This window comes from Pseudomonas sp., from assembly GCF_050739775.1.
In the GTDB taxonomy this organism is placed as follows: Bacteria; Pseudomonadota; Gammaproteobacteria; order Pseudomonadales; family Pseudomonadaceae; genus Aquipseudomonas.
On sequence record NZ_JBOICA010000026.1, the window covers coordinates 1 to 56,730 of the forward strand.

The 56,730-nt window shown below is 61.0% G+C and carries 51 protein-coding genes and 3 pseudogenes (1 of these 54 only partly in view); 25 read left to right on the forward strand and 29 right to left on the reverse strand.

From position 1 onward, the window contains the following. A partial coding sequence (locus tag ACRESH_RS14900) for a hypothetical protein (RefSeq protein ID WP_431742801.1) occupies positions 1-280 on the forward strand: 280 nt, incomplete at its 5' end. Between the two features lie 116 nt (positions 281-396). On the opposite strand, the gene arfB is transcribed toward ACRESH_RS14900, so the two are convergent. The 7 genes and pseudogenes from arfB to ACRESH_RS14935 all read right to left on the reverse strand — a co-directional run bounded on the left by arfB (position 397) and on the right by ACRESH_RS14935 (position 7,324). Beyond that, positions 397-810 (reverse strand): alternative ribosome rescue aminoacyl-tRNA hydrolase ArfB, encoded by a 414-nt coding sequence (gene arfB / locus ACRESH_RS14905; protein ID WP_431742723.1) that lies wholly within the window; start codon positions 808-810, stop codon positions 397-399. An 86-nt stretch (positions 811-896) separates the two neighbouring features. Beyond that, positions 897-2,315 (reverse strand): amino acid permease, encoded by a 1,419-nt coding sequence (locus ACRESH_RS14910; RefSeq protein ID WP_431742724.1) that lies wholly within the window; start codon positions 2,313-2,315, stop codon positions 897-899. Positions 2,316-2,948: 633 nt separating this feature from the next. Continuing rightward, on the reverse strand, positions 2,949-4,052 hold the full coding sequence (gene rluB, locus ACRESH_RS14915; RefSeq protein ID WP_431742725.1) for a 23S rRNA pseudouridine(2605) synthase RluB: 1,104 nt from the start codon (positions 4,050-4,052) through the stop codon (positions 2,949-2,951). A 165-nt stretch (positions 4,053-4,217) separates the two neighbouring features. Next, positions 4,218-4,976 (reverse strand): annotated as a pseudogene (scpB, locus tag ACRESH_RS14920) (SMC-Scp complex subunit ScpB); the annotation flags it as partial. A 14-nt stretch (positions 4,977-4,990) separates the two neighbouring features. Then, positions 4,991-5,689 carry a segregation and condensation protein A gene (locus ACRESH_RS14925; protein WP_431742800.1) on the reverse strand — a complete coding sequence of 233 codons (699 nt, stop codon included), beginning with the start codon at positions 5,687-5,689 and terminating at the stop codon, positions 4,991-4,993. Positions 5,690-5,817: 128 nt separating this feature from the next. Continuing rightward, complete coding sequence (locus ACRESH_RS14930; RefSeq protein WP_431742726.1) at positions 5,818-6,447, reverse strand: L-threonylcarbamoyladenylate synthase; 630 nt, start codon at positions 6,445-6,447, stop codon at positions 5,818-5,820. A gap of 13 nt (positions 6,448-6,460) precedes the next feature. Next, positions 6,461-7,324, reverse strand: coding sequence for a PHP domain-containing protein (locus ACRESH_RS14935; RefSeq protein WP_431742727.1), 864 nt, complete (start codon positions 7,322-7,324; stop codon positions 6,461-6,463). A 66-nt stretch (positions 7,325-7,390) separates the two neighbouring features. On the opposite strand from ACRESH_RS14935, the gene ACRESH_RS14940 reads away from it, so the two are divergent. The 6 genes from ACRESH_RS14940 to ACRESH_RS14965 all read left to right on the forward strand — a co-directional run bounded on the left by ACRESH_RS14940 (position 7,391) and on the right by ACRESH_RS14965 (position 11,431). Continuing rightward, complete coding sequence (locus tag ACRESH_RS14940; RefSeq protein WP_431742728.1) at positions 7,391-7,987, forward strand: septation protein A; 597 nt, start codon at positions 7,391-7,393, stop codon at positions 7,985-7,987. A 1-nt stretch (position 7,988) separates the two neighbouring features. Further along, entirely contained in the window at positions 7,989-8,288 is a 300-nt protein-coding gene (locus ACRESH_RS14945; protein ID WP_431742729.1) for a YciI family protein, read from the forward strand. 119 nt (positions 8,289-8,407) lie between these two features. Continuing rightward, complete coding sequence (locus ACRESH_RS14950) at positions 8,408-8,812, forward strand: translation initiation factor 2 (RefSeq protein ID WP_431742730.1); 405 nt, start codon at positions 8,408-8,410, stop codon at positions 8,810-8,812. A 7-nt stretch (positions 8,813-8,819) separates the two neighbouring features. Further along, entirely contained in the window at positions 8,820-9,497 is a 678-nt protein-coding gene (locus tag ACRESH_RS14955; protein ID WP_431742731.1) for a response regulator transcription factor, read from the forward strand. A 119-nt stretch (positions 9,498-9,616) separates the two neighbouring features. Then, the gene (locus ACRESH_RS14960; protein WP_431742732.1) at positions 9,617-10,030 is read left to right on the forward strand and encodes a Spy/CpxP family protein refolding chaperone; all 414 of its coding nucleotides are present in this window, start codon (positions 9,617-9,619) and stop codon (positions 10,028-10,030) included. A gap of 66 nt (positions 10,031-10,096) precedes the next feature. Beyond that, a complete protein-coding gene (locus tag ACRESH_RS14965; protein WP_431742733.1) occupies positions 10,097-11,431 on the forward strand; it encodes a sensor histidine kinase in 1,335 nt (444 codons plus the stop codon). Between the two features lie 70 nt (positions 11,432-11,501). Here ACRESH_RS14965 and ACRESH_RS14970 read toward each other — a convergent pair whose 3' ends face one another. Continuing rightward, positions 11,502-12,059 (reverse strand): NAD(P)H nitroreductase, encoded by a 558-nt coding sequence (locus ACRESH_RS14970; protein ID WP_431742734.1) that lies wholly within the window; start codon positions 12,057-12,059, stop codon positions 11,502-11,504. A gap of 100 nt (positions 12,060-12,159) precedes the next feature. Here ACRESH_RS14970 and ACRESH_RS14975 point away from each other — a divergent pair, with 100 nt between their 5' ends. After that, the gene (locus ACRESH_RS14975) at positions 12,160-13,614 is read left to right on the forward strand and encodes a TrkH family potassium uptake protein (RefSeq protein ID WP_431742735.1); all 1,455 of its coding nucleotides are present in this window, start codon (positions 12,160-12,162) and stop codon (positions 13,612-13,614) included. Here ACRESH_RS14975 and ACRESH_RS14980 read toward each other — a convergent pair. Next, positions 13,571-14,662, reverse strand: coding sequence for an AraC family transcriptional regulator (locus tag ACRESH_RS14980; RefSeq protein ID WP_431742736.1), 1,092 nt, complete (start codon positions 14,660-14,662; stop codon positions 13,571-13,573). The genes ACRESH_RS14975 and ACRESH_RS14980 overlap by 44 nt on opposite strands. Before the next feature lie 160 nt (positions 14,663-14,822). On the opposite strand from ACRESH_RS14980, the gene ACRESH_RS14985 reads away from it, so the two are divergent. After that, positions 14,823-15,134: an Mpo1-like protein gene (locus ACRESH_RS14985; RefSeq protein ID WP_431742737.1), complete on the forward strand. Its 312-nt coding sequence runs from the start codon at positions 14,823-14,825 to the stop codon at positions 15,132-15,134. Positions 15,135-15,154: 20 nt separating this feature from the next. Here ACRESH_RS14985 and ACRESH_RS14990 read toward each other — a convergent pair whose 3' ends face one another. After that, positions 15,155-15,973, reverse strand: a complete 819-nt coding sequence (locus ACRESH_RS14990) for a UDP-2,3-diacylglucosamine diphosphatase (RefSeq protein WP_431742738.1) — start codon at positions 15,971-15,973, stop codon at positions 15,155-15,157. 136 nt (positions 15,974-16,109) lie between these two features. Between ACRESH_RS14990 and ACRESH_RS14995 the strand changes: the two genes are divergently transcribed. Together ACRESH_RS14995 and ACRESH_RS15000 are read left to right on the forward strand one after the other, a co-directional pair. Then, the gene (locus ACRESH_RS14995) at positions 16,110-16,874 is read left to right on the forward strand and encodes an AraC family transcriptional regulator (RefSeq protein ID WP_431742739.1); all 765 of its coding nucleotides are present in this window, start codon (positions 16,110-16,112) and stop codon (positions 16,872-16,874) included. A 77-nt stretch (positions 16,875-16,951) separates the two neighbouring features. After that, positions 16,952-17,836 (forward strand): DMT family transporter, encoded by an 885-nt coding sequence (locus ACRESH_RS15000; protein WP_431742740.1) that lies wholly within the window; start codon positions 16,952-16,954, stop codon positions 17,834-17,836. Between the two features lie 6 nt (positions 17,837-17,842). Here ACRESH_RS15000 and ACRESH_RS15005 read toward each other — a convergent pair whose 3' ends face one another. Then, positions 17,843-18,127: a SelT/SelW/SelH family protein gene (locus tag ACRESH_RS15005; RefSeq protein WP_431742741.1), complete on the reverse strand. Its 285-nt coding sequence runs from the start codon at positions 18,125-18,127 to the stop codon at positions 17,843-17,845. Between the two features lie 70 nt (positions 18,128-18,197). Between ACRESH_RS15005 and ACRESH_RS15010 the strand changes: the two genes are divergently transcribed. Next, positions 18,198-20,387 carry a patatin-like phospholipase family protein gene (locus tag ACRESH_RS15010; protein WP_431742742.1) on the forward strand — a complete coding sequence of 730 codons (2,190 nt, stop codon included), beginning with the start codon at positions 18,198-18,200 and terminating at the stop codon, positions 20,385-20,387. Positions 20,388-20,393: 6 nt separating this feature from the next. On the opposite strand, the gene ACRESH_RS15015 is transcribed toward ACRESH_RS15010, so the two are convergent. After that, positions 20,394-20,828 (reverse strand): MarR family transcriptional regulator, encoded by a 435-nt coding sequence (locus tag ACRESH_RS15015; RefSeq protein WP_431742743.1) that lies wholly within the window; start codon positions 20,826-20,828, stop codon positions 20,394-20,396. Between the two features lie 117 nt (positions 20,829-20,945). Beyond that, positions 20,946-23,072 carry a DNA helicase RecQ gene (gene recQ / locus ACRESH_RS15020; RefSeq protein ID WP_431742744.1) on the reverse strand — a complete coding sequence of 709 codons (2,127 nt, stop codon included), beginning with the start codon at positions 23,070-23,072 and terminating at the stop codon, positions 20,946-20,948. A gap of 246 nt (positions 23,073-23,318) precedes the next feature. Between recQ and ACRESH_RS15025 the strand changes: the two genes are divergently transcribed. Both ACRESH_RS15025 and ACRESH_RS15030 read left to right on the forward strand, forming a co-directional pair. Continuing rightward, a complete protein-coding gene (locus tag ACRESH_RS15025) occupies positions 23,319-23,912 on the forward strand; it encodes a UPF0149 family protein (protein WP_431742745.1) in 594 nt (197 codons plus the stop codon). A gap of 10 nt (positions 23,913-23,922) precedes the next feature. After that, the gene (locus ACRESH_RS15030) at positions 23,923-24,288 is read left to right on the forward strand and encodes a YbaN family protein (RefSeq protein WP_431742746.1); all 366 of its coding nucleotides are present in this window, start codon (positions 23,923-23,925) and stop codon (positions 24,286-24,288) included. Positions 24,289-24,298: 10 nt separating this feature from the next. Here the strand turns inward: ACRESH_RS15030 and ACRESH_RS15035 are convergent, their stop codons facing one another. After that, complete coding sequence (locus ACRESH_RS15035) at positions 24,299-30,670, reverse strand: retention module-containing protein (RefSeq protein ID WP_431742747.1); 6,372 nt, start codon at positions 30,668-30,670, stop codon at positions 24,299-24,301. Between the two features lie 516 nt (positions 30,671-31,186). Here ACRESH_RS15035 and ACRESH_RS15040 point away from each other — a divergent pair. The 3 genes from ACRESH_RS15040 to ACRESH_RS15050 are packed head-to-tail and all read left to right on the forward strand — an operon-like array spanning position 31,187 to position 36,113. Beyond that, positions 31,187-32,560, forward strand: coding sequence for a TolC family outer membrane protein (locus ACRESH_RS15040; protein ID WP_431742748.1), 1,374 nt, complete (start codon positions 31,187-31,189; stop codon positions 32,558-32,560). Positions 32,561-32,598: 38 nt separating this feature from the next. Next, the gene (locus ACRESH_RS15045; RefSeq protein ID WP_431742749.1) at positions 32,599-34,746 is read left to right on the forward strand and encodes a type I secretion system permease/ATPase; all 2,148 of its coding nucleotides are present in this window, start codon (positions 32,599-32,601) and stop codon (positions 34,744-34,746) included. An 11-nt stretch (positions 34,747-34,757) separates the two neighbouring features. Next, positions 34,758-36,113: an HlyD family type I secretion periplasmic adaptor subunit gene (locus tag ACRESH_RS15050; protein ID WP_431742750.1), complete on the forward strand. Its 1,356-nt coding sequence runs from the start codon at positions 34,758-34,760 to the stop codon at positions 36,111-36,113. 151 nt (positions 36,114-36,264) lie between these two features. On the opposite strand, the gene ACRESH_RS15055 is transcribed toward ACRESH_RS15050, so the two are convergent. From ACRESH_RS15055 to ACRESH_RS15070, 4 genes and pseudogenes are all read right to left on the reverse strand, one after another. Beyond that, positions 36,265-36,864: a tRNA-uridine aminocarboxypropyltransferase gene (locus ACRESH_RS15055; protein ID WP_431742751.1), complete on the reverse strand. Its 600-nt coding sequence runs from the start codon at positions 36,862-36,864 to the stop codon at positions 36,265-36,267. Positions 36,865-36,942: 78 nt separating this feature from the next. Further along, positions 36,943-37,917 (reverse strand): annotated as a pseudogene (locus ACRESH_RS15060) (methyl-accepting chemotaxis protein); the annotation flags it as partial. Positions 37,918-38,196: 279 nt separating this feature from the next. Beyond that, a pseudogene (locus ACRESH_RS15065) lies at positions 38,197-38,547 on the reverse strand (PAS domain-containing protein); the annotation flags it as partial. Between the two features lie 97 nt (positions 38,548-38,644). Next, on the reverse strand, positions 38,645-39,538 hold the full coding sequence (locus ACRESH_RS15070; RefSeq protein ID WP_431742752.1) for a LysR family transcriptional regulator: 894 nt from the start codon (positions 39,536-39,538) through the stop codon (positions 38,645-38,647). A gap of 224 nt (positions 39,539-39,762) precedes the next feature. On the opposite strand from ACRESH_RS15070, the gene speB reads away from it, so the two are divergent. Further along, entirely contained in the window at positions 39,763-40,713 is a 951-nt protein-coding gene (speB, locus tag ACRESH_RS15075; protein WP_038613564.1) for an agmatinase, read from the forward strand. Between the two features lie 144 nt (positions 40,714-40,857). After that, on the forward strand, positions 40,858-42,237 hold the full coding sequence (locus ACRESH_RS15080) for a sodium:solute symporter (RefSeq protein ID WP_431742753.1): 1,380 nt from the start codon (positions 40,858-40,860) through the stop codon (positions 42,235-42,237). 55 nt (positions 42,238-42,292) lie between these two features. On the opposite strand, the gene ACRESH_RS15085 is transcribed toward ACRESH_RS15080, so the two are convergent. From ACRESH_RS15085 to ACRESH_RS15095, 3 genes are all read right to left on the reverse strand, one after another. Next, positions 42,293-42,418, reverse strand: a complete 126-nt coding sequence (locus ACRESH_RS15085; RefSeq protein WP_431742754.1) for a PA1414 family protein — start codon at positions 42,416-42,418, stop codon at positions 42,293-42,295. Positions 42,419-42,642: 224 nt separating this feature from the next. After that, the gene (locus ACRESH_RS15090) at positions 42,643-43,569 is read right to left on the reverse strand and encodes a DMT family transporter (protein WP_431742755.1); all 927 of its coding nucleotides are present in this window, start codon (positions 43,567-43,569) and stop codon (positions 42,643-42,645) included. Between the two features lie 106 nt (positions 43,570-43,675). Continuing rightward, a complete protein-coding gene (locus ACRESH_RS15095) occupies positions 43,676-44,068 on the reverse strand; it encodes a transcriptional regulator (protein ID WP_431742756.1) in 393 nt (130 codons plus the stop codon). A 119-nt stretch (positions 44,069-44,187) separates the two neighbouring features. On the opposite strand from ACRESH_RS15095, the gene ACRESH_RS15100 reads away from it, so the two are divergent. Then, positions 44,188-44,457: a hypothetical protein gene (locus ACRESH_RS15100; protein WP_431742757.1), complete on the forward strand. Its 270-nt coding sequence runs from the start codon at positions 44,188-44,190 to the stop codon at positions 44,455-44,457. A 113-nt stretch (positions 44,458-44,570) separates the two neighbouring features. Here the strand turns inward: ACRESH_RS15100 and ACRESH_RS15105 are convergent, their stop codons facing one another. Next, positions 44,571-45,896, reverse strand: coding sequence for a DEAD/DEAH box helicase (locus tag ACRESH_RS15105; RefSeq protein ID WP_431742758.1), 1,326 nt, complete (start codon positions 45,894-45,896; stop codon positions 44,571-44,573). A 141-nt stretch (positions 45,897-46,037) separates the two neighbouring features. Between ACRESH_RS15105 and ACRESH_RS15110 the strand changes: the two genes are divergently transcribed. Further along, positions 46,038-47,339, forward strand: coding sequence for a mechanosensitive ion channel family protein (locus ACRESH_RS15110; protein WP_431742759.1), 1,302 nt, complete (start codon positions 46,038-46,040; stop codon positions 47,337-47,339). On the opposite strand, the gene ACRESH_RS15115 is transcribed toward ACRESH_RS15110, so the two are convergent. The 3 genes from ACRESH_RS15115 to ACRESH_RS15125 all read right to left on the reverse strand — a co-directional run bounded on the left by ACRESH_RS15115 (position 47,280) and on the right by ACRESH_RS15125 (position 49,367). After that, positions 47,280-48,158 (reverse strand): carboxylate/amino acid/amine transporter, encoded by an 879-nt coding sequence (locus ACRESH_RS15115; protein ID WP_431742760.1) that lies wholly within the window; start codon positions 48,156-48,158, stop codon positions 47,280-47,282. The two genes, ACRESH_RS15110 and ACRESH_RS15115, sit on opposite strands and share 60 nt — an antisense overlap. A 145-nt stretch (positions 48,159-48,303) precedes the next feature. After that, the gene (locus ACRESH_RS15120; protein WP_431742761.1) at positions 48,304-48,903 is read right to left on the reverse strand and encodes an FMN-dependent NADH-azoreductase; all 600 of its coding nucleotides are present in this window, start codon (positions 48,901-48,903) and stop codon (positions 48,304-48,306) included. Between the two features lie 149 nt (positions 48,904-49,052). Further along, on the reverse strand, positions 49,053-49,367 hold the full coding sequence (locus ACRESH_RS15125; RefSeq protein WP_431742762.1) for a 3-phosphoglycerate kinase: 315 nt from the start codon (positions 49,365-49,367) through the stop codon (positions 49,053-49,055). 49 nt (positions 49,368-49,416) lie between these two features. Between ACRESH_RS15125 and ACRESH_RS15130 the strand changes: the two genes are divergently transcribed. The 4 genes from ACRESH_RS15130 to ACRESH_RS15145 all read left to right on the forward strand — a co-directional run bounded on the left by ACRESH_RS15130 (position 49,417) and on the right by ACRESH_RS15145 (position 53,616). Then, the gene (locus ACRESH_RS15130) at positions 49,417-50,340 is read left to right on the forward strand and encodes a LysR family transcriptional regulator (RefSeq protein ID WP_038613582.1); all 924 of its coding nucleotides are present in this window, start codon (positions 49,417-49,419) and stop codon (positions 50,338-50,340) included. Positions 50,341-50,354: 14 nt separating this feature from the next. Beyond that, positions 50,355-51,167 carry an alpha/beta fold hydrolase gene (locus ACRESH_RS15135; protein WP_431742763.1) on the forward strand — a complete coding sequence of 271 codons (813 nt, stop codon included), beginning with the start codon at positions 50,355-50,357 and terminating at the stop codon, positions 51,165-51,167. Further along, a complete protein-coding gene (locus tag ACRESH_RS15140) occupies positions 51,161-51,718 on the forward strand; it encodes a peptidylprolyl isomerase (protein ID WP_431742764.1) in 558 nt (185 codons plus the stop codon). Before ACRESH_RS15135 ends, ACRESH_RS15140 begins: the two co-directional genes overlap by 7 nt. A 65-nt stretch (positions 51,719-51,783) precedes the next feature. After that, complete coding sequence (locus tag ACRESH_RS15145; protein ID WP_431742765.1) at positions 51,784-53,616, forward strand: ABC transporter ATP-binding protein; 1,833 nt, start codon at positions 51,784-51,786, stop codon at positions 53,614-53,616. A gap of 30 nt (positions 53,617-53,646) precedes the next feature. Here ACRESH_RS15145 and ACRESH_RS15150 read toward each other — a convergent pair whose 3' ends face one another. The 4 genes from ACRESH_RS15150 to ACRESH_RS15165 form a co-directional block, all read right to left on the reverse strand. Beyond that, the gene (locus tag ACRESH_RS15150; RefSeq protein WP_431742766.1) at positions 53,647-54,771 is read right to left on the reverse strand and encodes a GNAT family N-acetyltransferase; all 1,125 of its coding nucleotides are present in this window, start codon (positions 54,769-54,771) and stop codon (positions 53,647-53,649) included. An 84-nt stretch (positions 54,772-54,855) separates the two neighbouring features. Further along, on the reverse strand, positions 54,856-56,169 hold the full coding sequence (locus ACRESH_RS15155) for an OprO/OprP family phosphate-selective porin (protein WP_431742767.1): 1,314 nt from the start codon (positions 56,167-56,169) through the stop codon (positions 54,856-54,858). A gap of 198 nt (positions 56,170-56,367) precedes the next feature. Further along, a complete protein-coding gene (locus ACRESH_RS15160) occupies positions 56,368-56,607 on the reverse strand; it encodes an anti-sigma factor family protein (protein ID WP_431742768.1) in 240 nt (79 codons plus the stop codon). Next, a protein-coding gene (locus ACRESH_RS15165; RefSeq protein ID WP_431742769.1) for an RNA polymerase sigma factor crosses the window boundary here: on the reverse strand, positions 56,601-56,730 show its end. 482 nt of this gene lie beyond the right edge of the window; 130 of the gene's 612 nt are visible here — the last part of the coding sequence; the start codon falls outside the window, past its right edge; its stop codon occupies positions 56,601-56,603. Before ACRESH_RS15165 ends, ACRESH_RS15160 begins: the two co-directional genes overlap by 7 nt.

The following is a 56,730-nucleotide window of genomic DNA, read 5'->3' on the forward strand; positions in this document are numbered from 1 at the left end:
CGCTTCCACACTGTGGAAGCGGGCTTGCCCCGCGATGGCCATTAAGCAGGAAAATTCATACTGTCATCCAGACTCCTGTATCCTGCACGAGCTTTTTACAAGCCATGCGCGCCTTGCGCAGCCTTTCCACACACTTGCGAGGAACGACGAGATGCATGAAATCCCGAATCTTCCCTTCCCAAGCCTGAACCCAGAAGAGCAGACACCTGCCACTCACAGCGCCGAACCAGCCCAGGCTGACCACGACGGCGACGAAACCTCCAGCGCCGACCAGGAATAACCGCGCAACAGTCAGACTGTGTGAAAACGGCTGATGCAGGGATTACCCCGTCAACGCGTTTTCACACCGTCAAGAATCCCCCCTGACGTACTTCCCGCGCGCCACCCGCAGAAGCTTCAGTAATCGATCTTGCCGCGCCCGGCCTTGATCGCCCCGCGCTTGCTCTTGGTATCCAGGCGCCGGGTTTTCGACCCCAGGGTCGGCCGGGTCGGGCGTCGTGCCTTCTCCACCTTGACTGCCGCCAGGATCAGCTCACGCAAGCGCTCCAGCGCATCCGTGCGGTTCTGCTCCTGAGTACGGTATTGCTGAGCCTTGATGATGATCACCCCGTCGCGGGTAATGCGACTGTCGCGCAAAGCCAGCAAGCGCTCTTTGTAGAACGGCGGCAAGGACGAGGCTTGACTGTCGAAACGCAGGTGCATGGCACTGGAGACCTTGTTGACGTTCTGTCCACCCGCGCCCTGGGCGCGAATAGCCGTCAATTCGATTTCCTGGTCGGGAATCTGCACGGTATTGGAAATGATCAACATGAGTCACGGGCCTGATAAGGCCATGAGGATACCGCAAAAACCAAAAGCCCGGCGCAAGGCCGGGCTCCTTCAACACAGGCTGCGCCTTACTTGACCGCAATACCTGCGTCAGGTACACGACGGGCATGGCGATTGCCCTTGAGCCCGTAGCAGGCAAACATCACCACCAGCCACACCGGAATCGCATACACCGACATCTGGATACCCGGGATCAGCAGCATAATGCCCAGGATCAGCACCACGAAAGCCAGGCAAATGTAGTTGCCGTAGGGGTACCACAGCGCCTTGAACAGCGGCTTCTGGCCAGTCTTGTTCATGTGCTGGCGGAATTTCAGGTGCGAGTAGCTGATCATCGCCCAGTTGATCACCAGAGCAGCCACCACCAGCGACATCAGCAGCTCCAGGGCGTGCTGCGGGATGAAGTAGTTAAGCAGTACCGCCACCAGGGTCACGGCTGCCGAGGCCAGGATCGAACGCACCGGCACGCCGCGCTTGTCGATCTTCGCCAGGCTTGCCGGGGCATCGCCCTGCTCGGCCATACCGTAGAGCATGCGGGCGTTGCAGTAAGTGCCGCTGTTGTACACCGACAGCGCCGCGGTCAGGACCACGAAGTTGAGGATGTGCGCAGCCACATCGCTACCCAGCAGCGAGAACACCTGGACGAATGGGCTGGCGCCATAGGTACCACCGGAAGCATCGAGGCTGGTGACCAGGCTGTCCCATGGGGTCAACGACAGCAGCACCACCAGGGCGCCGATGTAGAAAATCAGAATGCGGTAAATCACCTGATTGATCGCTTTCGGGATCACGGTTTTCGGCTTGTCGGCTTCTGCTGCGGTGAAACCGAGCATTTCCAGACCGCCGAAGGAGAACATGATGATCGCCAGGGCCATGACCAAGCCGCTCACCCCGTTGGGGAAGAAGCCGCCGTGCTCCCACAGGTTGCTCACCGAGGCCTGCGGACCGCCACTACCGCTGACCAGCATGTAGCTGCCTAGGGCAATCATGCCGACGATAGCCAGGACCTTGATGATTGCGAACCAGAACTCGGCCTCGCCGAAAACCTTGACATTGGCCAGATTGATCACGTTGATCAAGATGAAGAAGGCAGCTGCCGAGGCCCAGGTAGGGATCTCCGGCCACCAGTAGTGCACGTACTTGCCAACGGCGGTCAGCTCCGACATACCGACCAGGATATACAGGACCCAGCAGTTCCAACCGGACAGGAAGCCAGCGAAACCGCCCCAGTATTTGTGGGCAAAGTGGCTGAACGAACCGGCCACCGGCTCTTCGACGATCATCTCGCCAAGCTGGCGCATGATCATGAAGGCGATGAAACCACAGATCGCATAGCCGAGAATCATCGACGGGCCCGCCGATTTCATCACACCGGCTGACCCCAGAAACAGTCCCGTACCAATTGCACCGCCCAAGGCAATCAACTGGATATGGCGATTTTTCAGGCCGCGTTTCAGCTCGCCTGAATGCGTGTTTGGTCCACTCATGAACGAAGTCACCTGCTTGTTTTTATCTGTGACGGAATCGGACCCACCGCGCTCGTGGCGCAGCGGAATTAACAAGGTGGTTACCTTGAGGATCTTGGACAACTGCTGCCCATCCAGGGCAAAAGCCGTGGGTAAATCAGCCGGGTGTCAGCAAGAGTGCGCGGTACGCATTGGGGTCACAGGTAAAACGCGGCGCATTGTATACCCCTGCAGGCGCGCAGGGGTCAACACGTTGCGTGATTGTCTGATGACAAAACGCACCGTTCCTGAGGAAAGAATGAAGCCTGGGGAGGTAATCGGCGTACATGGCGCCTCCGTTTGTTCTTATTGAATGCCCGGCTCTCCGGCCTGGCTTTGCACACGGCAATGACGCACATCTCACCGCCCCCAAGGCCTGCGAGCAAGCACTTGACGTACGCGTAAACGCTGCAGGGCTGGGCTATTCGGCAAGTTCTGTTTACAGCGTCGGAGACGCACAGAAATTCCAGCGTATGCCGGGCAGCTTTGTAACGATTTATTTACAAGTCGGTTTAAAAACTTTCCATGGCTTACGGAAGTATCTGTAAGACAAGACTTTTCAGACAAAAAAAAGCCAACCCGAAGGTTGGCTTTTTGACTTACCTTCAGGAGCGGTTACGGGCGAGGTTTGTTGCGGGTGCTGCCTGGACGCTTGGGCGCCGGCTTGCCACGCTTGTTCATCTCACTCGGACGCTCAGCCACGGTGCTGCGGCCACGGCCTGTATCCTTGCGCGGCGCTTCGCCACGGGGCTGACGAGCAGGACGCTCGGCTTCACCACCACGCGGTTGACGGGCCGGACGCTCGGCTGCCGCGCCACCTTCTTGTGCCGGACGCAGGGTACGCACGCGCTCACCACGACCCAGCGGACGGGTGGATTTGCGCTGCAGGCGCTCCAGTTTGTCCTTGGTCTTGTGGTTCAGGGTTGGCATTGCTACCGGCGCCAGGCCCACTTCGGCCGCCAGGATGTCCACTTCCTGCTGACTCATTTCGCGCCAGCGCCCCATCGGCAGGTCGGAGTTGAGGAACACCGGACCAAAACGTACGCGCTTCAAACGGCTGACCACCAGACCCTGGGATTCCCACAGGCGACGCACTTCACGGTTACGGCCTTCCATCACCACGCAGTGGTACCAGTGGTTGAAACCTTCACCGCCAGGCGCTTCCTGGATATCGGTGAAGCGCGCCGGACCGTCTTCGAGCACGACACCGGCCTTGAGGCGGGCAATCATGTCTTCGTCGACTTCACCACGGACCCGTACCGCGTATTCACGGTCCATCTCGTAGGAAGGGTGCATCAGACGGTTGGCCAGCTCACCATCAGTGGTGAACATCAGCAGGCCAGTGGTGTTGATGTCCAGGCGACCGATGTTGATCCAGCGCCCTTCTTTCGGCCGTGGCAGACGGTCGAACACAGTCGGGCGGCCTTCCGGGTCGTCACGGGTGCAGATCTCGCCATCGGGTTTGTTGTACATGATCACCCGGCGCACGGTCTCGGCAGCCTCTTCACGCTTGATCAGGCGACCATCGACGGAAATCGCATCATGCAGGTCGACGCGCTGACCCAAGGTGGCATTCACGCCGTTGACCTTGATCCGGCCCTGGCCGATCCAGGCCTCGACGTCACGGCGCGAGCCCACGCCGATACGCGCGAGAACTTTTTGCAGTTTCTCGCCCGATGGCGGCAATGGCTGGGTTTCTTGCAGGTCTTTTTCACTCATGCTGGGCACCTCCCGGTGTAAGTATTGAAAGCTGATTGGGCGAACAAGCGCCAAAAAGGTCGCAAATCATACGCTGATCACGCGTCGAGCGCACCTGAGACTAGCTGAAATTCTTCGGCCTGGCGGTTAATTCTGCCCGAAGGCCAATGCTTACTGCCTTGGCGTTTCGGGCTCCGGATCAAGGGCTTGGGCGCCTTCAACCGCAGGTTCCTCCTCCAGCAGGTCGTCAAAGTCGGTCTTGAGGCCCTCCTCCATGGCGTCGAGCTCGACCAACAGGCTACGGAAGCTGGTTTCTTCCTTAGGCTCTTGTGGCTCAGCGCTTTCGTCGGCGAGGGCCTGCAGGTGGGCTGGCACCGGCGCATCATCAAGCTCAAGGACAGGCTCTGGTTCCATCTCACGCAAGTCGGCCAGGGCCGGCAGGTCATCGAGGTTCTTCAGGTTGAAGTGGTCGAGAAAGGTTTTGGTGGTGGCGAACATCGCCGGCTTGCCCGGTACTTCACGGTAGCCAACGATACGAATCCACTCACGTTCGAGCAGGGTCTTGACGATGTTGGTGTTGACCGCCACGCCACGCACGTCTTCGATTTCGCCGCGGGTGATGGGTTGGCGGTAGGCAATCAGGGCCATGGTTTCCAGTAGCGCACGGGAGTAACGCTGCGGTCTCTCCTCCCACAAACGGCCCACCCAGGGGGCGTAATCTTCACGGATTTGCAGGCGATAGCCGGAAGCGACCTCCTTGAGTTCGAAAGCGCGGCCATTGCAGGACTTGCGCAACACCTCCAGGGCTTTCTTGAACACGGCAGGCTCGGGGCGTTCGGCTTCTTCGAAGAGCTCGAACAGCCGCTCCAGCGACTGCGGTTTTCCCGAGGCCAGCAAAAAGGCTTCAAGCAAGGGCGCCAATTCGCGCGGATCGTTCAGGTTCATGGCGTTGCTCGTTGTCACTCGGCCCGGGCGCGGACGTGGATCGGCGCAAAGGGCTCATTTTGCACCAGTTCGATCAAGGATTCCTTCACCAGTTCAAGAATTGCCATGAAGGTCACCACCACGCCCAACTTGCCTTCCTCGGCAGTAAACAGCTCGACGAAAGGTACGAAGCCACCGCCTTTGAGGCGCTCCAGCACTTCGCTCATGCGCTCGCGGGTCGACAACGCCTCACGGCTGATCTGGTGACTTTCGAACAGATCACCCCGGCGCAACACTTCGGCCATCGACATCAGCAGCTCTTCCAGGCTGACTTCCGGCAACAGTTTGCGGGCCTTGGCCTGGGGCGCATCCAGGCGCGGCACGATGATCTCGCGCCCGACCCGGCTGAGGCCATCGATGCCTTCGGCCGCGGCCTTGAAGCGCTCGTACTCCTGCAGGCGGCGAATCAGCTCGGCGCGCGGATCGCTCTCTTCTTCCTCGATCTCGGCCGATCGCGGCAAGAGCATGCGCGACTTGATCTCCGCCAGCATCGCTGCCATCACCAGATACTCGGCAGCCAGTTCCAGACGCACGGTCTTCATCAACTCGACATAGCCCATGTACTGGCGAGTGATCTCCGCCACCGGGATATCGAGGATGTCGACGTTCTGCTTGCGGATCAGGTAGAGCAGCAGGTCCAGCGGGCCTTCGAACGCTTCGAGGAACACTTCCAGGGCGTCCGGCGGAATGTACAGGTCCACCGGCATTTCGGTCATGGCCTCGCCATAGACCAGCACCAGAGGCAATTCCTGCTGGGCGCCTGCTTGCGGGTCGATGCTTGGCTCGGTGGTGGACGCCTGGCTCACGCTTCGACCATGAACGGTGCCGGGTCGCCGCAACCGACGCGGATGACTTCAGGCTCATCGCCGGCCAGGCTGATCACAGTAGAGGCCTTGGTATCACCAAAACCGCCGTCGACAATCAGGTCGACCTGATGCTCCAGGGCCTGGCGGATCTCGTAGGGATCGGTCATCGGCTCGTCTTCGCCAGGCATGATCAGGCTGACGCTCATCAGCGGCTCACCCAGCTCTCCCAGCAACGCCAGTGCAATTGGATTGGACGGCACGCGCAAGCCGATGGTGCGGCGCTTCTCGTGCAGCAGCAGGCGCGGCACTTCGCGGGTGGCGTTGAGAATGAAGGTGTAAGGCCCCGGCACATGGGCCTTGAGCAGGCGAAAGGTAGAGGTGTCGATCTTGGCAAACAGGCCCATTTGCGACAAGTCGCAGCAGATCAGCGTGAAGTTGTGGTTCTTGTCCAGTTGTCGCAGGCGCCGGACCCGCTCCACAGCATTTTTGTCACCAATCTGGCAACCCATTGCGTAGGAGGAGTCGGTCGGATAGATCACCACCCCGCCCTTGCGAATGATCTCGACGGCCTGCTTGATCAGGCGCGGTTGCGGGTTTTCCGCATGAATCTGGAAAAACTGACTCACATTCTCTTCCTGTTCAGACGGCCGCAATAGGCTGCTCATGTTTGAATCGACGCCACAAGAGTGGCAGATCCTCTGGCAACGGCCGGTAGACACCGATCTCACCCCAGGTGCCAGGGCCATGGAAGTCACTGCCGGCGCTGGCCAGCAGACCGAACTCACGGGCCAGGATGGACATTGTGCCCACCTGTTCGGCCGGCATCATACCGTTGACCACTTCCAGTGCCTGGCCGCCTGCTTGAATATAGTCGGCAATCAGCCGGCGGCGCTTGCTGCGTGTTAATTCATAGTGCATCGGGTGCGCCAGGCTGACCCAGGCATTGGACTTGCGCAGGGTTTCCACGGTCTCGTCGAGGGTTGGCCAGTGCAGCTTGACGTCGCCCAGCTTGCCGGCGCCCAACCACTTGCGAAAGGCCTCGGCGCGGTCTTTGACGTGGCCTGCACGCACCAGGAACTCAGCAAAGTGTGGGCGTGCCGGGGCATTACCGCTGTCGCCCAACTCTTGCTGGATGGCCCGCGCGCCCTCCAGCGCGCCAGGCATGCCCTTGAGCGTTAACCGCCGGTCGATTTCCTCGGCACGCAACCAGCGCCCCCGGTGTAGTGATTCGACGGCCTCAAGCAACGGCGCGGCGTCCAGGGCAAAGTTGTAGCCCAGCACATGGATGGTCGCGCCGCCCCAGGTGCACGACAGTTCAATCCCGCTGACCCACTGCATGCCCAGGGCCTGGGTGGCGGCACGGGCCTCGAGTTGGCCTTCGAGGGTGTCATGGTCGGTCAGCGAGAGCATCCGCACGCCGTGCTCATGGGCCCGGGCGACCAGTGCCGTCGGCGACAAGGCGCCGTCGGAGGCCGTACTGTGGCAGTGCAGATCAACATTCATAGGTGGCGCTTTCGCTATCATTGATGTTTGTTATTATGCCGTCACATCCTGCTTCTGGCTGCCACTGTGAAACAATTCATCGATTTCATCCCGCTGCTCCTGTTCTTCATCGTCTTCAAGCTCGAACCTCGCACCGTCGAATTTGCCGGTCACAGCGTCGCACTCGGAGGCATCTTCAGCGCCACAGCGATGCTGATTATCAGCTCAATGGTGGTCTATGGCGCACTGTTCATCCACCAGCGCAAGCTGGAAAAAGGTCAATGGCTGACCTTGGTCGCCTGCCTGGTGTTCGGTGGCCTGACCTTGGCCTTCCACAGCGAAACCTTCCTCAAGTGGAAGGCTCCGGTGGTCAACTGGCTGTTTGCCCTGGCGTTTACCGGTAGCCACTTCATCGGTGACCGGGTGCTTATCAAGCGCATCATGGGCCATGCCATCAGCCTGCCAGATGCTGTCTGGACACGTCTGAACCTGGCCTGGGTCGCCTTTTTCCTGTTCTGCGGCGCCGCCAACCTGTTCGTTGCCTTCACCTTCCAGGACATCTGGGTCGACTTCAAGGTGTTCGGCAGCCTGGGCATGACCGTACTGTTCCTGGTCGGCCAAGGTGTCTACCTGTCCCGCCACTTGCACGACAGCGACCCCTCCACCCCTAAGCCTGAGGATTGACATGCTCTACGCCATTATCGCCAGTGACGTTGCCGACTCCCTGGAAAAACGCCTGGCCGCCCGCCCGGCGCATATCGAACGCCTGCAGCAACTCAAGGAACAAGGTCGTGTGGTGCTGGCCGGCCCGCACCCGGCCATTGACAGCAATGACCCTGGCGCAGCCGGCTTCACTGGCAGCCTGATCGTCGCCGAGTTCGACTCCCTGGCCGCAGCGCAAGCCTGGGCCGATGCCGACCCGTACATTGCCGCTGGCGTTTATGCCAACGTCATCGTCAAGCCGTTCAAGCAAGTCCTGCCGTAAACCGCTGCAAGCGGTGCGCCGCTGTGCGCACCGCGCTCCCGTCTATTACTGACGCAACTGCTCATTATTCTCGTCTGCCAGCCGACAACCTGCTGAATCGACAAGAATCAGGAGTTCCAATGCGTCAAGGTCCGTTGTCCCTGCTGCTGTGCCTGTTGTTGCTGACCCCGTTCGCCCAGGCCGAAGAGCCCATTGCCTCCAGCACCCCGCTGTCGCTCAGTGTCGGCAGCCAGATCACCGAGCTGCAACAGCGTCTGCAGGAAAGCGAGCGCCTGCGCGAAGCACTCACCCAGCAGTTGCACAATGCCGACAGCGAACGCGAAAGCGCTCAGCTCAGCCGCCTTCGCCAAGAGAACCAGCGCCTCAAGCTGGCGCTCAAGGAGCTCCAGGCCAGCCCCCCTGAACGCCTGATCACCGACCAGCAACAATGGTTCCTGATTGGTGGCGCGGTTGCCCTCTTGGCAGCACTCTGCGGTATCTTTGCCAGCGGCGGACACAGAAAGCGTCGGCAATGGTTGAATTGAGTGAGTCATGAGCGAGCTGTTACTGATTGATGATGACCAGGAACTCTGCGAGCTGCTCGGCAGCTGGCTGACCCAGGAAGGCTTTACCGTACGCGCCTGCCACAATGGCCAGAGCGCCCGCAAGGCCCTGGCCGAGCAGGCTCCGGCCGCCGTGGTGCTGGACGTGATGCTGCCCGACGGCAGTGGCCTGGAGTTGCTCAAGCAACTGCGCAACGAGCATGCCGAGCTGCCGGTGCTGATGCTGTCGGCCCGCGGCGAACCGCTTGACCGCATTCTTGGCCTTGAACTGGGCGCCGATGATTACCTGGCCAAACCTTGCGACCCGCGCGAACTCACTGCCCGCCTGCGTGCAGTGCTGCGCCGCAGTCACCCCAGCGCCACGCCGAGCCAGATCGAAGTCGGCGATTTGTGTTTCAGTCCGGCCCGGGGCGTGGTCAGTATCGACGAGCATGAACTGACCCTGACCCTCTCCGAGAGCCGCATTCTCGAAGCCCTGCTGCGCCAGCCAGGCGAGCCGCTGGACAAGCAGGAACTGGCGCAGATCGCCCTGGGCCGCAAGTTGACCCTCTACGACCGCAGCCTGGACATGCACGTCAGCAACCTGCGCAAGAAGGTCGGCCCGCACCCTGATGGCCGCCCGCGCATCGTGGCCCTGCGCAGCCGCGGCTACTACTACAGCCTGTAATGTCAGTTCGGCGGCCTGGCATCTTTACCCAAGCTTTACCCTTGCCTGACCGCCGTTGACCTTGCTCTCCCTAGACTGGGCACATCCGGTAACTACCGGCCCCAAAAAGGAGAGACACCATGCGCAAGACCCTTATCGCCCTGATGTTCGCTGCCGCCCTGCCGACCGTCGTCATGGCCATGCCAGAAGGCGGCCCGCGCCACGGCGATCACCACCGCGGTGGAGCGCCTTTCGCCCAGCTGGACCTGACCCGCGAACAGCGTCAGCAGATCGGCAAACTGATGGGCGAGCAGATGAAGAGCCGTCAGGAAATCACCAAGCGTTACCTGGAAAAACTCCCGGCTGCAGATCAGAAAGCCCTGAAAGACGAACTGCAGGTCAAAAAGGACAAGACCCAGGCCGAGATCCGCGCTCTGCTCAAGCCTGATCAGCAGAAGAAATTCGATGAGCTGAAGAAAGAGCAGGAGCAACGCCGCGCCGAATGGAGCGAGTTCAAGGCCTGGAAAGCTGAAAAAGCCACCAAGGCCCAGTAAGCTGTCAGCCTCCCGTCCGGCCTGCCCCTGTGCAGGCCGGGCTTTTTGCCGTTGAAGGAGCCTCCCTTGCGTTCATTGTTCTGGCGCATCCTGGCCAGTTTCTGGCTGGCCATTGCCCTGGTCGCCGGCCTGTCGATCCTGCTCGGGCACATGCTCAACCAGGATGCCTGGATTCTCAGTCGCCACCCGGGCCTCAATACCCTGGCCAAGACCTGGACCCAGCGCTATGAACAAAAGGGCCCCGAGAACGCCCAGCACTTTCTGGAGCACCGCAAACGCCGTTACAACATTGACGTTCAGGTGCTCAATGACAGTGGCGACGCAGTGGTGCCAGGCACCTTTCCACGCCGCGCCGCGGCCTTCGAGGCGCGGCGCCACAACGACGACCGGCGCCTGCCCTGGCGTCGCCTGACCGAGGAGTACACCAGCCCCGACAGCGGTGAGACCTACCTGCTGATCTACCGCATTCCCCACCCGGAGCTGGATACCTGGCACCGCGACAGCCTGCTTTGGCCACTGAGCGCATTAGGTATTGCCCTGGTGGTGCTGACCTTGTTCAGCCTGCTGGTGACCCTCTCTATCACCCGCCCGCTCAGCCGCCTGCGCGGTGCAGTGCATGACCTGGGGCAGACCACTTACCAGCAAAACAGCCTGGCGCAACTGGCCAACCGCCGTGACGAATTTGGCGTGCTGGCCAACGATTTCAACCGCATGGGCTCGCGCCTGCAGAGCCTGATCGGCAGCCAGCGCCAGCTGTTACGCGACGTTTCCCATGAACTGCGCTCGCCGCTGGCCCGCTTGCGCATCGCCCTGGCGCTGGCTGAACGAGCCGAACCGGAGCAGCGCCAGGCGTTGTGGCCACGCCTGACCCGCGAATGTGACCGCCTGGAAGCGTTGATCAGCGAGATTCTGGCGTTGGCTCGGGTCGATGCCGAACAGGCGCGCGCTGAGCCGGTTGACCTGGATGGCGTGTTGCAGGCAGTGCACAAGGACGCCCAGCTCAATGCCCCTGAGCAAAAAATACAGCTGCACCACGAAAGCGGACTGAACCTGCAAGGCTGGCCCACGCTGATCGAACGGGCGCTGGACAACCTGCTGCGCAATGCCCTGCGCTTCAACCCGCCGGGGCAGCCAATTGAAATTACCGGGGTGCGGGACAACGACCGCATCGTCCTTAGCGTGCGCGACCACGGGCCGGGCGTGGCCGAAGAACACCTGGCGCAACTGGGCAAGCCGTTCTTCCGCGCCCCTGGACAGAGCGCGGCAGGCCATGGCCTGGGCCTGGCCATTGCGCGCAAGGCGGCGGAGCGCCATGGTGGGAGTCTGAGTCTGGCGAACCATCCGCAGGGTGGCTTTGTTGCCAGCCTGGAGTTGCCGTTGGCCGGGCCTGGAGTTCCATAGGAATCGTAGGAGCGGATGAATCCGCCCCTACAATTAGCACCGGCTAGACCGGCACAGACACTACAAAACCTTACTGCCCCCAGGCTGTGACAAAGTCAGCCGTGGCCAGCACCGGCGCCGTACGCGGTTCATGCTGCGCAGTGCCCAGGTACAGGAAGGCAATGATCTCCTCGTTATCAGCCAGCCCCAACCCTTTGGCCACATGCTTGCTGTAAGCCAGCTCACCAGTACGCCAGACCGCTCCGATGCCCTGGGCATGGGCCGCCAGCAGAATGCCATGGGCAGCACAGCCGGCAGCCAGACGCTGCTCCGACGCTGGTACTTTGAAGTGATCCTGCAGACGCGCAATCACCACCACCAGCAACGGCGCACGCAGCGGCATGGCCCGGGCCTTGTCCAGAGCAGCCGCGTTGGCGTTACCCTCGACCTGCACCGCTGCGGCCAGCAGTGCCCCCAACTTTTCGCGCCCCTCACCCTCAACCGTCAAGAAGCGCCACGGCCGTAGCTGGCCATGGTCCGGTGCCCGCAACGCGGCCTGAAACAGAGCCTCGCGCTGTGCGGCATTGGGCGCGGGTTCCACCAGGCGTGGTACGGAAACACGGTTGAGCAATGCGTCGAGAGCCTCCATCGGCTACCCCTTAAAGAGAAATGTGCAGCTATTCTAGCGTTTACTTAAAAAGGTCCATAGGTAGAATGGCGCCCTTCCGTTTCGAGTCAGAGCAGATCACATGGCGTTGCCGACCTTAAGGATCATTGGTTTCATCATCGGCATCTTCCTGATCACCCTGGCGATCAGCATGGTCGTACCCATGGCCACCCTGCTGATCTTCGATCGCACCGGCGACCTGCCGTCGTTTCTCTGGGCCAGCATGATCACCTTCGTCGCCGGTCTGGCCCTGGTCATCCAGGGGCGCCCGGAACACGTGCACCTGCGCCCACGGGACATGTACCTGCTGACGGTCAGCAGCTGGCTGGTGGTGTGCATCTTCGCTGCCCTGCCATTCCTGCTGACCCAGCACATCAGCTATACCGACGCCTTCTTCGAGAGTATGTCCGGCATCACCGCGACTGGCGCTACGGTGCTCAGCGGCCTGGACAGCATGTCGCCAGGCATCCTCATGTGGCGCTCGCTGCTGCACTGGCTCGGTGGCATCGGCTTTATCGCCATGGCCGTGGCCATTCTGCCGCTGCTGCGCATCGGTGGCATGCGCCTGTTCCAGACCGAGTCCTCGGACCGCTCCGAAAAAGTCATGCCGCGTTCGCACATGGTCGCCAAGTCAATCGTCGCGGTTTACGTTGGCATCACTGCCCTGGGCGGTCTGGCGTTCTGGCTGGCGGGCATGAACGGTTTCGATGCGATCAACCATGCCATGTCGGCGATCTCCACCGGCGGCTTCTCCACCTCCGACCAATCCCTGGCCAAATGGGACCAACCCGCGGTGCATTGGGTCGCGGTGGTGGTGATGATCTTCGGCAGCTTGCCCTTCGCGCTCTACGTGGCCACCCTGCGCGGCAACCGCAAGGCCCTGATCAAGGACCAGCAGGTCCAGGGCCTGCTGGCCATGCTGTTGGTCACCTGGCTGGTGCTGGGCACCTGGTACTGGGCGACCACCCAGCTGCACTGGCTGGATGCCTTGCGTCACGTGGCGCTGAACGTCACCTCGGTGGTGACCACCACCGGTTTTGCCCTGGGTGACTACAGCCTGTGGGGCAATTTCTCGCTGATGTTGTTCTTCTACCTGGGCTTTGTCGGTGGCTGTTCCGGCTCGACCGCCGGCGGTATCAAGATATTCCGCTTCCAGGTGGCCTACATCCTGCTCAAGGCCAACCTCAATCAGCTCATCCACCCCCGCGCGGTGATCAAGCAAAAGTACAACGGTCACCGTCTGGATGAAGAGATTGTCCGCTCGATTCTGACTTTCTCGTTCTTCTTCGCCATCACCATCTGCGTGATCGCCCTGCTGCTGTCGTTGCTTGGCGTAGACTGGATGACCGCGTTGACCGGCGCTGCCAGCACGGTCTCCGGCGTCGGTCCGGGGCTGGGAGAAACCATTGGCCCGGCCGGCAATTTCGCCACCCTGCCGGACGCGGCCAAGTGGATCCTGGCATTCGGCATGCTGCTCGGACGCCTGGAGATCATTACCGTGCTGGTGCTGTGTATGCCGGCGTTCTGGCGTCACTGACCGAGGTTTCGGTGCCCTGCTCGGCCGCTGAAGCCGGCGCGTTTGCAGCCATTCGCGCCCGATACTCGCCCGGGGTGGCATCGAACCAGCGGCGAAAGGCCCGGTAGAAGTTGCTTGGATCGGCAAACCCGAGCAAATAAGCAGTTTCCAACAGGGTCATGCCTGGCTGTGCCAGGTACTGCTCAGCCAGTTCGCGGCGGGTATCGTCAAGCAGGGCCTGGAAACTGGTGCCCTCCTCCTGCAACCGCCGCTGTAGGGTGCGCTGGGATAAATGCAGGGTCTGGGCCACGGTCTCGCGCTTGGGCTCGCCCTGGGGCAACACCCGGCAGAGCACCTGGCGCGCACGGTGCGTCACCCGGCTTTCGGAAAAACGCGCCAGGTACTCACCGGCGAAACGATCATGCAACGTGGCCATGGCCTCATTGGCGGTCGGCAGCGGCGCTTCCATGTCGGCGCGCTCGAAAATCAACGCGTCATGGGCAGCGTCAAACACCAGTGGCGCATGAAAGGCGATGTTGTAGGGCGTCACGTCCAGCGGCTGTGGCCCCTGGATCAACACCCGCCGTGGTTGTATCACCCGCCCGCTCAGCCAGCTGCACAGCGACAACGCACAGGCCAGCGAGGCTTCGGCGCTGTGCCGGGTGGGCGGAAGATGGTCACCGTGAACGGTGAGGGTCAACGCGTAAGCATCCGACTCCAGGCGGAAACTCAGATCGGAGCTTTCGGCAATGATGCGCTGGTAACGCACCAGACGCTCGAACCCTTCGCCCAGGGTGCGGCTCGACATCAAGGCGTAACCGACCACGTGGAATGACGCCGGACGGACCACCCGGGCCATGTTCAGGCCAATGGCCTGGTTGCCGGAAAGATCGACCGCCAGTTGCCACAGACGGGTCATGGCGTCCTGGGTAAAACGTGCGTCGGGGTCGTCCAGGGCGGCGAAATCCAGGCCGAGTTGTTGGAACATGGCACGGCAATCCAGCCCTTCGAGCTCGAGTGCCTTGACGATCCCTGAGGCCCAGCTTGCTGACGTAGTTCTCTCGCTCATGGCTGGCTTCTTATGTTCGAACTGAGCGCTCCTGCGGCGATCTCAAAGGATACTCAATTGGCGCCTATTGTCACTGCCCGATAATTTTACTCACTCTAGACTCAGTTCAGGCTCCACGCCGTGTATCTTTATCAATATCGAGCGCTTCAGGAGCTGCGTCGTGAACAGTCCTCAGCAATTTCGCAGTTTTTCCGAGTTCTATCCGTATTATCTGCAAGAACACAGCAATCAAACCTGCCGGCGCCTGCACTTCGTCGGTACGACCCTGGTCATCGCGCTGCTCGCCTATACCCTGGCCAGCGGCAAGTGGATAGTGCTGTTGCTGGTGCCGTTGGCTGGCTACGGGTTTGCCTGGGTCGGCCATTTCTTTTTCGAGAAGAACCGCCCCGCCACCTTCAAACACCCGCTGTACAGCCTCATTGGCGATTTCGCCATGTACCGCGACATGCTGCGCGGTAAAGTATCCTTCTGATTTCGGCCCGCAAGGCCAGGTCAGCGCGGCTCGATCCATTGCAGATCGGCCAGGCGCTGCGCTTCGCGGGCCTGGGCGTCGGCCAAGCGGTACAACTCGATGCTGCCGTCCCAGTGCTCGATCAGCGCCGTGCAGGACTCGACCCAGTCACCACAGTTCAAGTAGTCGACCTCGCCGACCTTACGGATTTCGGCATGATGAATGTGCCCGCAGACCACACCATGAAAGCCGCGTTTGACGCACTCATGGGCAATCGCCTCTTCGAAATCACTGATGAAACTGACTGCCGTCTTGACCTTGTGCTTGAGGTACGCCGACAACGACCAGTAACCGTAGCCGTAGCGGGCGCGCCAATGGTTGAGCCAGCGGTTGAGGGTCAAGGTGAACTCATAGGCCGAATCACCGAGAAAGGCCAGCCAGCGATGGTAACGGGTGATCACATCGAATTGATCGCCATGAATCACCAGTAGTCGGCGTCCATCAGCGGTCAGGTGCTCGGCTTGGTCGACCAGGCGGATATTGCCCAACACCAGCTTGGAATAGCGCCGCAGGAACTCGTCATGGTTGCCGGTGACATAGATCACCTCGGTGCCGCGCTTGCTCATGGTCAGCAGACGGCGGATAACGTTGGTGTGTGCCTGCGGCCAGTACATGCCAGCGCGTAGTTTCCAGCCGTCGATGATGTCGCCGACCAGGTAGATCCGGTCGGCCTGATAGCCCTTGAGGAACTGTGACAAGTGCTCGGCCTGGCAATCCCGCGTGCCCAGGTGCACGTCGGATATCCACAAGGTGCGCACGCGTTGCTTACGCGAGGGTTTGACTAGCTCGGCATGGCTCATGGGCTGGCTCCGGGGCAGTTTTGCCGAGCGTGGCAGCAGGCAGTGAAGCGAACGTGACGAAACCACGTCGATCTGATGACACGCCAGCGCCTTGCCTGACCCTGTACACTGCTGCCACTGCCTGGAGGACTCCGCAATGAGCAGCGGCTCGATACTCTCCCTGCGTCACTACAGTGACGATCTGATCGCCCACAGCCATGAGCACCCGCAACTGGTGTTCGGCTTGCGCGGGCAGCTGGACTTCGAGCTTGACGGTCGTGGCGCACAGATCGAGCGCCAGGGCCTTATCGTGGTGCCTGGCGGCACCCACCATACCTGCGGCAGCACCAGCGGAAGCCACTGCCTGGTCCTCGATGTGCCTGGCGATGCCTGGCTCGAAAGCAGCCTGGGTGAGCAGGCCCAGGCCAGCCAACGCCTGCTTGAACATCGCGGCTCGCTCAACCTGGACAACCATCAGCAACGACTGGTCGACTGGCTGGCGGCCAGTGCGCTGGCCGACCCGCTGATTGTCCAACAGGGCGCGGTGTTGTTGCTGGCCAGCCTGAACAGCACTCCACGCCCAGCCACCGTACAGAAACAGCTGCCCTTTGCCAGCTTCGACGCGCATATCGAGCACAATGCCGCCTACCCGTTGCAGGTCGCCGATCTGGCCCGCCTGGCCGGACTTTCCAGTGCTCGCCTGCATGCCCGCTTCATCGCCGAAGCGTCGATCACGCCCATGGACTATATCCGCCAGCGCCGACTCCTGCAGGCGCGCAGGTTGCTGGCCGAGACGGACCTGGCCATCGGTGAAATCGCCAGCCGGGTCGGCTATAGCTCGCAAAGCGCCTTCTGCGCCGCCATGCTCAAAGCGTTCGGCCGTACGCCTCGGGCATTGCGCCGCGAGTCTGGCGACAACTGACGCGAGGAACGCGACAGACAGCCGCTGCCAGTGCCTCGTACACTGGCCGGGCTGTCCTGCCTATTACAAGGATCACCATGAACCACCGCACCGCCCTCGGCGCCCTGCATATTGGCGCGCTGTTCTTCGGCCTGACTGGCGTCTTCGGCAAACTGGCCCAGGCGGCGCCGTCGATCATTGTCTTTGGCCGCGCCGCCTTCGCCGTACTGGCGCTCGGCATCTTTGCCCGCCTTGCGCAAAAAGCCTGGCAACCACTGCAAGGCCAGGACTGGCGTCGCCTGCTATTGGGAGGTGTGTTGCTGGCCGGGCACTGGGTGAGTTTCTTCATTGCCGTCAAAGTCGCCGGCGTAGCCATTGCCACCTTGGGCTTTGCCAGCTTTCCGGCCTTCACCGTGATCCTCGAAGGCCTGCTGTTTCGTGAGCGGGTTCGCAGCAACGAAATCCTCCTGGTGCTGCTGGTGAGCATCGGACTGGTACTGGTCACCCCGGACTTCGACCTGGCCAGCCAGGCCACTGGCGGCTTGCTCTGGTCGTTGCTGTCAGGCTTGTTGTTTTCGCTTTTGTCATTGACCAACCGGGCGTCCAGCGCACGCATTCCGGCCGTGCAGGCGGCGTTGTGCCAGAACACGGTGGTCGCACTGTGCCTATTGCCGGCCGCCGCCCCGGCCCTGGCCGAAGTTTCGCCGATGGACTGGCTGTGGATCGGCCTGCTCGGGGTGTTCTGCACCGGCGTCGCGCATAGCTTGTTCGTCGCCAGTCTTGCTGTGATCAAGGCGCGCACCGCCGCGGTGGTGTTCGCCCTGGAGCCGGTCTACGGCATAGCCCTGGCCTGGCTGATCTTCGCCGAAGCGCCGACCCCGCGCATGCTCCTGGGTGGCGTGCTGATCATTCTCGCCATCGTCATCTCCAGTCGCCTGGCCGCCAGCAACCCGGCCACCAAGGCTGCTGCTATCGAAGGCTGATGAGGATCACGGGCGGTCGCTGTGACCCAGGTCGCGCTGCGGATCGATCTGGTCGCGCACCCGTTGCTTGAGGACCTTGGCTTCAGGGAAGCCGCCATCGGCCTTGCGCTCCCAGATCTGCACACCGTCGCAGGTAATCCGGAAGGCACCGCCTGTAGCGGGCTCAAGGGCCACCCGGGCAAGGTCGTCGCTGAACGTGCTGAGCAGTTCCTGGGCCAGCCAGGCAGCACGCAGCAACCACTGGCACTGGGTGCAATAGGTAATGACAATTTCGGCTTTGTGGGCATTCATGGGGTGACAGTCTCCTGACAGGCGGGGACGCTTATACTAGCGGTCTTTAGCCTTAGCTCCGAGAGCCATGATGCACCGCTTGCTGTTGAGTCTGTTGCTGATCGTCGTTTCTTTCCCACTGCTGGCTGGCGAACCACCACGCGCGAAAATCGGCCTGGTGCTGTCCGGCGGTGCGGCCCGCGGCCTTGCCCACATCGGTGTGCTCAAAGCCCTGGAGGAGCAAGGCATCAAGATCGACGCCATTGCTGGCACCAGCATGGGCGCGGTAGTCGGCGGCCTGTATGCCTCCGGCTATAAGGTCGAGGAGCTGGAGAAACTCGCCTTGGGTATCGACTGGCAACAGGCACTGTCCGATGCCCCGCCACGCAAGGACGTGCCATTTCGACGCAAGCAGGATGACCGGGATTTCCTGGTCAAGCAGAAGCTCAGTTTCCGCGACGACGGCAGCCTCGGCCTGCCGTTGGGGGTGATCCAGGGGCAGAACCTGGCCCTGTTGCTGGAAAGCATGCTGGCCCACACCAGTGATACCCGCGACTTCGACAAGCTGCCGATCCCTTTCCGCGCCGTGGCCACCGACATCGCCAATGGCGAAAAAGTAGTGTTTCGCCGCGGTCACCTGCCCCAGGTGATTCGCGCCAGCATGTCGATTCCGGCCGTATTCGCCCCGGTCGAGCTGGATGGCCGATTGTTGGTCGATGGCGGCATGGTCGACAACATCCCCCTGGATGTCGCCCGTGACATGGGTGTGGACCTGGCGATTGTGGTCGACATCGGTACGCCGCTTCGCAGCCGCAAGCAACTGGCGACCGTGGTCGATGTACTCAACCAGTCGATCACCCTGATGACGCGAAGCAACTCCGAGGAACAACTGGCGAACCTGCATCGCAACGACATCCTGATCCAGCCGCCTCTGGCCAGCTTCGGCGTCACCGATTTTGGCCGCGCCGAGGAAATGATCGACGCAGGCTACCGCGCCGCGCGTGCCCTGGACACGCGCCTGGCGGTGCTCAAGCGCCCCGACAGCAGCGATGGCGAATTGAATGTCGCCCGCTCACCGAGCCAGCGCACGCCGGTAATCACCGCGATCAAGATCGAGAACGACTCGAAAGTCAGCGACGAGGTGATCCGTTTCTATGTTCGCCAGCCTATCGGCGAGCCCCTGGAACTGGGTCGCCTGCAGACCGACATGGGTACCCTCTACGGCCTGGACTACTTCGACCGGGTCCAGTACCGGGTGGTGCACAAGGGTAGCGACAACACCCTGGTAATCAACGCCCGCGGCCGCCGCGGCGGTACCGACTACCTGCGCCTGGGCCTGAACCTGTCGGATGACCTGCGCGGCGACAGTGCCTTCAACATTGGCGCCAGCTATCGGGTCAATGGCATCAACCGCCTGGGCGCCGAGTGGTTGACCCGAGCGCAGTTCGGCGATCAACAGGAGCTGTACAGCGAGTTCTATCAACCGCTGGATGCCGGCTCACGCTACTTCATCGCCCCATATCTGGACCTGGGCTCGCAAAACATCGAAGCCACCCTCGACGACGACCCGATTGCCGAATACCGCCTGCAACGCTACGGCTTCGGCCTGAACCTGGGACGGCAGATCGGCAATAGCGGCGAAGTGCGCTTCGGGGTCGGCCAGGCCTGGGGTAACGCCGAAGTACGCATTGGCGACCAGGACCTGCCCCACTTCAGCTTCAACGAAGGTTTCTACGAGCTGAAGTATTCGTTCGACACCCTGGACAATGTCTACTTCCCTCACAGCGGTGAAGACATAAGCCTGACCCTGCGCCAGTTCGAACCGGACCTGGGGTCCGATCAACGTTACCGGCAATGGAACTTCAAACTGGACAAAGCCCTGAGCAGCGGCCCGAATACCTGGGTGCTGGGGACCCAGTATGGCCGGACGCTGGACGACGCCGAGGTGGTCACCTCAAGCTTTGTCCTCGGTGGCGCCCGGCAGCTTTCAGGCTTTCGCCAGGACTCGGTATCCGGGCAGAATATGAGCCTGATGCGTATGGTCTACTACCGCCGCCTGACACCTCGCGCCTACCTGCCACTTGACTTCCCGCTCTATGTAGGGGGGTCGCTGGAGCGGGGCAGGGCCTGGAACAATGACAACGAGTTCGACAGTGGCTACATCAATGCCGCCAGTATCTTCGTCGGATTCGAGACGCCGTTGGGCCCGCTGAATTTCAGCTACGGGGCCAACAGCGAGAATCAGAAGGCGTTGTACCTGAACCTGGGTCAGACCTTCTGAGGCCGCTCAGGACTTTTCCAGGTTGGCCAGGATGCGCGCGTGGACCTTCATGCACACGCGCATGTCTTCCTCGTCGACACCGCTGAAGAGCTCGACGCGCAAGGCGTTGGCAATGGTTTCGATCTGATCGATCAGCGGTTTGGCCGACGGGCACAAATGAATTTTTTTTGCTCGCCGGTCTTCCAATACCGCCTGGCGCCGTACCAGCCCCTGGGACTCGAGGCTATCGAGCAAACGCGCCAGGGTCGGCCCCTCGACGCCAACACTCTGGGCCAGCTCGCGCTGGGTAGGGGCTTCGTCGAAACGGGCCAGATGCAGCAGCACCAGCCAGCGGGCCTGGGACAGGTTGAGCCCGGCCAGGCGGCGGTCCAGTTCGGCGCGCCAACCCCGCGACATCTGGGCCAGCTGCATTCCGAAGCGGTGTTGATCGGTCAACGGCATAGAAAACTCATCATCAGAACTAATTATTAGTCAGCTAACCATGCTCCTGCGCAACAGGCAAGGCTCCTCAAGGTTCTATCTGTCTGACAATCGTTATAAAAGATGACAAAACACCGTTTACATCTCGAATTCAGCGGCTAACGCCGCCCGCACACAGTACAACACCCCTTCCGGCACACGGGCCCCAAACTGCTCGGCAATGGCCGATACTGGCGGCAATTCGCCCTCACCATCCAGAAAGGCATCCTGTATTTCGGCCAGCAGGTCTTCCGGCAAGTCCAGGGCCTGCTCCAGCGACAACTGCTGGCGGCCTATGGCTTCGGCCAGCATGCTGTAGACGTTCTTTTCACTGCAGTTCAACTGCCCGGCGATTTGCGCCGGGGTCATGCCGGCACGGGCCAGGCTGGTCAACTCGTGGCGCAGGTCGGCGACCTGTGGTGGCGTCTCGGCTGCACCGTCGAGGACGTCGAGGAACGCCGCGCCGTAGCGCTCCAACTTACGCGCACCGACACCACTGACCTGGGCCATTTCGCTGAGACTGGTCGGCTGGCTGCGCAGCATCTCCAGCAAAGTCGAGTCGGGGAAGATGACATACGGAGGTACGCCGTGTTCCTCGGCCAGCTTGCGTCGTAGTGCACGCAGGGCTTCCCATTGTTCGCGCTCGTCGCCACGGACCAGCTGACTGGCCGGGCTGCCGCTACCCTTGCTGCTGGTCTGCGGCTTGAGGTCGCGGCGCAACTCCAGGCTCACCTCCCCGCGCAACAACGCTCGGCAGCTATCGGACAAGCGCAAGCCGCCATAACCTTCCAGATCAATATCGGCCAGGCCGCGAGCCACCAACTGGCGGAACAACGAGCGCCATTCGCCTTCGGAACGGGCCTTGCCGACGCCATACACGGCCAGTTTCTCATGACCGAAATTGCGGATCTTCTCGTTGTCACGCCCCAGCAACACATCCACGAGGTGGCCAACACCATAGCGCTGGCCGGTGCGGTACACCGCCGACAAGGCCTGGCGCGCAGGTTCAGTGGCGTCCCAGGTCTGCACACCATCGATGCAGTTGTCGCAATGCCCACAAGGCTGCGGCAGCTCTTCATCGAAGTAGTTGAGCAGGATCTGGCGGCGGCAGCGGGTTTCTTCACAGAGTGCGAGCATGGCGTCGAGTTTGTGTTGCTCGATGCGCTTGTGGCGCTCGTCACCCTCGGAGTTCTGCAGCATTTGCTTGAGCATCACCATGTCCTGCAGTCCGTATGCCATCCAGGCATCAGCCGGCAGGCCATCGCGCCCGGCGCGGCCGGTTTCCTGATAGTAGGCTTCCAGCGACTTGGGCAGGTCCAGGTGGGCAACGAAACGCACGTTGGGTTTATCGATGCCCATGCCGAAGGCGATGGTGGCGACCATGATCAGGCCTTCCTCATTGAGGAAGCGGCGCTGGTTGGAGGCGCGGGTTTCGGCAGGCAGGCCGGCGTGATAAGGCAGCGCCGGAAAGCCCTGGTCGCACAGGTAGGCGGCGACATCGTCGACCTTCTTGCGTGACAGGCAGTAGACAATGCCGGCGTTGCCACGACGCTCGCCGAGGAACGCCAGCAACTGCTTGCGCGGCTGCTCCTTGGGCACGATGCGGTAGAAGATGTTCGGCCGGTCGAAGCTCGACAGGAAACGCTCGGCATTCTGCAAATGCAGGCGGGTGACGATTTCTTCGCGGGTGCGCATGTCCGCGGTGGCGGTCAGGGCAATGCGCGGCACATTCGGGAACAGCTCGGCCAGTTGCCCCAGTTGCAGGTACTCGGGGCGGAAGTCATGACCCCATTGCGATACGCAGTGGGCCTCGTCGATCGCGAACAAGGCAATATCCAGGGTGCGCAGAAAATCCAGCATGCGCGGCTGCACCAGGCGCTCCGGTGCCAGGTAGAGCATCTTCACCTCGCCACGGCGAATGCGCCCGGCAAGGTCACGCTGCTGCTCGGCGCTCAGGGTCGAGTTCAGCGAGGCGGCGGCCACACCCAGTTCGTCGAGGGTTGCCACCTGGTCTTCCATCAGCGCGATCAGGGGCGACACCACCACGGCCAGGCCCGGACGCAACAGCGCCGGCACCTGAAAACACAGGGACTTGCCGCCCCCGGTGGGCATCAGCACCAGCGCATCGCCCCCTTTGGCTACGCATTCGATGATCGCCCCCTGGCGCCCTCGAAAGCTGTCGTAGCCGAAGATGTCCTTGAGGACGCGCTGAGCCTGTTCGAGCATAGAAACTCCATAAATCGCAGAACCATCCTGGCCACAGGCTGGATGAAAACCTTCCCCGCCACACCTGAAAATGCGTAAGCGGCTTTTACCTGGCCTGCCATTACGGTGTGGCCGGGTACAAAAGCCGGGCATTATACCCGAGCGTCGCCTCGCACAGGGGGCTCTGCGATAGGCGTCATCCTTTGCCTCGCAGGCGCCGCAAGATGCTAGAATTCGATCATCGTTTATTCCCAAGGTAGCCCTGTAATGTCCTTCGCCGAGCAATTGACCCGCCTGCAAGCCTTCCTCGACGCCGACGAGCTGCACGAAGAAGCGCTGGACTACGTTGCCGCCCACGGCTACCTGACTGCATTGTCGATTGGTACCGAAGCGGTTCCCGAGCGCGAATGGATCGAAGCCCTGTTCGCCGAAGAGCCTCATTACAAGGACGACGCCCAGCGTGAAGAAATCGAAGCCACGCTGATCCAGCTCAAGGCGCACATCGCCCGCCAACTGGCCAGCGACGAGGAGTTCGAGCTGCCGTGCGACCTGGACCTGGGCGACGAGCCGGACGATTCCGACCTGCGCGGCTGGTGCATCGGTTTCATGGAAGGCGTATTCATGCGCGAAGAAGCCTGGTTCGAGACCGCCGAGGAAGAAGTCAGCGAAATGCTCCTGCCGATCATGGTCGGTTCCGGCCTGTTCGACGAACAGCCTGAATTCGCCGACATCGCCAGCGACGCCAACCTGATGGACGACATGATCGTGCAGATTCCAGAGGCCCTGACCGCGCTGTACCTGCTGCAGCATGCGCCAGACGAAAAGCCTGCACCTGCATTGCTCAAACCACGCCACCACTGAGCCGGCGTCAATGCGCCACCTGCTGCTGGCCATCGGCTGGCTCAGCGTCGCGCTGGGAGTGATCGGCATCTTCCTGCCGGTATTGCCGACCACTCCCTTCCTGCTTCTGGCTGCGGCCTGCTTTGCTCGCAGCTCCCCGCGTTTTCACCATTGGCTGGTCAATCATCCACGGCTTGGGCCGTGGGTTCACGATTACCTCAGTGGTGAAGGCATCCCGCTCAAAGGCAAGGTCTACGCGATCGGCTTGATGTGGCTGAGCATCGGTCTGTCCTGCTACCTGGTGCCGCTGCCTTGGGCGCGCGGATTCATGCTGACCAGCGCGGTGCTGGTCAGCATTTACATCCTGCGGCAAAAGACACTGCGTCGGCCGTCCTGACCCGCAGTTCTCACACCGTATCCACCTTCAACGAATGATCATTAAGCATCCCATTGATAATCGTCGCCGTATCCTGCCCGGCAGCAATCACCCCCCCCGCCCCTGCCGTCACCCCATAGTGCTGAGCCAGGTTGACCCCAGCCAGATCGATGATCTGGGTCGGCGCAGCCCCCGCCACGGCACTCACCTCGATGGTCGAAATCACCTCGGAGCCACTGCCGGAGACCTTGAAGTGCAGGTAATCGTCCAGTGACGCCGATGTCGCATTTTCGCCCTGGAGCAACTGCGACAGATCAAGCCGGTCCGTGCCAGGTGTAAAGTCGGTCACCAGGTCACGCCCCGTATTGCCCTGCTGCCAGAGGAAGATATCGTTGCCGGTACCTCCCGTCAGGGTATTGTTCCCCGGCCCACCGGCCAGGACATCGTTGCCACCCCCTGCGTTCAAGGTATCGTTGCCCAGCCCGCCCTTGAGCAGGTTGGCATTGCCGTCGCCGGTCAAGGCGTCGTTGTAGTCCGAGCCAATCAGATTCTCGATACCGGTCAAGGTATCAGTCCCCGCCCCTCCGGTATTTTGCGCTGCTGCGCTTGCCAGGCTGACCGTTACCCCACCACCGGCACCGGCATAACTGGCAGTATCGATACCGGCACCGCCATTGAGCTGGTCATTGCCGTTGCCGCCGATCAGCAAGTCATTACCATCGCCTGCGTTGAGGATGCCATTGCCGTCACCGCCAATCAGCACATCATTGCCGGCACCGGCATTGAGGGTGTCGTGACCCGCCCCGCCCAGCAAGGTGTCATGGCCCTCAGTACCCGTCAGGATACTGCCGCCCTGGTAGACGATCGCCACATTGCCAGTACCACTGCCAGCATGCCCATCACTGACCGTATAGGTGCCGTTATAGGTTTGGTTCTGAGCATTTGCGTAGTCGACGGTCATGGTCAAGGCATAGCTTTCCGCTGCACTGGCATTCCCCCCCAGAGGATTGGACTGGTTGACGATGTGGATGCTGTACACCCCGTCATGACTGGCAGTGAAGCTGGCGCCATCGGCAATGGTCTGATAAACGCCATTCTCATCCTTCCACTCCATCAGGATGTTGCCAGCGGACCGGTTGTGATCGAGCTTGAGCGACTCGCCTTGTTTCAAGGTGACGGTCAGCACGTCCTCGGCATTGGCGTTACTCGATAGCGCGCCCAGGTAGCCATTGACCAGCAGCACTGCAGTGGTTGTATTCGCGGCGATGCGGAACGCACTACGCGGCAAGTCCTTGAGCTGGTTGGCCTCACTACTGTTGCTTCCCGAGAAACCAACCGTAGAGGTGCCGTTGCCTACCGAGAACCCCGCACCTTTGGCCGCCCAATAGGTGGTGAAGGTAATTGGCGATGCATTGAGCGTATCGTTGTTGGCATCGCTGTCGTTAGCCAGCAGTGCTTCGGCCGGTACAGTAATGGTGCTGGAGAGGATGTTGGTGATGATAGAGTCGGCGCCGACCACTGGCGCGGCGTTGGAGTAGACATTGACCACCAGGTTGGCGCTGCTCAGGTCGCCATCGTTGTCACTGGCGGTAAAGCCGATAGTCTCGGTCACGGTAGTGCCGGTGTCTTTCGCTGGCGTATAGGTGAACTCGCCAGTATCCATGTCAACCAGCAAGGTGCCGCCCTGCTGGGTCTTGATGTTGAAGGTATTGGTTAGCGTATCGAAGCTACCGCGATCAATACCACCAGTTGCGGTGTAGCTGCCCTTGCCGCCATCGGCTTTGGGGTCATAGGTATAGGTCGTGCCATCGATCAGCAGCGCTTTGATAAAGCCGCCGTCAGCCCCAAAATTTCCGCCACTCATCAGGCTGCCGGTAATTGGCGCACCCTGCACCGTACCGGACAGCACCTGGTTCAATGCATTGAGATCAGTAACCACCACGGCGTTGGTATCGGTATGGGTGCTGCCGTCATAAGCGAGCGGGTTGAGATTACCGGCGTTGACGCCGCTGCCCAGACCAATGGCGTAAGACTTGATCCCGTTGCTGTCGAGGAAGGATTTCCAGGCAGCCTCGTCAGCCGCACCGATGCCTTGCGCGGTCGAGGACGGGTTGCCGTCGGAGAAGAAATAGCCGACGTTTTGCGCCCCGCTCAAGCTACCACTGTTGGCGAAAGCCGACTTCGCCTCGGCCACTGCGGCATCGTAGTTGGTACCACCGCCCGCTGTCAGGCCAGCAACGATCTGCTTGGCCTGGGCGACCGATACCCAGAGGGTCGATTGCTCCGACGCAGATGAATTGAAGGTGACAACCTGGACTTTGACGTCGCCCATCTCGTCGTACTTGTCGAGCAAGGAGCTGATGGCATCCTTGGCCAGTTGCAGACGCGTCTTGCCCTGGACGCCCGATTCCTCGCGCATACTGCCGGACACGTCGATGATCAGCAGCAGGTTAGAGTCGACCTGCCCCGGTGTCACCGAGCGCTCGGCGCCCACTACCGCTGTTACATCGTCAACAATGGCTACATCCAGAGTCGCATGGGCAGTACTGCCATCTTTATCGGTCGCGGTGACAGTGATGGGCTCATTGAGGCTGTTGGTGCCATTGGCATTTGGATGGTTTTCATTGTCCAGCAAGGTGTAGGTGTAGGTCACCACACCCGTGCTCGGGTTGTATCCGGTGATGGTCAGCGAGTTGCCCAGCGGGGTTGTCCCCGATTGTGGGAAGTCGCTGATCGAGCCGCCACTGACTACGTTGATGCCCCCCACAGTCAGCGTTTGCAAGCCATCGGGAGCCGTCACGGTGAAGTTACCGGAATGAGCCAATGACGGCGTGTCCGGGCTGCTGCCATCACTGAGGTTTTTCTCGTAGACCGTCAGCTCGCAACCGTTGACGTCAAGTCCATCGATGACGACCGGACTGTTCAAGTTGCTGACATTGATCTTCAACGTCGCCGTGCTGCTGTCGCCGTCGGCATCCTTGAGGGTATAGGTGAAGGTCTCGGTAGCGGTTCCGCCACCGCGCAAGTTGATGAAATCCGGATCGGCGCTGTTCAGCGTATAGGTGTAGGAACCGTTAGCGGCCAAGACCAGTTTGCCGTAGATACCTTGGAAGGTCTGCGCCGTAATCGGTCCGTTGGCGATACGGTCGGCGCCCTGGGTGTCGTTGCTGAGGACGTTGCCGGTCAGGGTCAGTTGGGTTTCCGTGGCGGGGGTTGTGTTGATATCAGCGACGGCTTTGGGTGCGTCATCGACGATATTCACATCGAGCGAAGCACTGGCACTGCTGCCATCGGTGTCGGTGGCGACCACGGTAAAACTCTCGCTCCGGCTGGTGCCATTGCCGCTAGTGTGCGCTTCGTTGTCGAGCAGCGTGTAGGTGTACGTCACTACCCCGGTGCTGGGGTTGTAGCTGGTGATGGTCAGGGTGTTGCCCAGCGAGGTCGTCCCTGATTGCGGGAAGCTGCCATTACCGTTGCTGATCACGGCGACACCCGCGACAGTCAGGGTTTTCAGGCCATCAGGCGCTGTGATGATGAAGCTGCCGGATTGGGTCAAGACCGCCCCATTCGGGCTACTGCCGTCACTGAGGTGCTTCTCATAAACGGTCAACTCACCGCATTCAACATTCAACCCTTTTATGGTCACCGGATCATTCAGGTTGCTGACGTTGATCTTCAACGTCGCCGTGCTGGTATCGCCGTCGGCATCCTTGAGGGTGTAGGTGAAGGTCTCGATACCGGTGCCGCCACCGTGGTTGATGAAGTCCGGATCTGCAGTGTTCAGCGTGTAGGTGTAGGAACCGTCGGCAGCCAGCACCAGTTTTCCGTAGGTGCCCTCGACAGTCTGCGCGGTAATAGGCCCACTCGCGATACGGTCGGCGCCTTGGGTATCGTTGCTCAACACGTTGCCGGTCAGGGTCAGCTGGGTTTCTGTGGCGGGGGTTGTGTTGATATCAGCAACGGCTTTGGGCGCGTCGTCGACGATATTCACCTCGAGCGAACCACTGGCACTGTTGCCATCGGTGTCGGTGGCCACCACGTTAAAACTTTCGCTCCGGGTGCTGCCATTGCCGCTGGTATGCGCTTCGTTGTCGAGCAGTGTGTAGGTGTACGTCACCACCCCGGTGCTGGGGTTGTAGCCGGTGATGGTCAGGGTGTTGCCCAGCGGGGTCGTCCCCGATTGTGGGAAGCTGCCGTTGCCATCGCTGATCACGGTGACACCCGCGACAGTCAGGGTTTTCAGGCCATCGGGAGCAGTGATAATGAAGCTGCCGGACTGGGTCAATGCCGCCCCATTCGGGCTGCCGCCGTCACTGAGGTGCTTCTCGTAGACGGTCAGTTCACCACATTCGACATTCAAACCTCTTATGGTCACCGGATCATTCAGGTTGCTGACATTGATCTTCAACGTCGCGGTGCTGCTGTCGCCGTCGGCATCCTTGAGGGTATAGGTGAAGGTCTCGATGCCGTTGCCGCCACCGTGCAGGTTGATGAAATCCGGATCACTGGTGTTCAGCGTATAGGTGTAGGAGCCATCAGCGGCCAGCACCAGGGTGCCGTAGATGCCATTGAAGGTCTGCGCGGTAATCGGCCCGCTCGGGAGACGGTCGGCACCCTGGGTATCGTTGCCCAGGACGTTGCCGGTCAGGGTCAGCTGGGTTTCCGTGGCGGGGGTTGTGTTGGTATCAGCGACTGCTTTGGGCGCGTCGTTGACGATATTCACCTCGATCGAGCCGCTGGCACTGCTGCCATCGGTGTCGGTGGCGACCACCGTAAAGCTCTCGCTCAGGGGGGTGCCGTTGCCACTGTCATGCGCTCCGCTGTCGAGCAGCGTGTAAGTGTAGGTCACCACCCCGGTGCTGGGGTTGTAGCCGGTGATGGTCAGGGTGTTGCCCTGCAGCGTGGTGGCCGATTGCGGGAAGCCGACTGCGTTGCCACCGGTAACCACGGCGATGCCGCCCACAGTCAGGGTTTGCAGGCCGTCCGCAGCGGTCACGGTGAAGCTGCCGGTCTGGGTCAACGATGGCGTGTCCGGGCTACTGCCATCGCTGAGGTTCTTCTCGTTGACCGTCAACTCACCACCTTCAACACCCAGACCGTTAAGGGTTACTGGGTCGTTGAGATTGCTGACGTTGATCTGCAACGTCGCGGTGCTGCTGTCGCCGTCGGCATCCTTGAGGGTATAGGTGAAGGTCTCGGTGCCGTTGCCGCCACCATGCAGGTTGATGAAATCCGGATCACTGGTGTTCAGCGTATAGGTGTAGGAGCCATCAGCGGCCAGCACCAGGGTGCCGTAGGTGCCATTGAAGGTCTGCGCGGTAATCGGCCCGCTCGGGAGACGGTCGGCGCCCTGGGTATCGTTACCCAGGACGTTGCCGGTCAGGGTCAGCTGATTCTCGGTGGCTGTGACCACATTGCTGTCAGCCACTGCCCGAGGCGTGTCATCGCTAACGGTAATGTCCAGCGAACCACTGGCCACATCACCATCGGTATCGCTGACCAAGACGCTGATGCTCTCACCCAGCCCATTGGCACCGCCACCGGCCGGATGCGCTTCGGCGCCTGTCAAGGTATAGCTGTAGCTGACCACACCGGTCGCAGCATCGTAGCCGGTGATGGTCAATACGTTACCAAGCCCAGTGGTGATGGATTGGCCCACACCGGTCACAGCGCCAGCAGTGACCACATTGATGCCACCGACATTCAGGTTGAACACCCCATCCGCTGCTACCACGGTAAAACTGCCGGTCCGGGTCAAGGCCGCAGGGGCACTGGCAGATCCCTGCGCCAGATTGGCTTCGTTCAGGGACAACTCGCCCACCACCACCTCCAGACCCTCGATGATGACTGGGTTGTCCACCACCGGCAGCGGCGGCGGAGCGTCATCGTTGTTGTTGAGCACGCCGACATCCAGCTCCGGCAACTCCACAAAGCCGTTGAAACCCGCCGTTGGGAATCCAACGACCGGATCAACCCGACCGGCTACTTCATTGAGTAGAACGAAGGAGTGACCACCACCTAGCGCACCCGGTGCACCGCCACTACCGGGACCGGCCGCTGTCGGATCGGCGTCCTGGCTCGGGTCGGCACCGGCAGCGATGGCTTGCTGGAGCTTTTCCACATCGGTGAGTTGAGCCTGGCTCGGCGTCAGCGCTTCTGGTGCCTTGGCATGCGGTGCCTGGCTGGCCAGCAACTGCGGCGAAAGTGCCAGGCTGCTGTCCCGTCCCAGAGTCAATTCGGCGCCATTTTGCAGATGGACGGCTACGGCCCCGGCAGCGCCAGTCTGCAACTGCTCGCCGGCAAACAGCCGGTCCCCCTCGGCCAGCGCCCGACGTGTCCCGTCACTGGCGACGGCGAAGACCTCTGCGACTACTTTGCTGACAATACCGATTAACTTGGCCATGAGCGCTCTCCTCCGCTGCGGAACGGTTTTTCGCAGAAAAGCACCCTGAATCGCGTGGTCGGCCCGCTACCCCCGCCCTGGGCCAACACCCGGAAAGTGCTGAAGACGCGGGTGGATTTCAATGCAATCAACACCTTCGCATCACAGACTCCCGGTGAACGTGGAAAAACAATCTGGCCATTTGACATGTGCCAAAAAATTGTCGCCAATGATTGCCCTTCCTCCATCCCCTCCGCTACATCCGTGCCCTTTGCCGCAAAAAAAATTGAACTTTCTCCGACGCCCGAAATATGCACCCTAGCGCAGAATCGACGGGTCGCCCGATATGAACAATGTCGTGGATTTCTTAGACCTCATAAGTTTTTTTTCGCATAACTCTTATGAAAAATTCTTCTTAGCTCGTCTTATAAATGTTCTTAGCTCTGTTGTTACAAACCTGAAACGGTTTGCACGTAAAAGTTCGTCAATTTTATGACGACAGCAACACCTAAATTAGAAATCAGGGAGAAGTACCCCATGCGCGTTTTGACCCCCATCACCGGCGCAATTCTTTTGGCCATGGCATGTGCCAATGCTCAAGCGATGTCGATTACGGAGGCTGTACAAAGCGCCGTGGACCAACATCCTGAAATCAACGCCAGCCGCAACAGTCGGTTGTCGGCAGACGAAGACGTAAACGTTGCCAAAGGCGGCTGGTACCCGCGCGTCGACCTGGTTGCCGGCTATGGCCGACAGAAGTCGGACAACACCAATACCCGCGGCATCGATCCCGACGGCAGCCGTAATCACCACAAGGAAACGCTGACCTACACCCAGTCAGACCTGCGCTTGCGGCAGATGCTGTTCGACGGTTTCAACACTGCCAACGAGGTCGGTCGCACTGAAGCCGTGGTCAACTCCCGCGCCTACTACACCCAGGCAACCGCCCAGAGCATCGCCCTGCGCGCCATCGAGGTCTACCTGGAAGTGCTCAAGCGCCGTGAACTGGTGACCCTGGCCACGAACAACCTCCAGGCCCACCTGCGTGTCAACGACCAGATCGGTTTGCGCAGCGAACGTGGCGTGGGCAGCACCGCCGACCTTGACCAGTCCACCGCTCGTCGCGCCCTGGCGGAAAACAACCTGTACACCGCCGAAGTCGACCTGGCCGATGCCGAAGCCAACTTCTTCAGCGTCATCGGCCGCGTACCCGACGAGTTGGAAACACCGGTCACCATCAAGGGTGAAATGCCTGCGAGCCTGCTGGACGCACGCCAGGACATGCTGGAGCATAACCCCTACCTGAAGTCGGCCCAGGCTGACGTACAAGCTGCCGAGCAGCAGTACGAAGTGGCCAAGTCGCCGTTCTATCCGCGCCTGGATGCGGTGTTGGCCACGGGTGCCAACAACAACACCGCAGGTCAGGTCGGTCACGACAACAATGACTGGCAAGCCGGTGTCGAGCTCAGCTACAACCTGTTCCGCGGCGGCAGCGACAAGGCCCGCCTGCAGTCGGATGCACACAAGATCAACCAGGCGATGGACATCCGCAACAATGCCTTGCGCACCCTCAACGAGGACCTGGCGCTGTCCTGGAACGCCATGACCAACGCCCGCAAGCAAACCCCGACCGCCCGCGAGTACGCCGACACCAGCACCCGTGTGCGCGCGGCCTACCAGGACCAGTTCGGCCTCGGCCAACGGACCCTGCTCGACCTGCTCGACAGTGAAAACGAGCTGTACAACGCCAACCGTCGTTACACCGAAGTGCGCTATACCGAGGAGTTCTCGATGTATCGGGTCCTGGCCAACATGGGTGAACTGCTGAACAAGCAGCGCATCTCACTGCCGCCTGAGGCCATTGCCAAGAGTGAAGTAAAGAGCGAAGCACGCTTGCCCGACATGCGCTAAGTCTCAACCCGTTGCAGGAGTAGGCCATTGTGACCAGCATGCAACCTGTGAGCTCGACGACGGATCCGCGCCAGAGTTTCGATGACCCGCTACTCGATGGATTACTGATCCTCTGCAAGCTGCATGGTTGCACGCTCAGTCGCGCGGGTCTGAGTGCCGGCCTGCCCTTGGCCCAGCAGCGCTTGAGCCTCGACCTGCTGCCACGGGCTGCTGCTCGTGCCGGTTTGCAGGCTCGGGTGCTGCGCAGGGAATTGAACGCGATTTCGCCACTCAACCTGCCGGTGCTGTTGCTGCTCAAGGAGGGCCGCTGCGCCGTACTGCGGCGTTGGGGCGATGACGGTATGGCGCTGATCCTGCCCAGCGAGGCGGAAGGCGGCGAGCAATGGGTCAGCCACAAGGAACTGGCCGAGGCTTACAGCGGCGAGGCGTTGTTCGCCCGCCCCCGGCATGAGCTCGAAGAGCTGCGCGCGCCATTGATGCCACGGGTCAATGCCTGGTTCCGCGACACCCTGAAGCTGTCACGCTGGCTCTACAGCGATGCGCTGTTGGCCAGCTTGTTGATTAACCTGCTCGGCCTGATGGTGCCGTTGTTCGTCATGCAGACTTACGACCGGGTGGTGCCCAACCAGGCCATCTCGACCTTGTGGGTGCTGGTGGTCGGCCTGTTGATCGGCACCCTGTTCGAGCTGATTCTGCGCGTGGTACGCGCCCACTTGCTGGATCAGGCCGGAAAAAAGACCGACCTGATTCTCTCGGCCACGTTGTTCGAGCGCATCACCGGGATGTCGATGAAGGCCCGCCCGGCAACCGTCGGCGGCTTTGCGCAAAGCATCCATGACTTCCAGGGCCTGCGCGAATTTCTCACCGCGGTGACCCTGACCAGCATCATTGACTTGCCCTTCGTGGTACTGATGCTGCTGGTGATCGGCCTGCTCGGCGGCTGGCTGGTGGTGATTCCGCTAATCGCCTTTCCAGTGACCATTGTCTTTGCCCTGTTCATCCAGGTACGCCTGCGCGACACCGTACAAAAAAGCCTGGCCCTGGGCGCGGTACGCCAGGCCCTGCTGATCGAAACGCTCGGCGGCCTGGAAACCCTCAAAGCCTGTAGTGCCGAGAGTGAGCGTCAGTATCAATGGGAAAGCACCCACGGCGCCCTGACCCGCCTCGACGCCCATGCCCGCAACTTGTCGGCCCTGGCTACCAACGGCACGTTGTTCATCCAGCAATTCTGCGGCATGGCGACCATTGTCGCCGGCGTCTACAGCATCATTGCCGGCAACCTCAGCGTTGGCGCCCTGGTCGCCAGCTACATGCTCGGCAGCCGCGTGCTGGCACCGCTGGGACAGATCGCCGGGCTGATCACCCGCTATCAGCAGGCGCAGCTGACCATGCGCAGCACCGATGCCCTGATGGCGTTGCCACAAGAGCGCCAGGCGGGCCAGCAACCGCTGGAGCGTACCCAACTGCACGGTGCCCTTGAGGTCAGCCATGTCAGTTTTCGCTATACCGGGCAGAACGCCGCAGCACTCAATGATGTGAGCTTCAGCGTCAAGCCCGGCGAACGCATCGGTATCATCGGCCGTAGCGGCTCGGGCAAAAGCACCCTGGCCCGCCTGTTGATGGGCTTTTATGCCCCGGACGAAGGGCAACTCCTGCTCGACAACCTCGACCTGCGCCAACTCGACATCGCCGACCTGCGCAACCAGATCGGCTATGTTGCCCATGACCTGCCGCTGCTGGCCGGCAGCCTGCGCGACAACCTCACCCTCGGTGCGCGCTATGTGAGTGACGCGCGGATGCTTGAGGTGGCCGAGCTGACCGGCGTCAGTGAGCTGGCGCGCCAGCATCCGCAAGGCTTCGAGCGTCCGGTGGGTGAACGCGGCCAGTTGCTCTCCGGAGGGCAGCGCCAAGCCGTACTGCTGGCCCGGGCGATGCTACTGGAGCCGCCGATCATGATCCTCGACGAACCCACCAGCCACATGGATAACGCCAGCGAAGAGCAACTGCGCCAACGCCTGCAGGGCTGGGTCCAGGGCAAGACCCTGCTGCTGGTTACCCACCGCACCTCGATGCTCAGCCTGGTCGACCGCCTGCTGGTGCTGGACAACGGCAAGGTGGTGGCTGACGGGCCGAAGGAAGCGGTCATCGATGCACTGCGCAAAGGCCGGGTCGGTTCGGCCATCTAGGGGGTCCAGTAATGTCCATCAGCCAAGGCCTGCGCAGTTACTTCCAGAGTTTCGGCAAGACCGCCGAACGCGACTACATGCCCGATGTGGCCGGCGCAACGTTGCAGGACTCGCCACGCCTGTCGCGCATCACCGTGTGGCTGGCTGCCGCCTTGTTGCTGGTGGCCGTGACCTGGGCCTGGTTTGCGGTGCTTGACGAAGTCACCATGGGTGAAGGCAAGGCGATTCCGTCGAGCAAGGTACAGGTGATCCAGAACCTGGAAGGTGGCATCGTCACCGAGATTTTTGTCCGCGAAGGGCAAATGGTTAATAAGGGTGATACCTTGCTGCGCCTGGACGACACCCGCTTTCTGTCCAACAAGGGCGAGAGCGAAGCGGATCGCTATGCCCTCACCGCCCAGGTCGAGCGCTTATCGGCCGAGGCCGAGGGTCGTCCCTTCCAGGTTTCCGAAGAAGTACGCAACAAGGCGCCGCAGGTGGCCGAAGACGAGTTGTCGTTGTATCAGTCCCGGCAACGTCGCCTGACCAGCGAGAAGCAGACCCTCAGCGAACAACTGCGGCAAAAGACCCAGGAGTTGGCCGAGTTCCGCTCCAAGGCCGAGCAGTACCGCTCGGCGCTGGCCCTGCTTCAGCAAGAACTGAATATGTCGACGCCGCTGGTGGGTACCGGGGCGATTTCACCCGTGGAGATCTTGCGCCTCAAGCGCAGTACCGTGGAGGCGCGAGGTTCGCTGAACGCCACCACACTGGCCATTCCCCGGGCAGAGGCGGCAGTGGCGGAAATCAAGAGCAAGATCGAAGAATCGGAAGCCGGCTTCCGCTCGGAAGCGGCCAAGGAACTCAACGAGAAACGCACCGACCTGTCGAAGATCACCGCGTCGAGCATCGCCATCGATGACCGGGTCTCGCGCACCACGGTGGTCTCTCCGGTGCATGGCATCATCAAGCTGCTCAAGGTCAACACCATTGGTGGCGTGGTCCAGCCGGGCAGCGACCTGCTGGAGATCGTGCCACTGGAGGACAACCTGCTGATCGAAGCCAAGGTACGCCCCCAGGACGTTGCATTCCTGCACCCGGGGCAGGCGGCAATGGTCAAGTTCAGCGCCTACGACTACACCATCTATGGTGGCCTGAAGGCCAAGCTGGAATTGATCAGCGCCGACACGGTGACCGACGACAAGGGCAATGCCTTCTACCTGATCCAGGTGCGCACCGACAAGAACCACCTCGGGGGCGACAAAAAACCTTTGTTGATCATCCCTGGCATGACCGCCACGGTGGACATCATCACCGGCCATAAAAGCGTACTCGACTACTTGCTCAAGCCGGTGCTCAAGGCGCGGACCGAAGCCATGCGCGAACGTTGACTATCGCAGGCAACTGTCTTTTATCGTGGGAGCGGATTCATCCGCGAAGGACTGCATAGCAGTCCCTTCTCTGGGGCCGCGCCGCGCCCCTTCGCGGATGAATCCGCTCCCACAAGAAGCCTCGTAATCCTGCGGGCTTGCCCCGCGATAATCAACGCAGATGATTACGCTCGTACGTCTCCCGCCCCATCGCCTCGATCTGCCCTTCGATCAAGGCCTCGAACGGCCTTAGCAGCGCATCAAAACACACCGGTGCCTCCAGCACATTCAACGCCTGCACCACCGCCTCCAAGGTCGACAGCGCCCCTTGAGCCGGCGCTTTGCGCAAGCGGTAGCGCGAAGGCAGCACCTGGGCCAGCGTCACCCGCGGCAAGGTTGCCAGTAGCGGGTTCAGATGCAGCAGTTTGCTCGCCTTGCGCCAAGTGCCATCAGGCACCACCAGTAACCACGGGCGCTCTTCATTGCCATCGGCATAGGCAGCCAGGGGCTGTGCATCGTCGCCGGGAAACAGCAAGGCGCTGCGATACCCCGGCGCCTCAAGCAGCTCAGCCAGATCCTCGAACACCTCCCCGACCCTCAGCTCGGCATTGCGCAAGCCCAGGGCTGCCAGCTTTGCAGTATTGAGGGCATGGCGCACCTCACTGGGATGCTGCAACACCAGCACGCGGGTACGGCTATCGAGGGATGGGATCAATGGGCAAAGGCAATGGGTTTGTGGGCGCAGGCAGCGCTCGCACTGGATTCTGGACATCGGGTTCTCCTGGGCGGGCAAAGTGTGCCACAGCAGTCCCGAAAAAAGCCCACTTCCCTGTGGAGTAAGCGCACGACTTCAGCGGTTGAAACGTTCGGCCAGGCTGTACAGGTATTCGGCCATGCGCTCCAGGTCCTGGCTGATCTCGGCGCCCTGCTTGGCCTGCCCGGCACTGTGATCGCAGAGCTGGGCGATGCGGGTGATCTGCTGATTGATATCTTCAGCGACATGACTCTGTTGCTCGGACGCCGTGGCCATCTGCTGACTCATGCCGGTAATGCGGCTGATCGCCTGACTGATCCCCACCAGTGCCGACTGCACCGCTTCGACACGTTGCACGCTTTCCCTGGAGATCTGCTCGCCCTTGCTGGCCGTCGACACCGCCCGCTGGGCTCCATCACGCAGCGAAGCGATGATCTGGTGGATTTCCTCAGTGGAGGTTCGGGTTCGCTGAGCCAGGGAGCGGACTTCGTCGGCCACCACGGCAAAACCACGCCCCTGCTCGCCGGCCCGCGCCGCCTCGATCGCAGCATTGAGGGCAAGCAGATTGGTCTGCTCGGCAATCGAGGTGATCACATCCACCACACTGCCAATTGACTGGGTCTGGTCAGCCAAAGCATTAACCGCCTGACCGATGTCGTTGACTGCCTCGCTCATGCTGCCCATGGCCCGCAGGCTTTGTTGGGCGAGGTTACTGCCCTGCTGGGCCAACTGATCGGCATCAGCCGCGGCTGTGGCCGTGGTCTGCACGTTGTGGGTGACTTCCTGGATGGTCGCTGCCATCTGTGCGATAGCCGTTGCCGACTGATCGGTTTCACTGCGCTGACGGTCGAGCATCTGCGCCTGGGCACCGGACAGGTCCGAGGATTGTGCCGCCCGCGCCTTGACCCCGACACCGGCGTCCACCAGACGGGTAAGGGCCGTCTGCAAGCGCGCTTCCTCGCTGAGAATGGCCAGGTCCAACTGCCCTTGCAGGCCTTTGTTGTCACTGTAGGTCAGGGCCACAATTGGACTGGTGAAGGCTTTTGGATGCTCAGCCAGCGTGTGCTTGATCACCCGATTCTGACGCGATTCGATCAGGTACCAGGCGCTGAGCAGGCTGGCCATGAGTACGCCAAGAGCTGCGTATTGCGGCAACCACAGGTAACCTGCCGCCGACAGCAGGCCAGCACCGAGCAGTGGCCAGCCATGCTCGACCCACTCACCCACGCGCGCCGCCCAAGGCACCGCCGCACGCCCCTGGCGCAGCCGGGCATACAGCGCCGTGGCGCGACGGATCTGCTCGCGGGTTGGCACTGAGCGCACCGATTCGTAACCGCTGATCCGGCCGTTCTCGTAGATAGCCGTCACATAGGCACTGACCCAATAGAAGTCGCCGTTCTTGGACCGGTTCTTGACCACGCCCATCCACGGCTTGCCTTGCTTGATGGTTTCCCACATATGAGCGAACACCGCAGGGGGCATATCCGGATGGCGCACCAGGTTGTGCGGCTGACCGAGCAGTTCTTCGTAAGTGAATCCGCTGATGGCGACGAACGCATCGTTGCAGTAGGTGATATGGCTGTTGAGATCGGTGGTGGAAATCAGTCGTTGTTCGTTGGGAAAGGTTCTTTCATGCTCAGTGACGGGCAAATTCATGCGCATCTGGGCGGTCCCTGCTTGGAAGATGATGGGGGATTTCATCAAAGCAAGTACAGGTTTAGCAGAGCATTTACGGGGCTGTGGCCGATTTCTTAGAAAAATCTACGGCCCTGGTTACGTTTCCCAGGCGAGGTTTTGTTCAGGTCGGCGTGAGTTGCGCCTTGAGCAAGTCACGGAAGGTCTGAATCAAGGGTTCGCGACTGCGTCCGCGGCGAATGATCATGGAAAACGGCGCCTGATAGCCGAAGGTCGCCGGTGATAACACGCGCAAATCGCCCTTGTCGGCCCAAGCCTGGGCATAGTGTTCCGGCAGGTAGCCGATGTAGGCTCCGGACAACACCAGAATCAGTTGCGCCTCCATGCTTTCCACTGTCGCCGCACTGTGCTTGAAGCCGTGGCGGGCCAGTTCCGCCTGGCTCCAGTAGCCTCGCCCAACCATGCGCTGCTGGGTGATGACCTGCTCGGGAATGCGCCGCTCGTGGAACAGCGGATGGCGATTACTGCAGTACAGCCAGTGCTGCTCACGGTACAGCGGCTGATAGACCAGCCCACTCATGCGCGTAGAAAACGCCCCGATGGCCAGGTCCAGGCGGTTATCCTGGACCCCCAGCTGCAACTCGTAGGGACTGGAAACCGACAGATGCAGGTGCACCGCCGGGTGCTCCTGGCTGTAGGCGCCGATCGCTTCGGCCAGCGGCAGGGCCCGGTCGCCTACTGTCGAGTCGATCACTCCCAGGTTCAGGGTACCGCGCAACTCGCCCTTGAGCGCTGCGGCGTACTGCTCGAAGCCGTCCATTTCTGCCAGCAGGCGCAGGGTTTCCTGATGGAACAGTTCGCCCTTGCTGGTCAGGCTGAAGCCCCCTCGCCCACGATGACAAAGCACAATGCCCAGTGCTGCTTCCAGCTGGCTCATGTAGGTGCTGATGGCCGAGGTCGAGAGATTGAGTTCACGCTGGGCGTTGGCGAACCCCTGATGGCGCACGACACTGACAAAAATGCGCAGGAGTTTCAGGTCAGGCAGTGCAGTAGCCATGGCTTACGGGGTCCGAAAAGGCGGCAGGTGGGAAAAGTCTAACCAGATTCCCGGCAATAGTTTAGAAAAACCTGAACTAAGTATTTGCCTGTAGCGATTCTTCTTGCTCACTACCTTTTGCAGAATCTGCCGCAATACACCTGCTTGCCGGCATTTCCGGGTTACTTGCCGACCCGCAAGACAGGTTCCAACAACTAGAACAATCGAATCGATGAGGCCCGACCGTGGACAAGATTCTGCACCAACCACTGGGCGGCAACGAAATGCCGCGTTTCGGCGGCATCGCCACCATGCTCCGTCTCCCTCACCTGCAAAGCGCCGAAGGCCTTGATGCCGCCTTCATCGGCATTCCTCTGGACATCGGTACCTCGCTGCGCTCCGGCACCCGTTTCGGCCCACGGCAGATCCGCGCCGAGTCGGTGATGATCCGTCCCTACAACATGGCCACTGGCGCCGCGCCCTTTGATTCGATGTCGGTGGCCGATATCGGCGACGTGGCGATCAACACCTTCAACCTGCTTGAAGCCGTGCGCATCATCGAAGAAGCCTACGACGAAATCCTCGAGCACAATGTCATCCCCATGACCATGGGCGGCGACCACACCATCACCCTGCCGATCCTGCGGGCGATCCACAAGAAGCATGGCAAGGTAGGCCTGGTGCATATCGATGCCCACGCTGACGTCAACGATCACATGTTCGGCGAGAAGATCGCCCACGGCACCACCTTCCGCCGCGCGGTGGAAGAAGGCCTGCTGGACTGCGACCGTGTGGTGCAGATCGGCTTGCGCGCCCAGGGCTATACCGCCGAAGACTTCAACTGGAGCCGCAAGCAGGGCTTCCGTGTGGTCCAGGCCGAAGAATGCTGGCACAAATCCCTGGCGCCACTGATGGCCGAAGTACGCGAGAAGGTCGGCGGCGGTCCGGTCTACTTGAGCTTCGACATCGACGGTATCGACCCGGCCTGGGCCCCAGGCACCGGCACCCCGGAAATCGGTGGCCTGACCACCATCCAGGCCATGGAAATCATCCGTGGTTGCCAGGGCCTGGACCTGATTGGCTGCGACCTGGTGGAAGTCTCGCCACCTTACGACACCACCGGCAACACCTCGCTGCTCGGTGCCAACCTGCTTTACGAAATGCTCTGTGTCTTGCCAGGCGTTGCTCGCCGCTGACCGACAGGCACCAGGAGCTGCAACGAGGCAGGAGCCATGATCGCCGGATCGCACAAGCGGCCCGCGCAGTAGACGAATGACCGGCGCCGGGCTTGCCTGGCGCCAGGATCGATCTCACCATAATAAAGATAATCGGAGACACCCATGGCCTTAGACTTAATCGTTGTCTTGATCTACGCGGCCGCCATGCTCGCGCTTGGCTGGTATGGCATGCGCAAAGCGAAAACCCATGAAGACTACCTGGTGGCCGGACGCAACCTGGGCCCTAGCCTGTACATGGGCACCATGGCCGCCACGGTGCTGGGCGGCGCCTCGACTGTAGGCACAGTGAAACTGGGCTACGTGCACGGTATCTCGGGTTTCTGGCTGTGCGCGGCCCTGGGCCTGGGCATCATCGCCCTGAACCTGTTCCTGGCCAAACCACTGCTGCGCCTGAAGATCTTCACCGTGACCCAGGTGCTGGAGCAACGCTACAACCCCATGGCCCGCCAAGCCAGCGCCGTGATCATGCTCGCTTATGCGCTGATGATCGCCGTGACCTCGACATTGGCGATGGGTACCGTTCTGCAAGTACTGTTCGAAATGCCGTTCTGGGCCGCCCTCCTGCTCGGCGGCGGTGTTGTCGTGGTGTACTCCACTGTCGGCGGCATGTGGTCGCTGACCCTGACCGACATCGTCCAGTTCGTGATCAAGACCGTTGGCCTGATGTTTGTACTGCTGCCGATCTGCCTGTACCGCGTGGGCGGCTGGGATGAACTGGTGGCCAAGCTGCCGGCGTCGAGCTTCAGCCTGACCACCATCGGCTGGGACACCATCATCACCTACTTCCTGATCTACTTCTTCGGCATCCTCATCGGTCAGGATATCTGGCAGCGGGTGTTCACCGCCCGTGACGAAAAGGTCGCCCAGCGTGCCGGCACCACTGCCGGTATCTATTGCGTGATCTATGGCCTGGTGTGTGCCGCGATCGGTATGGCTGCCCATGTGCTGTTGCCGGATCTGGGCAACGCCAACAATGCCTTTGCCGCCATCGTCAAATCCGCCCTGCCTGACGGCATCCGCGGCCTGGTGATTGCAGCAGCACTGGCAGCAATGATGTCCACGGCCAGCGCTGGCCTGCTCGCGGCCTCGACTGTACTGACTGAAGACCTGCTGCCCAAGCTGCGCGGTGGCAAGCAATCGAGCCTGGGTATCAACCGCCTGTTCACCTTGCTCACCGGTATTGCCGTGCTGGGTATCGCGCTGGTGGTCGAAGACGTGATCAGTGCCCTGACCCTGGCCTACAACCTGTTGGTCGGCGGTATGCTGGTGCCACTGATCGGTGCGATCTACTGGAAACGGGCAACCACTGCCGGGGCAATCACCAGCATGACCCTGGGCTTTGTCACTGCCCTGGCATTCATGATCAAGGATGGGATGGATGCCAACACGCCGATCTATTACAGCCTGGCGATCGCGTTGGTCAGCTTTGTGCTGGTAAGCCTGATGTCTCGCCGTCCGGCGGGTGCAGCAAACCTGGCCTGATCCAGGCCAGCGGTGGCCGTCGCATCACCCTGATGCGGCGGCCCGAGCCAGGCGCCTAGCGACGAGGCTGGCGCTTGCGCTGTTCCTCATCGGTAGGGATCGGCACCGGCTGCAACGGCGGTGGAATCAAGCCCAGGGCCGCAGCCAGGTCATGAAGCCAGTTGAACAGATTGTTTTTCATAACTCCCCCTTACGGGTCAGCCTGCACGGCGTTTCAATCCTGCGATGCTTCATACAGATCATAGTCCTATGTCTTACATTGCGCATACTCAAGGACTACAAGTTGGGGCAAGTTTGATCTCGATCAAGCACTGACCGCCACTTCCGCCGTCGCTGTAACTGTTTCCCCTTGTTGCAGATCGATCAGGGCCAGGGTCCCCGGCCCCTGCCGCGCAGCCCCCCAGCCTAACCGAGCAAACTGCGCAAGCGTCGGCGCACCCACTGTTCAGCACTGACCAGGGTCACGCCAAGCAGGACCATGATGGCCCCAAGCACGAAGTTCAGACTCAGTGGCTCACCCAGCAGCAGCACGCCAAAGGTCACTCCGAACAGCGGGGTAATGAAGGAAAACACCGCCAGGTTCGACGCCAGGTAACGGCGCAGCAACCAGAACCAGGTCAGGTAGCTGAAGAACGACACGATCAGCCCCTGGAACAACAGACTGCCAATGGACATGGGGGTGAAGTGCACCTGGGTGGCCTGGCCGCTCAGCGTGGCGATCAACAACAAGCCGGCGAAGCCGACCGCCAATTGGTAGAACAACGTCAGGGTCGCAGGAGCTTCCGATAGCCTTGAGGCGCGCACCACCACCGTGGTCGCCCCCCAGGCCAGGCCTGCCAGTACGCCAAAGGCATCGCCCAGCAGCATGCGCCCGTCCAGGTCTGACAGTGATACACCGCCAGCAAAGGCATAGGCGATACCGCCAAAGGCCAATACGATCCCCAGCCATTGCAGTGGCCGCAAGCGCTCGCTCGGCAGCAGCCAGTGCAGGCCCAGGGCCGTGAACACCGGTGCCGTGTAGAGGAACACCGACATGTGCGCCGCCGAGGTCAGCTTCAGGCCTTCGGCGATGAACAAAAATTCCACCCCGAACAGCGCGCCGGCCAGCAGGCCGCCCCGCCAGGTGTGCGCCACCTGATCCCAACCGCCGCGAAAGCACATCAGCAGGCCGACCAATACCGCCGCCATGCCCGAACGCAGGGCCTGCTGCATCACCGGCGCAATGTCCGGCGCGGCCAACTTGATCATCACCTGCTGGATGCCCCAGATCAGGCACAGCACCAGCATCACTTGCAGGGCAAAGGCATCGGTATTACGGCGGATGGCGCTCATTGCAGGCACCCGCTATCGGCTAACGGCATGGCAGAGTCTCGGCAGCTGTGGATCCAGCACCGATTATCAGCGGCTGTGGGCGTTCATTGCCAGCCTTGTGTTGCCTTCAGGCAATTTGCGCGTGCGACGACACCTGATCGAAGGTGGTTTCGTCCAGCGCATCCTCCTGTTCATCGAGCACCTGACGCGGGTGGTCATTGCCCGGGATGCTGCTGTCGATCAGGCTGAGCAGGCGTGAGCCACGCGCAGTAAGGACGAAGTTTTCGCCGTTGCCGCCAGCGTCCCCCGTCCGGCTTTCGATGTAACCGCGATCGAACAGCAGCTTCTCGTAATCACAAGCGAGGGTCTTGAGGTGATCCAGATCCCCCACTGGCTCGCCTTTGGCGGCCAGATCGGCAGCGTGCTGCTCTGCATAAGGGCGTGGTGTGAAACTGTGACCGGCGCTGTTCTGCACTTCGTGCAGCAGACGTTCGATCAGGTCCCAGTCGTAGGTGATCATGGCATGACCTCACTCAAGGGTGTGTAAGGTTATGACTGACATCTGTCGCTACGGTTCGACTGAACTTTGTGCGCTTCACGCCACTCAACCGGAAGACTCATGCCACCGGAGCGCTGCTCATGAAAACCCTGTTGAATATCGCTGCTGCCGCCAGCCTGCTGCTGGCCCTGCCCAGTTGGGCATGCACGCTTGAGGAAGCCACGGAGAAGCGCGAGGCGCTGGCCAAGGAGGTGACGCGACTGACGGAGCAGAACCCGCAGAAGGCCAAGGAGATCAATGACGAGCTAAAAGGCATGAAGCTGGACAGCGCCAGCAAGGACCTGCCGGACAAATGCCAACTGATCGACAAACGGTTGCAGGAGTTGAGGACGGCGGAGAAGAAGGTTTGAAGCGCTAAATTTTTTGCAATCGTGGGAGCGGATTCATCCGCGAAGGACTGCATCGCAGTCCCATCTTTGGGGCCGCGTTGCGCCCCTTCGTGGATGAATCCACTCCCACAGTCTTACTCAGCAGCCGGCGCCGGCTTGCGACGCTTGAGCGGCGCCAGGCCATCGGCACTGGCCAGCGGGGCGTTAGGTTTTGGCTTGGCCGTCGGTTTGCGCTTGGCCACAACCTTCTTGTCGCCTTTCTTGTCGGTCTTTTTCTTCTTCACCCCAGCAGCCTTGCCCGAAGCCTTGACCTTTTTCGGTCCGCTGTAGGTGCCTTTGACTTCCTTGATCACGCGGCGTTCGAAGCTCTGCTTCAGGTAACGCTCGATGCTCGACATCAGGTTCCAGTCGCCGTGGCAGATCAGCGAAACGGCCAGACCTTCGTTACCGGCGCGGCCGGTACGGCCGATACGGTGCACGTATTCGTCGCCGCTGCGCGGCATGTCGAAGTTGATCACCAGGTCCAGGCCGTCAACGTCCAGGCCACGGGCCGCGACATCGGTCGCCACCAGTACCTTGGCACCGCCCTGCTTCAGACGCTCGATGGCCAGCTTGCGGTCCTTCTGGTCCTTGTCACCGTGCAGGACGAAGGCTTTCACGTCCTTGGCCACCAAATGACCGTAGATACGGTCGGCCATGACGCGGGTGTTGGTGAAGATGATCGCCTTCTGATAGGTCTCATTGGCCAGCAGCCACTGGACGATCTGCTCTTTATGCTGATTGTGGTCGGCAGTGATGATCTGCTGACGGGTACCGTCGTTGAGCTGGCTGACGGTGTTGAGCATCAGGTGCTCTGGGTCTTTGAGCACTTTGCCGATCATGTCACGCAGGCCTGCGCCGCCAGTGGTGGCGGAGAACAGCAGGGTTTGCTCGCGGTTCGGGCACTCGCCACACAAGCGCTCGACGTCTTCGGAAAAGCCCATGTCGAGCATGCGGTCAGCTTCGTCGAGGACGATCACCTGCACATGCTCAAGTTTCAGGTTGCCGGCGTTCAGTTGCTCAAGCATGCGGCCCGGGGTGCCAACCAGGATGTCCGGCACCTTGCGCAGCATGGCGGCCTGTTCCTTGAAGTCTTCACCGCCGGTGATCATGCCGGCCTTGATGAAGGTGAACTGGGCGAAACGCTCGATTTCCTTGAGGGTCTGCTGGGCCAGCTCGCGGGTGGGCAGCAGCACCAGGGCACGGATCTCGACACGCTTCTGCTTGAGGTCGACCAGACGGTTGAGCACAGGCAGCACGAAGGCTGCGGTCTTGCCACTACCGGTTTTCGCCGTTACCCGCAGGTCACGCCCCTGCAACGCCAAGGGAATGGCGGCCGCCTGCACCGGAGTCGGCTCTACGAAGTTCAGTGCAGCAACGGCTTTGAGCAGGCGTTCGTGCAGGGCGAATTGGGAAAACACGGGTGTACCTCGGGCATATGCAGAAATTCAGCCGTATAGAGTAACGTTTTCCGAGGCTCACGCCGAACTTCTTTTGGTACTGTTGCACCTTTCCGGGCTCTAATAACCCCTCACTTTCGATTCGGACACCTCAACTTCCGCATGGCTATTGAACAGTTCTGGCAAAACGCCCTCGACCTCTGGGGCACTCTCGATCAACATCCCGTGCTGCACGCAGGCCTTGGGCTAGGCCTTCTGCTGGTCATCGCCCTGGTCCTGGGGCGAGTGGCACGTTTCCTGATTCTTCACGCCGTCAAACTGCTGGGCCGACAGCCGGCACTGCACTGGCTCAACGACCTGCTGCAAAACAAGGTTTTCCACCGCCTGGCGCAAATGACGCCGTCGCTGGTGGTGCAGTTCGGCCTGAAACTGGTACCTGAGCTCAACGCCCCCAGCCAGCATTTCCTCGGCAACGTGGCGCTGGCCTTTACCATCCTGTTCCTGGTGCTGGCCATCAGTGCCCTGCTCGACGCCCTGCTGGACATCTACGCGCGCACCGAACATGCCCGTACCCGCTCGATCAAGGGCTACGTGCAGCTGGCGAAGATGGTGCTGTTCGTGTTTGGCGCGATCATCATTGTCGCCACGCTGATCGACCGCTCACCGCTGTTGCTGCTGTCGGGCCTGGGCGCCATGTCGGCGGTCATCCTGTTGGTGTACAAGGACACCTTGCTGTCGTTCGTGGCCAGCGTACAGCTGACCAGCAACGACATGCTGCGGGTCGGCGACTGGATCGAGATGCCCCAGGTCGGCGCCGACGGCGATGTGGTGGATATCACGTTGCACACCGTCAAGGTGCAGAACTTCGACAAGACCATTGTCTCCATCCCCACCTGGCGGCTGATGTCCGAGTCGTTCAAGAACTGGCGCGGCATGCAGCAGTCAGGCGGACGGCGGATCAAGCGCAGCCTGTTCATCGACGCCGGTGGCGTACGCTTCCTGCGTGCCGATGAGGAACAGCGCCTGGGTGAGGTGCGCCTGTTGAGCGACTACATCACCCGCAAGCGCAGCGAGCTCAAGGCCTGGAACAAGGCCCAGGGCAATGTCGCCGAACTTTCCGCCAACCGTCGGCGCATGACCAACATTGGCACTTTCCGCGCCTATGCCCTGGCCTACCTGAAGAGCCACCCGGAAATCCAGCCGAACATGACCTGCATGGTCCGCCAGATGCAGACCACCGCCCAGGGCGTACCACTGGAGATCTACTGCTTCACGCGCACCACCGCCTGGGCCGACTACGAGCGGATCCAGGGCGACATCTTCGACTACCTACTGGCGGTGATGCCGGAGTTCGGCCTGAGCCTGTACCAGCAACCCAGCGGCAACGACCTGCGAGCCGGCCTGCTACCGGCGAGCCTGCCCGGCCAGCAACGGGCGTTGAACACCGAGACGGCCGAGCCATAGCGAGGCAAGGATCACCGCCCCACCGATGAACAACCTGCCCAGGGGCTCGTGCTGATTCCAGATCAGCAAGTTGAGCAACAGCCCCACCGGCACGTGCAGGTTGTTCATCACTGCCAGGGTCGCGCCGGAAACCAGGCATGCGCCCTTGTTCCACCAATACAACCCCAACGCCGTCGGGCACAGCCCGAGGAACAACAGCACCAGCCACTGCACATCGGTGCTGGGCAGGTGCTGAGTGTTGCCGAACGCCAGAAACGCCGGCAGCACCACCAGCAAGGCGCCCAGATAGAAGTAGCCAAAGCGCCGGTAGTGCGGCAGGTCACTGGGGTTGCGCGCGATCAGGTGACGGTACAGCACCTGGCCGGCGGCATAGGTGAAGTTGGCCAGTTGCAGCAGCAAGAACCCCATGAAGAAGTCCGGGCTGATCCGATCGAAGCGGATCACCGCCGCGCCCGCCACGGCTACCAGGGCAGCCAGCAGCGCCCAGGAATTGAAACGCCGGTTCAGGGCATCTTCGATCAGGGTCACATGCAGGGGCGTGAGGATGGTGAACAGCAGCACTTCCGGCACAGTCAATACCCTGAAACTCAGGTACAGGCAAACATAAGTGATGCCATATTGCAGGGCGCCGATCAGCAGCATCGAGCGCATGAAACGCGGCTCGACCTGACGCCAGCGGGTCAGCGGCAAGAACACCAGCCCGGCCAGCACTACTCGCGCGAGCACGGCGAAGTAGCTGTCGACGTGACCTGCCAGGTATTCGCCGATCAGGCTGAAAGAAAACGCCTGGATCAATGCGACGATCAATAAATAGCCCATGCTTGCCCCTTGCTGTGGAGGCGGCGACCTTAGCTTTTCACTGATCGCGGGGCAAGCCACAAAAAAGCCCGGCCATGCACAAGGCAATGACCGGGCAGGCACACCCAAAGGAGCAACAGGTGTCAGGCGGGAAAACTCAGTGCAATCAAGCCACCGCAGCCAGCTGGGCTTTGGCCTGGTTCAAGCCCTTCTCATGGAAGTCACCGCCCATGTTCAGGCCCTCGGCATGGATGAAGGTCAGGTCATGGATACCGATGAATGCCATGACCTGACGCAGGTAAGGTTCCTGGTGGTCGCTAGTCGCCCCGGCATGGATACCACCACGGGCAGTGAGAATATAGGCACGCTTGCCCGTCAGCAGGCCTTGGGGGCCAGTTTCGGTGTATTTGAAAGTAACACCAGCGCGCAGCACATGGTCCAGCCAGGCTTTCAGGGTGCTGGGGATGGTGAAGTTGTACATGGGCGCTGCCAGCACCAGCACATCGGCGGCCAGCACTTCGTCGGTCAGTTCGTTTGAGCGCGCCAGGGCCTGCAGCTCGTCGCCGTTGCGCTGCTCTTCGGGCTTCATCCAGCCCCCCAGCAGGTTGGCATCCAGGTGTGGAACCGGGTTGACGGCCAGGTCACGCTGGGTGACCTGGTCAGCAGGATGAACAGCTTGCCACTGGCTGATGAAGTCGCTAGTCAGTTGCCGGGAGATCGAACCCTGCTGGCGGGCGCTGCTTTCGATAACGAGTACACGGGACATGAGTTGCCTCCATCGGCGAACGTGCTAAGTCGATGGAGGCAAGATTAAACAGTGAGCGATCGATTAAAAAGCGTAAAATCCGGGTGTAATCTATCAGTTAATTTGTTTTATTGTGCCGGTGCGCTAGCCTCAACAGCAGCTCGCCTCACTCACAGCGGCTTACAATCCAGGCTGATGCGCAACTTGATGATCTCGCGATTGAACTTGGCGGTGACATCTTTGCTCTGCTTGGCCGGCACCTGTACCCGGCGCACCCTGGGGGCTTCCGGGCCGTTGCGGAACATCACCTTGCACTGGGCGGGCACCTCGCCGTAGTTGTTCAGGGTGATCGAACCGATGTCACGGTCAGTGTCGTAGGTGGTGTAGTCGAGCTTGACGCCGTCGGTGGTCTTTTCCACATCGATGGGATAAGCCAAGGCTGTGAGCGGAAGCAGGGCCAGCAATACAGCACAACATTTCTTCATACGACGCTCTCCATGAAAGAGCGCCAGCTTAGGACATCAGGAGCCGAAGATGAAAGCGCCGCGCGTTACCCTGGATCAGTGGCGGACCCTCCAGGCGGTGGTCGATCACGGTGGCTTTGCCCAGGCGGCCGAAGCGCTGCACCGCTCGCAATCCTCGGTGAGCTACACCGTGGCGCGCATGCAGGATCAATTGGGGGTACCGTTGCTGCGCATCGACGGGCGCAAGGCGGTGCTGACCGAAGCCGGCAACGTGCTGCTGCGCCGCTCCCGGCAACTGGTCAAGCAGGCCAGCCAGCTGGAAGACCTGGCCCACCACATGGAACAGGGCTGGGAGGCCGAAGTGCGCCTGGTGGTCGATGCCGCCTACCCCAATGCCCGCCTGGTCCGTGCCTTGAGTGCCTTCATGCCGCAAAGCCGCGGTTGCCGCGTGCGCCTGCGTGAAGAAGTGTTGTCAGGGGTCGAAGAGGTACTGCATGAAGGCATCGCCGACCTTGCCATCAGCGGCTTCAACATTTCCGGCTACCTGGGCACCGAGCTCAGTTCTGTGGAGTTCGTCGCCGTTGCCCATCCGGATCACAGCCTGCACCGCCTGGGTCGCGAGCTGAACTTCCAGGACCTGGAAAGCCAACTGCAAGTGGTGATCCGCGACTCGGGCCGTGCGCAACCGCGCGATGTCGGCTGGCTTGGCGCCGAACAACGCTGGACGGTGGGCAGCCTGGCCACCGCCTCGACGTTTGTCAGCAGCGGCCTGGGCTTTGCCTGGTTGCCGCGCCACCTGATCGAGCGGGAACTGCGCGAAGGCGTGCTCAAGCCCCTGCCACTGGATCAGGGTGGCAGTCGCCACCCACTGTTCTACCTTTATTCCAACAAGGACAAACCCTTGGGCCCGGCCACGCAGATTCTCATCGAGTTGCTGCGCAACTTCGATACCGCGCCGCTGGACGTGCCCTTCGCCGCCCCCGCCCAAGCCTGACAGGAATCACGCCCATGGCCTATTTCGAACATGAAGGTTGTTCGCTGCACTACGAGGAGTATGGCCAGGGAGACCCGCTGGTACTGTTGCACGGCCTGGGCTCCAGCTGCCAGGACTGGGAGATGCAGGTGCCAGCGCTTGCCCGTCACTACCGGGTGATCCTGATGGACATCCGTGGTCACGGCCGCTCCGACAAACCCCGCGAGCGCTACAGCATCCAGAGCTTCAGCGCCGACCTGCTGGCCCTGCTCGAGCAACTGCAGACCGGCCCCGTGCACCTGGTAGGCCTGTCGATGGGCGGCATGGTCGGTTTTCAGTTCGCCGTCGATCACCCTGAGTGGCTACGCAGCCTGTGCATTGTCAACAGCGCCCCGGAGGTCAAACGCCGCACCCGTCAGGACTGGATCTGGTGGGCCAAGCGCTGGGCCATGGCCCGGGTGCTGAGCCTGGAAACCATCGGCAAAGGCCTGGCGGCACGGTTGTTCCCAAAACCGCAACAGGCCGACCTGCGCCGCAAGATGGCCGAACGTTGGGCAAAAAACGACAAGCGCGCCTACCTGGCCAGCTTCGACGCCATTGTCGGTTGGGGCGTCAGCGAACGCCTGGGGCAGATTCGCTGTCCTACGCTGGTCATCAGCGCCGACCATGATTACACCCCGATACAACTGAAGGAGCGCTATGTCCGCCTGATTCCCCAGGCGCAGCTGGCGGTCATCGAAGATTCCCGGCACGCTACGCCACTGGACCAACCACAGATTTTCAATCAAACGTTGCTGCAGTTTCTGGCGGCGTCCTCCACCTCTCAAGGAACATTGAGCCCATGCTGAAAAAACTCCTGCTCGCCACTTGCTCGGTCGTCTTCGCCACCAGCCTGATGGCTGCCGAGAAGGCACCCCATGTATTGCTCGACACCAGCTTCGGCCAGATCGAAGTGGAACTGGATCCGGTCAAGGCGCCGATCAGCAGCAAGAACTTCCTGGATTATGTGGACAGCGGCTTCTACACCAACACCATCTTCCACCGGGTGATTCCTGGTTTCATGGTTCAGGGCGGTGGCTTCACCGAACAGATGGTGCAGAAAGACACCAAGCCCCCGATCCACAACGAAGCCAGCAACGGCCTGCACAACACCCGTGGCACGCTATCGATGGCGCGCACCTCGAACCCTAATTCGGCCACTAGCCAGTTCTTCATCAACGTGGCTGACAACGCCTTCCTCGACCCGGGTCGTGACGCCGGTTACGCGGTATTCGCCAAAGTGGTCAAGGGCATGGACGTCGTCGATCAGATCGTCAACTCGCCGACCACCGTCAAGAAAGGTATGCGTGACGTGCCGGTCGACCCGGTACTGATCAAGTCGGCCAAGCGCCTCGACTGACCCCGGGCTTCACAGGGACGTGAGCCAAGGCCTGAGGGTCTAACTGAACAGGAGTTACCTTTTTCATGCTGTTTCGCCGTTTCGAAAAGCTGATCGACATCTTTCGTGAAGCACCCAGCGCCTCGCCGCCGAGTACGGTATTGCCGTTCTATCTGTACTACCTGCGCCAGGTCTGGCCGAGCTTTGCCGCGCTGTTGATCGTCGGCCTGATCGGCGCGCTGATCGAAGTAGCACTGTTCAGTTACCTGAGCCGGATCATCGATCTGGCCCAGGGCACCCCCAACGTCAACTTTTTCAGCGAACACGCCGGTGAGCTGATCTGGATGCTGGTAGTGGCACTGCTGCTACGCCCGGTGTTCGTCGGCCTGCACGACCTGCTGGTGCACCAGACCATCAGCCCCGGCATGACCAGCATGATCCGCTGGCAAAACCACACCTATGTGCTCAAGCAGAGCCTGAAGTTTTTCCAGAGCGATTTTGCCGGACGTATTGCCCAGCGCATCATGCAGACCGGCAACTCGCTGCGCGACTCGGCCGTACAGGCAGTGGACGCCCTCTGGCACGTACTGATCTATGCCATCAGCTCGCTGGTGCTGTTTGCCGAGGCCGACTGGCGCCTGATGCTGCCGCTGATCACCTGGATCCTCTGTTACATCGGCGCGCTCTGCTACTTCGTGCCACGGGTCAAAGCCCGTGCAGTGATTTCTTCTGATGCCCGCTCCAAACTCATGGGCCGCATCGTCGATGGCTATACCAACATTGCCACGCTGAAACTCTTTGCCCACACCGACTTCGAGCAGCAGTACGCGCGCGAAGCCATCAGCGAGCAGACCGAAAAGACCCAACTGGCTGCCCGCGTGGTCACCAGCATGGATGTGGTCATCACCAGCCTCAACGGCCTGCTGATCGTCACCACCACGGGCCTGGCCCTGTGGCTGTGGACCCAGTCGCTGATCAGCGTCGGTGCGATTGCCCTGGCCACGGGCCTGGTGATCCGTATCGTCAATATGTCCGGCTGGATCATGTGGGTGGTCAACGGCATTTTCGAGAACATCGGCATGGTTCAGGATGGCCTGCAGACCATTGCCCAGCCGGTCACTGTTACCGACTCAGCGAAAGCCCCGGCGCTCAAGGTCGATCACGGCGCCGTGAAGTTCGAGAATGTCGGCTTCCACTACGGCAAGGGCAGCCGGATTATCGATGGCCTGAACCTGGACATTCGCCCTGGCGAGAAAATAGGCCTGATCGGCCCCTCCGGCGCAGGCAAATCAACCCTGGTCAACCTGCTGTTGCGTTTATATGACCTGGAAAGCGGACGCATCCTGATCGATGGCCAGGACATTGCCCAGGTCACCCAGGCCAGCCTGCGCGCACAGATCGGCATGATCACCCAGGACACCTCGCTGCTGCATCGTTCGATCCGCGAAAACCTGCTGTATGGACGTCCCGACGCCAGTGACGAAACCGTCTGGGAAGCGGTACGCCAGGCCCGTGCCGATGAGTTCATCCCGCAGCTGTCCGATGCCCAGGGCCGCAGCGGCTTCGATGCCCATGTGGGTGAGCGCGGGGTCAAGCTCTCCGGCGGCCAGCGCCAGCGCATCGCCATTGCCCGGGTGCTGCTCAAGAACGCGCCGATCCTGATCATGGACGAAGCCACTTCGGCGTTGGACTCGGAAGTTGAAGCTGCAATCCAGGAAAGCCTCGAGACGCTGATGCAGGGCAAGACGGTGATCGCCATCGCCCACCGGCTCTCGACCATCGCCCGCATGGATCGCCTGGTAGTGCTGGAAAAAGGCCGGATTGCCGAAATGGGCAGCCATGCCGAGCTACTGGCGCAGCAGGGTCTGTATGCGCGCTTGTGGCATCACCAGACCGGCGGGTTTGTCGGCATTGACTGATTTTGGGGCACTGCCTGCTCCCACAGGCCCTCAGCCTTGCCGATAAGGCAAGGCTGTGCGCGCCTCTTCGGCATAGGCCATCACCCCCGCATGCTCCTGCTGCAGGAACTCCTCCACGGCGCGGCGCAACCCCGGATGCAGCAAGTAATGCCAAGACCGGGTGATGACGGGCTCAAAACCGCGAATCAATTTGTGTTCCCCCTGCGCACCGGCATCAAAGCGCTGCAGCCCCTGAGCAATGGCAAAGTCCATGCCCTGGTAGAAACAGGTCTCGAAATGCAGCCGGTCGAACGCATCCAGGCAACCCCAGTAGCGGCCGTACAGGCTGTCGCCGCCGACCAGACTAAAGGCCATGGCGACATCACGCCCGCTCTGGCGAGCCATGACCACGCGGATCGCCATCGGCATGCGTTCGGCCAACAGGCTGAAGAATGAGCGGGTCAGATACGGCGCGCGGCGACGCACGGCATAAGTGTTGGCATAGCAGGCAAAAACGAAATCCCACTGCGCCTCGCTCAATTCATCGCCACGGTACCAATGAAACTCGATCCCCTGCCCCGCCACCTGCTCACGCTCCTTGCGCATTTGCTTGCGCTTGCGTGAACTGAGGCTGTCAAGAAAGTCCTGGAAATCCCTGAAGCCCTGATTGCGCCAATGAAACTGGCAGCCCAGGCGCTCCATCCAGCCTTCACGACCGCGCATCACAGCATCTGCATCTGCATCGGTGAAATTGATATGCACCCCTGACAGCCCCTGGCCCGCCAGATCTTCAGTGAGCTGATCGATCAGTTCGCCAGCGCTCTGTGGGCTCCCCAACAGCCGCGAACCACTGACCGGTGAGAACGGCACGGCACAGAGCAGCTTGGGGTAATAGGCAATGCCCGCCCGCTCGCAGGCATCAGCCCAACCATGATCGAAGACGTACTCGCCGAAGGAGTGGGTTTTCACATAGGCCGGCATGGCAGCCTGCAAGTGTCCCGAAGCATCCGTCAGCAGGCGATGCGCTGGCGCCCAGCCGGTGCGTTTACTGACGCTACCACTGTCTTCCAGGCTGCTCAGGAAAGCGTGATGCAAAAACGGTTGCTCGCCCGGCACCAGGGCATCCCAGGTGGCAGGCGTGAGTTCGGCAAGCTGTGACAGGATAAGGATAGGCATTGGCGCAGTCTGCCTCGTCACGCGGACGAAAAAAAGCCCCGCATTCGCGGGGCTGAAGATCTAACGGATGAGGAGCGGTATTGCTTAGAACACGTACTGCGCACGCATGACGAAACCGTCACCGCTGTCGTCACCGGCAGCGTTCTCGGCGTTGTCGACCTTGGCCTTGACGTATACGCCGCTGAGCTTGATCGACTCGTTGGCGTACCAGTTCAGGCCAACGTTGTGCACCTTGCCTTCTACATCGCTGACATTGGCGAATGCGCCGTTGTCGTCGTCGACGCTCAGGTGGTCGTAGCGGTAGAAGACTTCCCAGGCACCGATCTGCTTGTTCGACGGCTTGATGCTGTCGAATTTGCCGAGTTTGTAGCCACGGGCTTCACCGGTGATGGTGTAGGCCAGTTGACCGTAGTAACCGTCAGCCTTGATGTCGGAGTAAGCAGGGCTGTCAGCCTGCACATCACGCTTGATGTACTCGCCCTGCACCGAGAACGGACCCATGGCCCAGGCAGCTTCCAGGTTCCAGGCCTTGTCAGTGTCGTAAGAACCGACCGGGCTATTGTTGCGGCCACCGAGCAGCAGACGGTTGCCGTTGGTGCCGGCATCCTGGCCACCGTCGGTACTCACGCCACGCATGCCCAGGCGGCTGCGGATACGGCCGTCGAACGCGGTGTCGGAGAGGTCACGCTGGGCGTAGTTGATGCCGAAGTGCAGGACGTTGCCCGCTTCGTGCATTGGCGCGAAGACGCCACGCAAGTTGAACTGCCTGGTGCTGTCGCCATCCTTGTCCTGGTTGGTGGCGTCTTTGGCGAACACACCCGCCGAACCGTACAGCGAGTCACCGGCGTTACCCGATACCTGCAGGCCCATACCGCCGTTGTGCGAGTTGGTCCAGTCGACCAGATCGTAGGCTGCGGTACGCTCTTGAGCGGTTACCCACTTGGAGCTGGTGGCTTTTTCCAGACCGAACTCAGGGTCGAAACGGCCAACCTTGATCGACACCGGTTTGAAGCCGTTGTAGGCCAGCGAGGCTTCGTCGAAGTAACCATCTTCGGAACGGTTGTCACCGCCGGAGTTGTGCGAGAAGTCGTAAGCAAGCTGGTAGGCCCAGTCGGTGTACATCACACCGCCCAGTTCCAGGTAGGCACGGCGGAAGTAACCGGCGTCGGCAGTGTCGCCGTTGTTGGTGTAGAAACCGTCAAAACGGCTGTAGTCCGCCTGGACACGACCGCCCAGTTTGAAGCTGAATTCCTTGTCGGCGGTAGCGACCTCGAGGCCACCCTTGGTCTTGACTACGATATCGGCGCCGTCGGTGGTCACGGTACCCGCGAAAGCCTGGGCGGTAACGGCCATGGCCAAGGCGCTGGCTGCGAAACCTGCGAAGTGCTTACGGATCATCGAAGAAGCTCCCCTACTTTATGGTCTTGATAATGTTGGAAAAACACGCGGCTAAGGCCACTTGTGCTGGGGAGGAATCTTGGCGGGGGGTTATGTCAGATCAGTGGCTTTTATATAAATGTTTTGTTACAGGGGAACTTTTTACTTCGAATGTGAATAAGTAGGAAAGCCCCGTTGCAGGGCTTCCCAGCATGTTTATCAGGGCTTGTCGTGGGCCCGATGGGCTTCTTTCATGCGCTGGACGATTTCGTCGATATCGTCTACCGGCGCCTCTGGTAGCGCTTTGATCGTCGCCTGGGTCAGGCGCATCTGCCTGATGAACCGTCGGCAGTTTTTGCAGAACAACAGGTGCTGGCGGGCCAGCAGCTTTTCACCCAGGGTGAGTTGTCCATCCAGGTAATCGCTTGAACGGGCGACCAGTTCCTTGCAGCTCAGCATTGGCCGGTTTCCTCGAAGTGTTCCAGGGTGGCGAAGACCTTCAGCCTCGCCCGGTGCAACAGCACGCGGACATTGGAGAGTGAGATGCCAAGAAGATTACAGATCTCTTCCAACTCCAGTCCC

Coding starts and splice junctions, on each gene's coding strand:
- arfB (WP_431742723.1), bottom strand. CDS start 810: ATGTTGATCATTTCCAATACCGTGCAGATTCCCGACCAGGAAATCGAA.
- ACRESH_RS14910 (WP_431742724.1), bottom strand. CDS start 2,315: ATGAGTGGACCAAACACGCATTCAGGCGAGCTGAAACGCGGCCTGAAA.
- rluB (WP_431742725.1), bottom strand. CDS start 4,052: ATGAGTGAAAAAGACCTGCAAGAAACCCAGCCATTGCCGCCATCGGGC.
- ACRESH_RS14935 (WP_431742727.1), bottom strand. CDS start 7,324: ATGAATGTTGATCTGCACTGCCACAGTACGGCCTCCGACGGCGCCTTG.
- ACRESH_RS14945 (WP_431742729.1), top strand. CDS start 7,989: ATGCTCTACGCCATTATCGCCAGTGACGTTGCCGACTCCCTGGAAAAA.
- ACRESH_RS14950 (WP_431742730.1), top strand. CDS start 8,408: ATGCGTCAAGGTCCGTTGTCCCTGCTGCTGTGCCTGTTGTTGCTGACC.
- ACRESH_RS14955 (WP_431742731.1), top strand. CDS start 8,820: ATGAGCGAGCTGTTACTGATTGATGATGACCAGGAACTCTGCGAGCTG.
- ACRESH_RS14960 (WP_431742732.1), top strand. CDS start 9,617: ATGCGCAAGACCCTTATCGCCCTGATGTTCGCTGCCGCCCTGCCGACC.
- ACRESH_RS14970 (WP_431742734.1), bottom strand. CDS start 12,059: ATGGAGGCTCTCGACGCATTGCTCAACCGTGTTTCCGTACCACGCCTG.
- ACRESH_RS14975 (WP_431742735.1), top strand. CDS start 12,160: ATGGCGTTGCCGACCTTAAGGATCATTGGTTTCATCATCGGCATCTTC.
- ACRESH_RS14980 (WP_431742736.1), bottom strand. CDS start 14,662: ATGAGCGAGAGAACTACGTCAGCAAGCTGGGCCTCAGGGATCGTCAAG.
- ACRESH_RS14990 (WP_431742738.1), bottom strand. CDS start 15,973: ATGAGCCATGCCGAGCTAGTCAAACCCTCGCGTAAGCAACGCGTGCGC.
- ACRESH_RS14995 (WP_431742739.1), top strand. CDS start 16,110: ATGAGCAGCGGCTCGATACTCTCCCTGCGTCACTACAGTGACGATCTG.
- ACRESH_RS15000 (WP_431742740.1), top strand. CDS start 16,952: ATGAACCACCGCACCGCCCTCGGCGCCCTGCATATTGGCGCGCTGTTC.
- ACRESH_RS15005 (WP_431742741.1), bottom strand. CDS start 18,127: ATGAATGCCCACAAAGCCGAAATTGTCATTACCTATTGCACCCAGTGC.
- ACRESH_RS15010 (WP_431742742.1), top strand. CDS start 18,198: ATGCACCGCTTGCTGTTGAGTCTGTTGCTGATCGTCGTTTCTTTCCCA.
- ACRESH_RS15015 (WP_431742743.1), bottom strand. CDS start 20,828: ATGCCGTTGACCGATCAACACCGCTTCGGAATGCAGCTGGCCCAGATG.
- recQ (WP_431742744.1), bottom strand. CDS start 23,072: ATGCTCGAACAGGCTCAGCGCGTCCTCAAGGACATCTTCGGCTACGAC.
- ACRESH_RS15025 (WP_431742745.1), top strand. CDS start 23,319: ATGTCCTTCGCCGAGCAATTGACCCGCCTGCAAGCCTTCCTCGACGCC.
- ACRESH_RS15030 (WP_431742746.1), top strand. CDS start 23,923: ATGCGCCACCTGCTGCTGGCCATCGGCTGGCTCAGCGTCGCGCTGGGA.
- ACRESH_RS15035 (WP_431742747.1), bottom strand. CDS start 30,670: ATGGCCAAGTTAATCGGTATTGTCAGCAAAGTAGTCGCAGAGGTCTTC.
- ACRESH_RS15040 (WP_431742748.1), top strand. CDS start 31,187: ATGCGCGTTTTGACCCCCATCACCGGCGCAATTCTTTTGGCCATGGCA.
- ACRESH_RS15045 (WP_431742749.1), top strand. CDS start 32,599: ATGCAACCTGTGAGCTCGACGACGGATCCGCGCCAGAGTTTCGATGAC.
- ACRESH_RS15050 (WP_431742750.1), top strand. CDS start 34,758: ATGTCCATCAGCCAAGGCCTGCGCAGTTACTTCCAGAGTTTCGGCAAG.
- ACRESH_RS15055 (WP_431742751.1), bottom strand. CDS start 36,864: ATGTCCAGAATCCAGTGCGAGCGCTGCCTGCGCCCACAAACCCATTGC.
- ACRESH_RS15070 (WP_431742752.1), bottom strand. CDS start 39,538: ATGGCTACTGCACTGCCTGACCTGAAACTCCTGCGCATTTTTGTCAGT.
- ACRESH_RS15080 (WP_431742753.1), top strand. CDS start 40,858: ATGGCCTTAGACTTAATCGTTGTCTTGATCTACGCGGCCGCCATGCTC.
- ACRESH_RS15085 (WP_431742754.1), bottom strand. CDS start 42,418: ATGAAAAACAATCTGTTCAACTGGCTTCATGACCTGGCTGCGGCCCTG.
- ACRESH_RS15090 (WP_431742755.1), bottom strand. CDS start 43,569: ATGAGCGCCATCCGCCGTAATACCGATGCCTTTGCCCTGCAAGTGATG.
- ACRESH_RS15095 (WP_431742756.1), bottom strand. CDS start 44,068: ATGATCACCTACGACTGGGACCTGATCGAACGTCTGCTGCACGAAGTG.
- ACRESH_RS15100 (WP_431742757.1), top strand. CDS start 44,188: ATGAAAACCCTGTTGAATATCGCTGCTGCCGCCAGCCTGCTGCTGGCC.
- ACRESH_RS15110 (WP_431742759.1), top strand. CDS start 46,038: ATGGCTATTGAACAGTTCTGGCAAAACGCCCTCGACCTCTGGGGCACT.
- ACRESH_RS15115 (WP_431742760.1), bottom strand. CDS start 48,158: ATGGGCTATTTATTGATCGTCGCATTGATCCAGGCGTTTTCTTTCAGC.
- ACRESH_RS15120 (WP_431742761.1), bottom strand. CDS start 48,903: ATGTCCCGTGTACTCGTTATCGAAAGCAGCGCCCGCCAGCAGGGTTCG.
- ACRESH_RS15125 (WP_431742762.1), bottom strand. CDS start 49,367: ATGAAGAAATGTTGTGCTGTATTGCTGGCCCTGCTTCCGCTCACAGCC.
- ACRESH_RS15130 (WP_038613582.1), top strand. CDS start 49,417: ATGAAAGCGCCGCGCGTTACCCTGGATCAGTGGCGGACCCTCCAGGCG.
- ACRESH_RS15135 (WP_431742763.1), top strand. CDS start 50,355: ATGGCCTATTTCGAACATGAAGGTTGTTCGCTGCACTACGAGGAGTAT.
- ACRESH_RS15140 (WP_431742764.1), top strand. CDS start 51,161: ATGCTGAAAAAACTCCTGCTCGCCACTTGCTCGGTCGTCTTCGCCACC.
- ACRESH_RS15145 (WP_431742765.1), top strand. CDS start 51,784: ATGCTGTTTCGCCGTTTCGAAAAGCTGATCGACATCTTTCGTGAAGCA.
- ACRESH_RS15150 (WP_431742766.1), bottom strand. CDS start 54,771: ATGCCTATCCTTATCCTGTCACAGCTTGCCGAACTCACGCCTGCCACC.
- ACRESH_RS15155 (WP_431742767.1), bottom strand. CDS start 56,169: ATGATCCGTAAGCACTTCGCAGGTTTCGCAGCCAGCGCCTTGGCCATG.
- ACRESH_RS15160 (WP_431742768.1), bottom strand. CDS start 56,607: ATGCTGAGCTGCAAGGAACTGGTCGCCCGTTCAAGCGATTACCTGGAT.